This is a genomic window from Microscilla marina ATCC 23134, from assembly GCF_000169175.1.
In the GTDB taxonomy this organism is placed as follows: domain Bacteria; phylum Bacteroidota; class Bacteroidia; order Cytophagales; family Microscillaceae; genus Microscilla; species Microscilla marina.
The window spans coordinates 57,672-115,342 of record NZ_AAWS01000009.1 but is presented as its reverse complement, the minus strand read 5'-3'; the positions used below and the strand labels follow the sequence as shown (position 1 = coordinate 115,342).

Annotated in this window: 52 protein-coding genes and 1 pseudogene (2 of these 53 cut by a window edge); 36 read left to right on the top strand and 17 right to left on the bottom strand. The window is 36.5% G+C overall.

From position 1 onward, the window contains the following. The 3 genes from M23134_RS09920 to M23134_RS09910 all read left to right on the top strand — a co-directional run. A protein-coding gene (locus M23134_RS09920) for a hypothetical protein (protein WP_004155592.1) crosses the window boundary here: on the top strand, nt 1–552 show its 3' portion. 198 nt of this gene lie to the left of the window's left edge; 552 of the gene's 750 nt are visible here — the last part of the coding sequence; its start codon lies beyond the left edge, outside the window; the stop codon is at nt 550–552. 202 nt (nt 553–754) lie between these two features. Continuing rightward, complete coding sequence (locus M23134_RS09915; protein WP_004155589.1) at nt 755–1,495, top strand: hypothetical protein; 741 nt, start codon at nt 755–757, stop codon at nt 1,493–1,495. 336 nt (nt 1,496–1,831) lie between these two features. After that, nucleotides 1,832–2,062, top strand: a complete 231-nt coding sequence (locus M23134_RS09910; protein WP_004155584.1) for a hypothetical protein — start codon at nt 1,832–1,834, stop codon at nt 2,060–2,062. On the opposite strand, the gene M23134_RS09905 is transcribed toward M23134_RS09910, so the two are convergent. From M23134_RS09905 to M23134_RS09845, 13 genes are all read right to left on the bottom strand, one after another. Continuing rightward, nucleotides 2,048–2,536 (bottom strand): hypothetical protein, encoded by a 489-nt coding sequence (locus M23134_RS09905; protein ID WP_004155583.1) that lies wholly within the window; start codon nt 2,534–2,536, stop codon nt 2,048–2,050. The genes M23134_RS09910 and M23134_RS09905 overlap by 15 nt on opposite strands. Before the next feature lie 41 nt (nt 2,537–2,577). Continuing rightward, the gene (locus M23134_RS09900; RefSeq protein WP_004155582.1) at nt 2,578–3,426 is read right to left on the bottom strand and encodes an aminotransferase class IV; all 849 of its coding nucleotides are present in this window, start codon (nt 3,424–3,426) and stop codon (nt 2,578–2,580) included. A 38-nt stretch (nt 3,427–3,464) separates the two neighbouring features. Further along, on the bottom strand, nt 3,465–3,977 hold the full coding sequence (locus tag M23134_RS09895) for a hypothetical protein (RefSeq protein WP_004155581.1): 513 nt from the start codon (nt 3,975–3,977) through the stop codon (nt 3,465–3,467). 5 nt (nt 3,978–3,982) lie between these two features. Continuing rightward, nucleotides 3,983–4,798 (bottom strand): hypothetical protein, encoded by an 816-nt coding sequence (locus M23134_RS09890; protein WP_004155580.1) that lies wholly within the window; start codon nt 4,796–4,798, stop codon nt 3,983–3,985. 252 nt (nt 4,799–5,050) lie between these two features. Further along, on the bottom strand, nt 5,051–5,929 hold the full coding sequence (locus M23134_RS09885) for a M28 family peptidase (protein ID WP_004155579.1): 879 nt from the start codon (nt 5,927–5,929) through the stop codon (nt 5,051–5,053). Nucleotides 5,930–6,080: 151 nt separating this feature from the next. Beyond that, the gene (locus M23134_RS09880; RefSeq protein WP_004155578.1) at nt 6,081–6,866 is read right to left on the bottom strand and encodes an E3 ubiquitin ligase family protein; all 786 of its coding nucleotides are present in this window, start codon (nt 6,864–6,866) and stop codon (nt 6,081–6,083) included. Nucleotides 6,867–6,886: 20 nt separating this feature from the next. Further along, a complete protein-coding gene (locus M23134_RS09875) occupies nt 6,887–7,336 on the bottom strand; it encodes a T3SS (YopN, CesT) and YbjN peptide-binding chaperone 1 (protein ID WP_004155576.1) in 450 nt (149 codons plus the stop codon). 45 nt (nt 7,337–7,381) lie between these two features. Continuing rightward, nucleotides 7,382–8,056, bottom strand: a complete 675-nt coding sequence (locus M23134_RS09870; RefSeq protein ID WP_004155574.1) for a PspA/IM30 family protein — start codon at nt 8,054–8,056, stop codon at nt 7,382–7,384. Between the two features lie 491 nt (nt 8,057–8,547). Next, complete coding sequence (locus M23134_RS09865; RefSeq protein ID WP_004155572.1) at nt 8,548–8,826, bottom strand: RNA polymerase sigma factor; 279 nt, start codon at nt 8,824–8,826, stop codon at nt 8,548–8,550. 338 nt (nt 8,827–9,164) lie between these two features. Further along, a complete protein-coding gene (locus tag M23134_RS37815) occupies nt 9,165–10,769 on the bottom strand; it encodes a carboxylesterase family protein (RefSeq protein WP_004155568.1) in 1,605 nt (534 codons plus the stop codon). Between the two features lie 306 nt (nt 10,770–11,075). After that, nucleotides 11,076–12,665 (bottom strand): carboxylesterase family protein, encoded by a 1,590-nt coding sequence (locus M23134_RS37810; RefSeq protein ID WP_053337279.1) that lies wholly within the window; start codon nt 12,663–12,665, stop codon nt 11,076–11,078. Nucleotides 12,666–13,101: 436 nt separating this feature from the next. Further along, a complete protein-coding gene (locus tag M23134_RS09850; protein WP_045113317.1) occupies nt 13,102–14,673 on the bottom strand; it encodes a carboxylesterase family protein in 1,572 nt (523 codons plus the stop codon). Between the two features lie 173 nt (nt 14,674–14,846). Continuing rightward, on the bottom strand, nt 14,847–15,311 hold the full coding sequence (locus M23134_RS09845; protein WP_004155564.1) for a hypothetical protein: 465 nt from the start codon (nt 15,309–15,311) through the stop codon (nt 14,847–14,849). Between the two features lie 557 nt (nt 15,312–15,868). Here M23134_RS09845 and gmd point away from each other — a divergent pair. From gmd to M23134_RS09690, 33 genes and pseudogenes are all read left to right on the top strand, one after another. Then, entirely contained in the window at nt 15,869–16,984 is a 1,116-nt protein-coding gene (gene gmd / locus M23134_RS09840; protein WP_004155563.1) for a GDP-mannose 4,6-dehydratase, read from the top strand. Further along, nucleotides 16,977–17,900, top strand: a complete 924-nt coding sequence (fcl, locus tag M23134_RS09835) for a GDP-L-fucose synthase (RefSeq protein ID WP_004155562.1) — start codon at nt 16,977–16,979, stop codon at nt 17,898–17,900. The genes gmd and fcl overlap by 8 nt, the downstream gene beginning before the upstream one ends. Before the next feature lie 11 nt (nt 17,901–17,911). Next, the gene (gene rfbB / locus M23134_RS09830; protein WP_004155560.1) at nt 17,912–18,961 is read left to right on the top strand and encodes a dTDP-glucose 4,6-dehydratase; all 1,050 of its coding nucleotides are present in this window, start codon (nt 17,912–17,914) and stop codon (nt 18,959–18,961) included. Nucleotides 18,962–18,986: 25 nt separating this feature from the next. Next, nucleotides 18,987–19,856, top strand: coding sequence for a glucose-1-phosphate thymidylyltransferase RfbA (gene rfbA / locus M23134_RS09825; RefSeq protein WP_004155559.1), 870 nt, complete (start codon nt 18,987–18,989; stop codon nt 19,854–19,856). Between the two features lie 26 nt (nt 19,857–19,882). Then, complete coding sequence (gene rfbC / locus M23134_RS09820; protein ID WP_004155558.1) at nt 19,883–20,434, top strand: dTDP-4-dehydrorhamnose 3,5-epimerase; 552 nt, start codon at nt 19,883–19,885, stop codon at nt 20,432–20,434. Between the two features lie 93 nt (nt 20,435–20,527). Beyond that, nucleotides 20,528–21,523, top strand: coding sequence for an SDR family oxidoreductase (locus M23134_RS09815; protein WP_004155557.1), 996 nt, complete (start codon nt 20,528–20,530; stop codon nt 21,521–21,523). A 104-nt stretch (nt 21,524–21,627) separates the two neighbouring features. Beyond that, nucleotides 21,628–22,881 carry a nucleotide sugar dehydrogenase gene (locus tag M23134_RS09810; RefSeq protein WP_004155556.1) on the top strand — a complete coding sequence of 418 codons (1,254 nt, stop codon included), beginning with the start codon at nt 21,628–21,630 and terminating at the stop codon, nt 22,879–22,881. 20 nt (nt 22,882–22,901) lie between these two features. Then, the gene (locus M23134_RS09805) at nt 22,902–24,056 is read left to right on the top strand and encodes a DegT/DnrJ/EryC1/StrS family aminotransferase (protein WP_004155550.1); all 1,155 of its coding nucleotides are present in this window, start codon (nt 22,902–22,904) and stop codon (nt 24,054–24,056) included. Between the two features lie 4 nt (nt 24,057–24,060). Next, on the top strand, nt 24,061–24,639 hold the full coding sequence (locus M23134_RS09800; protein ID WP_004155548.1) for an acyltransferase: 579 nt from the start codon (nt 24,061–24,063) through the stop codon (nt 24,637–24,639). A 13-nt stretch (nt 24,640–24,652) separates the two neighbouring features. Next, a complete protein-coding gene (locus M23134_RS09795) occupies nt 24,653–25,624 on the top strand; it encodes a Gfo/Idh/MocA family protein (RefSeq protein ID WP_004155546.1) in 972 nt (323 codons plus the stop codon). A gap of 73 nt (nt 25,625–25,697) precedes the next feature. After that, the gene (locus M23134_RS09790; RefSeq protein WP_004155545.1) at nt 25,698–26,690 is read left to right on the top strand and encodes an NAD-dependent epimerase/dehydratase family protein; all 993 of its coding nucleotides are present in this window, start codon (nt 25,698–25,700) and stop codon (nt 26,688–26,690) included. Nucleotides 26,691–26,774: 84 nt separating this feature from the next. After that, the gene (locus tag M23134_RS09785; protein WP_004155544.1) at nt 26,775–27,920 is read left to right on the top strand and encodes a DegT/DnrJ/EryC1/StrS family aminotransferase; all 1,146 of its coding nucleotides are present in this window, start codon (nt 26,775–26,777) and stop codon (nt 27,918–27,920) included. 181 nt (nt 27,921–28,101) lie between these two features. Next, nucleotides 28,102–29,997: an asparagine synthase (glutamine-hydrolyzing) gene (gene asnB, locus M23134_RS09780; RefSeq protein WP_004155537.1), complete on the top strand. Its 1,896-nt coding sequence runs from the start codon at nt 28,102–28,104 to the stop codon at nt 29,995–29,997. Between the two features lie 54 nt (nt 29,998–30,051). Further along, a complete protein-coding gene (locus M23134_RS09775; protein ID WP_004155532.1) occupies nt 30,052–30,834 on the top strand; it encodes a methionyl-tRNA formyltransferase in 783 nt (260 codons plus the stop codon). An 11-nt stretch (nt 30,835–30,845) separates the two neighbouring features. Then, the gene (locus M23134_RS09770) at nt 30,846–32,030 is read left to right on the top strand and encodes an N-acetyl sugar amidotransferase (RefSeq protein ID WP_004155531.1); all 1,185 of its coding nucleotides are present in this window, start codon (nt 30,846–30,848) and stop codon (nt 32,028–32,030) included. Further along, on the top strand, nt 32,027–32,635 hold the full coding sequence (gene hisH, locus M23134_RS09765) for an imidazole glycerol phosphate synthase subunit HisH (RefSeq protein ID WP_004155530.1): 609 nt from the start codon (nt 32,027–32,029) through the stop codon (nt 32,633–32,635). The genes M23134_RS09770 and hisH overlap by 4 nt, the downstream gene beginning before the upstream one ends. Before the next feature lie 2 nt (nt 32,636–32,637). Continuing rightward, nucleotides 32,638–33,399: an AglZ/HisF2 family acetamidino modification protein gene (locus M23134_RS09760; RefSeq protein WP_004155529.1), complete on the top strand. Its 762-nt coding sequence runs from the start codon at nt 32,638–32,640 to the stop codon at nt 33,397–33,399. A gap of 27 nt (nt 33,400–33,426) precedes the next feature. After that, the gene (locus M23134_RS09755; RefSeq protein WP_004155527.1) at nt 33,427–34,650 is read left to right on the top strand and encodes a glycosyltransferase; all 1,224 of its coding nucleotides are present in this window, start codon (nt 33,427–33,429) and stop codon (nt 34,648–34,650) included. 99 nt (nt 34,651–34,749) lie between these two features. Further along, on the top strand, nt 34,750–35,982 hold the full coding sequence (locus M23134_RS09750) for a hypothetical protein (RefSeq protein WP_004155525.1): 1,233 nt from the start codon (nt 34,750–34,752) through the stop codon (nt 35,980–35,982). Next, complete coding sequence (locus tag M23134_RS37805) at nt 35,973–36,746, top strand: class I SAM-dependent methyltransferase (RefSeq protein ID WP_004155523.1); 774 nt, start codon at nt 35,973–35,975, stop codon at nt 36,744–36,746. Before M23134_RS09750 ends, M23134_RS37805 begins: the two co-directional genes overlap by 10 nt. A gap of 65 nt (nt 36,747–36,811) precedes the next feature. Continuing rightward, nucleotides 36,812–38,245, top strand: coding sequence for a lipopolysaccharide biosynthesis protein (locus M23134_RS09740; protein WP_004155522.1), 1,434 nt, complete (start codon nt 36,812–36,814; stop codon nt 38,243–38,245). Nucleotides 38,246–38,353: 108 nt separating this feature from the next. Beyond that, nucleotides 38,354–38,623: pseudogene (locus tag M23134_RS42695) on the top strand (hypothetical protein); the annotation flags it as partial. Next, nucleotides 38,551–38,757, top strand: a complete 207-nt coding sequence (locus M23134_RS42690) for an IS66 family transposase (RefSeq protein ID WP_394330658.1) — start codon at nt 38,551–38,553, stop codon at nt 38,755–38,757. The pseudogene M23134_RS42695 and the gene M23134_RS42690, both read left to right, overlap by 73 nt. A gap of 171 nt (nt 38,758–38,928) precedes the next feature. After that, on the top strand, nt 38,929–40,041 hold the full coding sequence (wecB, locus tag M23134_RS09735; protein ID WP_004155519.1) for a non-hydrolyzing UDP-N-acetylglucosamine 2-epimerase: 1,113 nt from the start codon (nt 38,929–38,931) through the stop codon (nt 40,039–40,041). A gap of 144 nt (nt 40,042–40,185) precedes the next feature. Then, nucleotides 40,186–41,757 (top strand): hypothetical protein, encoded by a 1,572-nt coding sequence (locus tag M23134_RS09730; RefSeq protein WP_004155516.1) that lies wholly within the window; start codon nt 40,186–40,188, stop codon nt 41,755–41,757. Nucleotides 41,758–41,988: 231 nt separating this feature from the next. Next, nucleotides 41,989–42,966 carry a glycosyltransferase family 4 protein gene (locus M23134_RS09725; protein ID WP_004155512.1) on the top strand — a complete coding sequence of 326 codons (978 nt, stop codon included), beginning with the start codon at nt 41,989–41,991 and terminating at the stop codon, nt 42,964–42,966. 36 nt (nt 42,967–43,002) lie between these two features. Next, the gene (locus M23134_RS09720) at nt 43,003–44,733 is read left to right on the top strand and encodes a carbamoyltransferase C-terminal domain-containing protein (protein ID WP_004155509.1); all 1,731 of its coding nucleotides are present in this window, start codon (nt 43,003–43,005) and stop codon (nt 44,731–44,733) included. 662 nt (nt 44,734–45,395) lie between these two features. Continuing rightward, nucleotides 45,396–46,661, top strand: coding sequence for an O-antigen ligase family protein (locus tag M23134_RS09715; protein WP_004155507.1), 1,266 nt, complete (start codon nt 45,396–45,398; stop codon nt 46,659–46,661). Nucleotides 46,662–46,737: 76 nt separating this feature from the next. Then, nucleotides 46,738–47,406: a methyltransferase domain-containing protein gene (locus tag M23134_RS09710; protein WP_004155505.1), complete on the top strand. Its 669-nt coding sequence runs from the start codon at nt 46,738–46,740 to the stop codon at nt 47,404–47,406. Between the two features lie 37 nt (nt 47,407–47,443). Next, nucleotides 47,444–48,214 (top strand): WecB/TagA/CpsF family glycosyltransferase, encoded by a 771-nt coding sequence (locus M23134_RS09705; RefSeq protein ID WP_004155504.1) that lies wholly within the window; start codon nt 47,444–47,446, stop codon nt 48,212–48,214. Nucleotides 48,215–48,365: 151 nt separating this feature from the next. Further along, the gene (locus M23134_RS09700) at nt 48,366–49,646 is read left to right on the top strand and encodes an O-antigen ligase family protein (protein ID WP_045113313.1); all 1,281 of its coding nucleotides are present in this window, start codon (nt 48,366–48,368) and stop codon (nt 49,644–49,646) included. 109 nt (nt 49,647–49,755) lie between these two features. Continuing rightward, nucleotides 49,756–51,135, top strand: coding sequence for an undecaprenyl-phosphate glucose phosphotransferase (locus tag M23134_RS09695; RefSeq protein ID WP_045113312.1), 1,380 nt, complete (start codon nt 49,756–49,758; stop codon nt 51,133–51,135). Between the two features lie 219 nt (nt 51,136–51,354). Further along, the gene (locus M23134_RS09690) at nt 51,355–52,425 is read left to right on the top strand and encodes an MraY family glycosyltransferase (protein ID WP_004155495.1); all 1,071 of its coding nucleotides are present in this window, start codon (nt 51,355–51,357) and stop codon (nt 52,423–52,425) included. Nucleotides 52,426–52,489: 64 nt separating this feature from the next. Here the strand turns inward: M23134_RS09690 and M23134_RS09685 are convergent, their stop codons facing one another. The 4 genes from M23134_RS09685 to M23134_RS09670 all read right to left on the bottom strand — a co-directional run. Continuing rightward, on the bottom strand, nt 52,490–53,455 hold the full coding sequence (locus tag M23134_RS09685) for an AAA family ATPase (protein ID WP_004155493.1): 966 nt from the start codon (nt 53,453–53,455) through the stop codon (nt 52,490–52,492). A gap of 268 nt (nt 53,456–53,723) precedes the next feature. Further along, on the bottom strand, nt 53,724–55,091 hold the full coding sequence (locus M23134_RS09680; RefSeq protein WP_198145003.1) for a peptidylprolyl isomerase: 1,368 nt from the start codon (nt 55,089–55,091) through the stop codon (nt 53,724–53,726). Nucleotides 55,092–55,106: 15 nt separating this feature from the next. Continuing rightward, nucleotides 55,107–56,039, bottom strand: a complete 933-nt coding sequence (locus M23134_RS09675) for a hypothetical protein (RefSeq protein WP_045113311.1) — start codon at nt 56,037–56,039, stop codon at nt 55,107–55,109. Between the two features lie 5 nt (nt 56,040–56,044). Next, a protein-coding gene (locus M23134_RS09670; protein ID WP_004155487.1) for a peptidylprolyl isomerase crosses the window boundary here: on the bottom strand, nt 56,045–57,671 show its 3' portion. 707 nt of this gene lie beyond the right edge of the window; only the last 1,627 of its 2,334 coding nucleotides appear in the window; the start codon falls outside the window, past its right edge; it ends in the stop codon at nt 56,045–56,047.

Sequence of the window (57,671 nt, the reverse complement as noted above, 5' to 3'; positions counted from 1 at the left end):
AGTTTATATGAATGGATTCAAGACTGGCTGGAGAATGGGCAGTCTCACCATCAAATCATTGAACAATTAAGAGCTAAAGGGGTTGAAAAAACTCAAGCAGAAGAAATTCTCCAACAAGCTATTTATTTTCAAGACTCTAAAAATGAACAAGTTAACAAGGTTAAAAATATTGCTGCACACTCCTCACAAATTCACCGACAAGTACAAATCTGGCGTAAGCAGTTGATGTCGCCCCATACCATCCAGCAAAAACTTCAAAAAAAATATAACCTAAATGCACAAGAAGCTCAAAGCATTTTCTTCAGTGCAGCTTTACACAACAAAGCACAACAACAAGTTGAAATTCAGGTTTCTGACCACTGTCCTCAAAATAATCAAACAAAGTGCTTGTTGATGCTTTCTTTCATTATATTGTGTGCCTTGGGTTGTCACTGGTTTTTAGAAGGGGTCACGGGTCAAGTGCTTACTACTGTTTTTAGCCTCGCGGTGGTGGCACTTATCACCTATCGTTTCACTCGCCGTCATTATCGGCAATCCAGTTACATTGAATGACTGACTACTTTTAACCCAACATGTCTGCGCTTAGTAAAACTACCAAACTTACCTAAGTGCAGCTAATCCAATGAACTTCGTCTCTGATTGTTGTATTTCTTCAGAAAACAGGTACCACCTTCTTTTAGGTTGCTTTATTTTTACTTAAGAGGCGCTCAATCTATATTGTGTACTTAACAAAAACTTATACAAGGTTATCAATATGACAAGTATAAACAGTATCATACACAGCCTGCTCATCGAGAGACAAGACACACAAACCATCATTGCCCACTTGGTAACTGAACATGGGTTGGAGAAAGATCAAGCTACTCAAGTAGTAATAAATACATTAGAAGAGATCGAAGAGGTGAGTAGCCACGCAAATATTCGCCCTATGCTTTATACCAGGATTCTGCAGGCAATGGAAGGCAAGCAAGACCACCAAGCACGGGTAAGGCATTTACTCAAAGAATACGGGAGTTTTGCCAATGACGACGATGATATAGAAAATACTCTATCAGCAATCATGGCAGGACGTAACCTACACAAAACAAAAAAAGAAGCCAAAGAAAAGCTGGCAAGTGTAGATGATGAAATCAAGGAGAAAGTGCTTTTCTGGCGAAATAATGCCTTCCCAAATAATGAAATTATTGAAAAGCTCATAAAAAAATACCAACTACCAGAGGATGAAGCCAAACACATTGTAAAAACCATTCACTTGTACAAAAGCAATGAAGTACGTACAGAAGTAAAAGAAATGGAGAAAGCCGTTGAGCACTCTAACAATAAATATATAGGGGCTATATTGATGGTGGTGGGTGTTCTTGTTACAATTTGCCTGTTTGTTTTTGATGAAGAAGGCGACTTTGAAGACTATATTATTTATGCCATTGGTTTGGCTATAAGTGGATTTATTCAAATGATGGCAGGGTGGAATAAGCGAGCATATCAAAACGATTAGATGCCTATAAATTTCATTTGTTTTGTCAACTTTCTCGTCACTCTTGCCGTTTATTCAAGCAAGAATAATTTATTGATCAAACACTACAAATATATGCAACCATACTCTCTTCCCTTTTTATCATCTCAATATTGCCTTACTAATATTTGAAATAAGAACTTTTATCAAACTTTATTTAATATAAGTACAAGGCAGAATTAAACATATCCTAATGAGTAAGTGTAACTACCTTATGATGAGTGAGTTATTTTTGCTTATAACACCGATATACATCGACATCTAAGGATTTATGGCTAATTACTCGCTGCTACTTACCTCACAAAACTTTATAAAAACATGGAAAAATTTCAGGAAATAAGTAACGACATCAGAAACAAGGTAATTGACTGGAAAAACAATGCTTTTTCACGTACCGAAATCATTGACAAACTAATGACTGTATACCAACTATCTGAGTCTAAGGCAACGCATATTGTCAATAATATATATACCATGCACGCCTTATTGGAAATGGCAACACACTCAGGGGGGCATGCTGCAAATGACGTCCGTTTAATGGGTACCTAGTTCTGCCACAATAATTAATGATACCCGGCTACGACTTACCCCTTCAAACTCAAAAGTTTGCAGGGGTATATTATATCCATACGTCAGGTGCACCACTCCAAACAGGTTAAACCCTACTTCAGGTATAACCCGCATATCTTGCTCAATCAAGTTGGTATAGTAAGCATAGCTCAAACGTGCAGTCAACGGCACCCCCCTTACCCAAGCTACTTCATAACCAAACTTTCCTCCAAGCACAAACTCTTTCCGAAAGTTAAACTCTGTGGTTAAAAAAGCACTACTTACTCTTTCTGGAAAATTGAGTGTAATAAAATCATGGGAAGGTTTTATTTTCTTGGTAATAAGGCTTACCCCTACCTCGGCAAAACTATTGTATTGATACGTATACCCTCCTCTGATTCCCCACTGTGCCTGGGTTTGCTGGATAGTACATATAAAAACTAAAGCTATGATGATGAGCCTGATAGATTTCATAGAAATTTTCTGGAACTTGATAACTAATGAATACAATTTGACTATATGGTTTGATGGGTAGTAGCGTGCAAGTATTCATCTAACATTTGTATAAGGGCTCTGGTGTTGTGCCCTACTTGCTTTTTATGAATCTTAAGTTCATCAATTTGTACTACTGGCATGATGCGTGTATTGGAGCCGGTTTTGAATGCTTCGGTGGCTTCTTTGAGTTCTTCAAGGTAAATGTCACGTTCTTCTACCTCAAATTTAGTTTTTGCTAATTCGATGATAATTTTACGAATGACTCCCCTTAATATATTGCTTTTGGGTGTAACCAAAGTATTGCCTTTAAATATAAAAAAGTTATTGCGGGTACACTCACTAATATTACCGTCCAGATGGTACAACGCGTCAGTGGCTTTTTGTATTTGCGCTGCTTTGGCTATTACCAAGGCACGCGAATAGTTGGTGGTTTTTATTTCTGGCAACTCACGTTGGTACTCGTGCGTAATGATTTTTACTCCCTCAGCATATCGCGCGAGTGGTATTGGGTGAAGGTCTTCTATTCTAATCAAAAAATTGGGCAATTCGGGTGCATAAAAACCGCTTTCAGAGTATCCACCTGTCATCAATAGCCTAATGCCTACATCCACAGTTTTATCAGCTCGCCAAAAAAGCAACTCTTCTACCTTTTCTTTGATGGTATCGCGGTCTGTCAGAAAATTAATGTCAAACGATTTTACAGAGTTTTCAAACCTTACCAAATAATCATCTAAGTGGACAGGAGTAGCATTGTAGGTACGCAAAAAATCAAACACACTATACCCCCGCAATATACCCAAATCGTTTGTTTTAAACCTTACTTTGTCTTCAGGGAGTATTTGCCCATTGAAATAACAATAATTGCTCATGATATTCTTTATTTGGTGATATAGCAGTTAGTGATTACCTACCAGAAAGCTCGCCACATTTTAGGAATAAAAACCCATTTATTATTTACATAAGTCAAACCATCGTAACGCATACCTGAGCTACTGCCTGGCCTTACATACCTAAAAGTATAAATGCGAATTCCTCTGGTAAACTTGTCTAAGATTTGAATGTATCCTCTGGCAAATCTATCTTTTTCGCTCTTTGACTCATTGCCTAGAATCAGTACACTGACCAATACATCAGTTTGCCCGTCTTTAGCCTTGATCATTTTCTCATTTGCATATTTTTTATGCAAGCTTTCGCTGTACTCATATAACTTTTGAGCATCTGCTTTGGTCTTCATGATTGCCTGGCAGTCTGCCAATGTAGCTTTTAGGCGGATCACAAGGGCGTTGTTCTTTGCCTTATTGATATCTTCGGCTATTTGCCCGACACCTGTTTTGGTATTGGCATAATTTAGCCCTTTTTGGGCACGGCAGGCGTTCAAACCAATGATTAAAACGATTAGAGATAAAGAGATTTTTTTCATTTTACCTAAGCGACTTGGGCCTCCTCTTTTTTTCGTCCTACTGCCTGAATTATCAACACTGCCAGTGCCCAAAACACATTGCCTCCTACCAACAAAACCAACAAATGTTTCCAGCTACTTTTTTGTTGCTCATAGGGCGACAGGGCTGGTTGTAACAATAAGTAGTTTTGAGGCTTTTTGATCGAGGGATTCAGGGTTTTCACTGCTCCGGCAAAAGTATAACTACTAGGATACTCTCGATAAAAAGTGGTTTTACGTTTGAGGCGTTTTTGAAAAATCTCTTTATAGTTAGGCTCAATCCCTACATAATGTTTGCCTACGAATACATTTGGCAAGGATTGAGATGTATTGGTTGCTACTAAAGGGGCTACATAATAATGAAAACTTCCTTTTTTAGGATCTGATTTGTCAACCAATGAATCTTTGACCAATTGATAACCAATTTTTTGAGCATCTATGGTATAGCCTTTAAAGCTGAAATAATCATATTTATTCTTTGCTTTCAGGGCGGCGTTTACGTCTAATGATTGGGCGATGCGGGCATTGGAAAGGGTGCTGTAGTCGTGGTAATAAAACCTAAACAATACCGCAAAAACGATAGACCAAAAAAAAGCAAAAACTCCTACCTGTGGTTTGAGCTTTACTTTGTAAGCTACATTGGCTATCAATGTGCCTACCCCTAGTGCCACTATCACAAACAACAGCCAAGACCAAATAAAAGAAACCTCTTGTGAGAATAACTCTATGAGGTATACTGTGCATAAAATAGCTACATTGAACACCAAGGTAGCTATCAAAAATCCTGTAAATTTCTTCTGCATAAGTTTATACCAAGATTTTAAGTAATAAAGAAGTGGTTTTATTCTATACATCAAAAGAGTAAATGGACTCTTTTGATAAGTATCAAGGCAGCATTAAACATACATAATAAGTAGTAACTACTTTATGATGAGCAAGTGGCTCTTACTTGTAGCTTATAGCTAATTACTTGCTGCTACTTACACTTGACAAAACCGCCCCAAAAGTAATACATTTCTCAGTATAATCTATTGTACAAGATAGATGTTTTGTATTTAGGCAAGGTTTACTACTGCTTGATACACCCCTCTGACTACCTCAGTCATTTTGTCAAAATCCAGGGTATCTATAGTGTCAGTGGTTTCGTGATAATGGGGATTGCGATAAAAGGAAGTGTTATTAATCATGACAGCAGGGTAGCCTTCGTTCCAGTAACTGGCGTGGTCTGAAAAAGTAATACCAATCATTTGCGGAGGAGCATTGATGGCTTGTACATCAATGTTTGCGACTTGTTTCATACTGGTTTTTACCTCTTGTACCAAAGTCTCTTCTCCGGTTTTGCCTACCACTACAATAAAGTTACCTACCGAAGGGTAAATAGCCGCCAGTTCTGGAATAGGAAACTGTTGTGAGTTGGGTTTATCGCTGTAGTAACCAATCATTTCGAGGCAAATCATGGCTTTGATGTCTACTTTATTTTGACTCATAGATCGGGCATGTACAGCGCTGCCCTGCAAAGGAGTTTGAAAAAACGGAGGTTCTTCTAAAGTATAGGCTACCAAATCTACCCGACAATTAAGAGAAGGCTGTAGTTGGTCAATCAACCGTCCTACTTCGAGCAACCCTGCCACTGCACTTGCATTATCATCGGCTCCTGGTTGATCGCCACATACATCGTAATGAGCACCCAGTACAATACGGGTACTATGCCCCACACCAAACGAAGCAATGAGGTTTTGATAGGTGTTTCCTTCTGCGTCGTAAGCTTGTACTTCTGTAGGGCAATCCCATTTCTTAAACTCTTCGTGGATATAATGAGCAATGGCATTCAATGACTCAAGGTTTTGGTAATTTCGTGGTGGATAGACCGCTGTTAGCTTTTGCACATCGGCATACAGCCGCTTTTTGCTTACCGGAATAGCATGCGTGCTCATAAGTAATGACAGGTTATAAAAATAAAGTAACCGATGTTACGAAGTTTGTATTTTGGGAATTGATGGCTTAGTAATACGTGGCTCAAAAGTAAGTGTAAGCCTGTTTGCTAACTTCTTGATAAGTGGTATAACCTAGAAAAAACAAATACGATCAGCCTCCTTTAGAGGTAAAACCCACCACCATTAGAATAAGCCCTAGTATGCCTAAACCAATGGCTCCATATAAAGACATTTTGGCGGAGTTTTCTGCTCCTTGCACAAGTTCTTCTTCAGATTTGGTAGACACAATAAACTCTTCGTCTTTTTTGGTAGGCTTTACTACAGCCAAATTTCCGTGGCTTTCGGCAGCCTGCCCCAAAACGTATAACTTATGATTGTTGGGAATGATTTCTTCTATGTATCGGTACCCAGTAGTGGTACCACGAATGCCGTAGGGGTCATAACCAGTAGGCGGTTCAGGTTGGTATTCGTCAAGCGAGGTAATGGTATGCCTTTGGGCTTTATCCATTTCAACCAAAATACGTCCACTGCCATCGTCTAAATAAAAAGGAGCAAACCGTTCATTGTCAGACACAGTTTCTTGATGATTGTGCACCACTTCGCGTTCATAGTAGTTTCCCTCATCGTCTTGTTGCCGGACTATTTCCAACGTTTCATACTCGTGGATTACTCTGGCGCGGTAATAAACTACCTCGGCGTTGGTATGCTCAGATTGAAGGGGACTATCAGAGCGTGACATCCCTGATAGTTCCACTATATTTCCTCTGTAACTACCGTCTAATCCATCGCCTAGCTGTTTGTAAATATCTACCACATCAGCCACCTTTGAAGTCTCATGGTATTTGATATTCAAAGCTTTACTCAATTGTCTTTTGCGGTTGAACCACAACGCTACTGCTATAGCGATCAGGACTACTCCAATAATTACTAAGGCCATAATCTTTGTGTTTTCTAAAATTAGTTGATGGTCAAAGATTTGTTCTCTTGAATCAAATCATCGTACTCATCTGCAGTTTTTGCAACCATTTGTACTGCTGCCTCAAACTCATTCAAGTCAAGGTTTTTACCAGCCAATGAATAGCTAAACGATACAGTTCCATCAAAAGCTAACCCAAATCCTCCGAAAGGAATGTTAGCATTTAAACGAAGTAACTCTTCGGTAAGCGAAGCATTGATTTCTATGTCTTCGGCAAGATAAGAGTATACTTTTACCAATACATCGTCGCTATGCCAGGGTAGCACCTGAATAGTAACAGTAACAGTACCGAAAGTAAAGGTGTAGAAATCATCAATTTGAACTATTTCATAGTCATGAAACAGCTTTTCCATGTATCCTTCTACTACTTCTTTGGTTTTGTTAATGAGCCCTTCATTAACGCCAGTTTTTAAAACAGTGAATTTTGGCATAGTTTATTTAAATTTAAATATTTGTTCTATGTAAATAATTAAGACTTAACCACCTTGATTTAGTTTAGCACGCAAACGAGCCAGGTCATCATCAACGGCCGAGTTTTGCTCAAGCATTTTGAAGTCATCATCTAGTGAGGCATTCTCACCTTCAGCCAGCTCGGTAAAAGCTTGGGCTTCTGCTTCTTGCTTAAGGATTTTTTCTTCAAACTTGTCAAACTTAGAAAAACTACTGCTAAAATCAAGGCTGCCTACCTCTTTAGCAATTTGCTTTTGAGCCTTGGCTGCCTCGCTTCTTGCCTGTAATGTAGACTCTTTCATCCTTGCTTCGCTTAGCTTAGATTTAAGCATATCTACCTGGCCTTTGAGCTTGCTGGTAGTAGAAGCCGCCTGATCGTACATGCCTTTGTATTGATTGGCTTGTCCTTCTGAGTCTGCTTTTTTAGCCAACGCCTTGCGGGCTAAGTCCTCATTGCCAGCGCTGAGCGCCTGCATTGCTTTTTGCTCCCATTGTTGCGCAGCCTTGGCGTGTTGTTTATAATCACGTTCCAGCTTTTTTTCCTGTGCCATTGCAGTGGCAAGACCAGATGTGGCTTTAGAAATAGATTCTTGCATTTCTACCACCATCAACTTGATCATCTTGGAAGGATCTTCAGCGTTGTCAAGTGCGTCGTTAATGTTTGCTTTAAAAATGTCAGAAATTCTACCAAAGATACCCATATATTGGTTTTTGATTTAAGGTGAATGGTAATAAATTAAAGTTGTTGTAATAATACAAAATATCTTGATGATTCTAAAAAATATAAAAAAATATTATGATTTTACATAAAACATTACATTCACTGTATTTTTCATACTCTAGAACACTGTTTTTGGGTAACTTGTATTTCACAGTATGAAAATATATTTTTTGTATTTGTATGGATAGTTTTCGTCTTACTATCAAAAAATAAAGATAAATAAACCAACATATATAGAGGCTATGCAAAAGCAATGTCTATAAGTTATGAGAAAAACCTCATAAAAGTACAAAGTACCTGATTTCAGTTTTTTTTGCACTTTATTACTTGAGGCAAATCACACGATTGCTTTTAAGCATAGAAAAACAAGGTTGAACCTGAAGGCTATATAACAAAAAAAACTCTTGCCCTATACAGCACAAGAGTAATAAGTATATAATTATTTGAAGAGTTTATACTAACAATAACACCTTAGGCGCGTTTCAGCTGGCGTTGTCTTTGATTTGCTTTGATTTGTTGGCTCAACGATTTCATTAAATATATTTTAACAGTCCCTTTTTTATCTAGTGCTTGGCGGTTTTTCCAAAGGTTAAGAAACACTTCAACGATACATTCATCAATGATGGTATCGTTGCTGGTAAACCTACAGCCGTATTTGACCAATAAGGGCACATTGAGTTGAAATATTTCTTTGACTGTATTTTTATCTCCTTCTATCAGTTTTTGCCAAAATAACTCATCATTTTTCATTTTCCTGGATATTTAAAAAAGGTTGTTTATTAATCAATAGGGTTCAGTTCTCTATAGTTTTTTAAAATACTTATTACATAATTCGTGAAAACAATGAGCAATGGCCAACATCAGGTGTTAGCATTTTGTTAGACTGGGCATAATCACCTTAAAAATGACCAGTTTTATGATAAAAAAAATCAATTGCCAAGTAATTAACTGACAATTGATTGGGTAGTTTATCTTCAAATAAATAGTACAACTTTATGTGGTCACTTTTCAACTTCTCTCAAATAAAACAATCACCAAACATTGTCTGGTGATTGATTACGCATAATATATTCGAGATTAAGTCATTTTTAGTACTTCAAAAAAGTTTTGTGCAACATTCGCTCTCCGTTTTGTATTTTTATATAGTATTTACCCAAAGGCAATTTCAATACGTTGAGGTTAAACTGGGTACCTTGTTTTTGCAAGCTCCCCTGATACACGGTTTGTCCTCTTTCATTGTATACTATGGCTTTCACTTCATTGATGTCTTCCTCGTTGAGCTTAATCTTAAGTACACGTGCACTAGGGTTAGGATACATCTGTAGGTCAGCCTTCAACTCCTGGAGGTTATCCATGACCAATACAGGTACTTTTACAGCATTGCCTTTGGCTCCATTTGTATTATAAGGCACCGCACTTAAGGTATGCTCACCGGGGGTGTTCCAACTTACAGTTACCTGGTTGCCAACTTGCTTTACTATTTTACCACCTTCTACCTGCCACTGAACTTGGGCATCTTTGGCTACATCGGCAGTATAGGTTTGGGTATTTGTAGCCGATAGGCGCACTACAGTAGCCCCCGACACACCAAAGCCGGCAGGGCGCAAACGCGTATCGTACAAGAATTGACTGATACGTGGCAAAACATCTGTATGTAGGTGCCCTAAGTTGAGTACACTGCCAAAAAAACTAGAGATATCTCCACCTTTTACATGCACAAAATGGCCACGTCTGTTATAAGAATAAAACTTACGAGGGGCTCCCCTGTCTCTTGCCCTACCATCCACCATACTGCCACCATAAGACACAGGCAAGTCAAACCCCAATACTAAGGGAGAAATAATTTTAAACGGTTGTTTTGCTCCATAAGAAACCGCAAGGTCGTTACTACTATGAAACATAAGGGTTGGTACGTCGGTACTACCTTCTATATGCTCCAGATAGCCCAACGCCCCTGCCAGCGATACCACTGCATTGGCTTTTCCATCTAAGTGTTTGTTGTCTCCTACACAATCAAGACACCCTTGGTCGGGCAAGTTGTACGATTTTGACCTAAACCAGCCTTTCCAACGGTACCGGGTGCTACGTGTAGCTGCTGGACGCTCTGCGTCACGATCTAAGTAAGCATTTTGTAAGGAAATGAACCCACCTGCGCTATGTCCTGCTAGAAATATTTGGTCAGGATCTATGCCCAACCTTTCGGCATTGGCGCGAAAATAACGCACCGCCGAGCGACCATCTTGTACGCCACGATAAACGGCTCTTAGTGCTGCCTCTTCATCAAATACATTCATTCCCAAACGGTAATCGATAGCGGCTGTTACATAGCCTCGCTTTGCCATGCTAATTGCCAGGTCTCTGATATCGCCATACTTGCGGTTGCCTATCACAAAGCCGCCACCAAAACACACAATAAATACAGGACGTTTCACCTTGGTATCGCCAAAGGGCTGAAAGATGTCCATGTACAAATTGCGGTTATAAGTGTCATGTTCTTTGACATTAATAGGCAAACCAGCCGAAATGGTGGCATACCAACCTCCGCCTTTTTTGGGTTGGGGCACTTGCGTGCTAAACCGTACATTTTGAGTTTCGCTTACATTGGCAAACACCTCATTGAGGTATCGTTGCTGCGACCATACTGTAGAGCTCAACAGCAATACAAGACTTAATAGTGTGGTTACTCTTTTCATTCCAAGTAATAAATTTGATGTTTAAAATTATAGTGGTTGTATATTAAAATACATTTAGCTGCACCATACAGCTAAACGCACGTCTTACCTTCTGGAGCAATCCACCCACAAGCATGGACTGGTGATGGACTGTTTATTTTCTTGAAAAAATCAGCGAATATTCATGGATAATACTGGTCAATTAATGACTATTAGTACTGTGTCAAGCAAAAAAAATCAGCTAAAATGTAACCAAGGCATTTACAACAATTTGTTGCAAATACCTTAGCTACTTAGTTCTAAACTATGATAGGCTTAAAGTAATCATTAGTATTTTAGAAAGGTTTTATGGAGCATTCTTTCGCCATTTTGTATTCTGATATAGTATTTACCCAAAGGCAATTTCAATACGTTGAGGTTAAACTGGGCACCTTGTTTTTGCAAGCTCCCATGATACACGGTTTGTCCTCTTTCGTTGTATACTATGGCTTTCACTTCGTTGATGTCTTCCTCGTTGAGCTTAATCTTAAGTACACGTGCACTAGGGTTAGGATACATCTGTAGGTCAGCCTTCAACTCCTGGAGATTATCCATGACCAATACAGGTACTTTTACCGCATTGCCTTTAGCTCCATTTGTATTATAAGGTACAGCACTTAAAGTATGCTCACCAGGGATGTTCCAACTTATAGTTACCTGGTTACCAGTTTGCTTTACTATTTTACCACCTTCTACCTGCCACTGAACTTGGGCATCTTTGGCTACATCGGCAGTATAGGTTTGGGTATTTGTAGCTGATAGGCGCACTACAGTAGCCCCTGACACACCAAAGCCAGCGGGACGCAAACGCGCATCATATAAATATTGAGCAATGCGTGGCACTATGTCGCTGTGCAATTTTTTGCGACCAAGCGCACTGTTAAGGAGCCCGTCTACATGCAAATCGTGTCCACGTTTATCATAAGAGTAAAACTTGTTGGGAGCATTTACACTATTGGCGCGGTTTTGCACGAGATTGGATCCAAATGCTTCTGGCAGGTCAAACCCGGCAATAAGAAAAGAGAAGTTTTGAAAAGGTTGCCCTTTATCATAATTGACTATAATGTCGTTCTTGCTATGAAACATAATGCTTGGCACATCATTTTCGCCTTCGACATGCTCTAAAAAGCCCAGTCCACCCGCCAAAGATACTACTGCATTGGCTTTTCCGTTGACGTGTTTGTTGTCTCCTGCACAATCAAGGCACCCTTGATCAGGAAGGTTGTAGGTTCTTTCTACCAACCAGGCTCCCCAGCGATAACTTGACTTACGGGTAGACGCCGGACGTTCCACGTCACGATCTAAGTAGGCGTTTTGCAAGGAAATAAAAGCACCTGCGCTATGCCCTCCTATAAATATTTGATTAGGATCTACTCCCAACCTTTCGGCATTGGCGCGGAAGTAGCGTACTGCCGAACGCCCATCTTGTATAGCACGATACACACCTCGTAATGAAGCTCCCTCATCAAACATATTAACTCCCAAACGGTAATCAATGGCTGCTGTTACATAGCCTCGTTTTGCCATACGAATTGCCAGCTCTCTGATGTCTCCAAATTTGCGATTGCCTATTACAAAGCCACCACCAAAACACACAATAAACACTGGACGTTTCACATTATTATCGCCAAAAGGCTGAAAGATATCCATATGTAAATCACGATTAGAAGTCTCATGCTCTTTGGCATTGATGGGCACACCAGCTGCTATTGACTCATACCAACCACCACCTCTTTTGGGTTGGGGCACTTGCGTACTAAAGCGCACATTTTGGGTTTCGCTTATGTTGTCAAATACTTCATCGATGTATCTCTGCTGTGACCATACAGTTGAAGTAAACAACAGCACTAAGCTTAATAGTGTGGTTAACTTTTTCATTTTGTGTAAATAATTTAAATGTAAAATTACATTGGTTGTATAATAAATTGTAATTCGCTGTACAGTACAGCTAAGCATAGAGATTGTTCTATATAGATATTTTCATTGGTATACAATTCTTACAATAGTCCACATTGTTCAGGCGATAGTCAATGGCTATTACTTGAACATAAACACCTAGCATCATACTGAAAATCAATAGGTTGTTCATTTTCCTCTACATCTGTTGATTTTTTACATTGTTTGCTACAGGGTGCCAAAAAAATGCTTTGGTTTGGCAAAGAAGCTATCACTATGTTGAGCCATACCAAACTAAAAATTGTGGGAAAGTTTTTGGTAAAAAATCAACTATCAGGCAACACCTGACAGTTGATTGCACAATTCATTTTGCTTGAAAATTAGAATATTAAAAATATGAGAGTCGATTCACTGTTTGTTAGTATTTCAAAAACGTTTTATGCACTACTCGCTCACCGTCTTGAATCTTGATATAGTATTTACCCAGTGGCAAATTCAACACGTTTATATTAAACTGTGCTCCTTGTTTATTTACACCGTTCTGATATACTACTTGTCCCCTTTCGTTATACACCGCTATTTTTACCTGGTGAATACCTTCCTCGTTGAGCTTAATTTTCAGTGTATGGGCACTTGGGTTGGGAAACATTTGCAAGTCAGCCTGTAAGCTGCCACTTTCACCCATTACCAATACTGGCACGCTTACCATGCTACCTTTTGCGTCGTTAGCAGCATAAGGTATTGCGCTCAAACGGTGTTCACCGGGGGTGTTCCAACGTATGGTCACTTGGTTTCCTTTTTGTCCGATAATTTTACCACCTGTCATTTGCCATTTCACCTTAGCAAGGTGTTCAGCATCAATGGTGTAGGTTTGAGTATTGTTTTGCTGCATATTTACAACTGAGGCTCCTGCTATGCTCAATCCAGCAGGGCTTAGGCGGGTGTCGTATAAATATTGGCTCATACGAGGCAAAATATCGCTATGTAGATTTGAGCGGTTGTTACCATTGACGTGCACGTCGTGTCCTCTGCTGTCATAAGAATAAAAAGCACGGGGGGCATTTACTTGGTTTGCTCTGGAGTCAATACGGCTACTACCATAGGCTATAGGTAGGTCAAAACCAGCCACTAACCACGAAATACTACTAAATGGTTGTCCAGAATCATAGGGCACAGTATTGTCATTTTTACTGTGAAACATTACATTAGGAATATCACTGCTGCCTTCTATGTGCTCTAAAAAACCAACTGCGCCAGCTAAAGACACAATGGCATTGGCCGCACCACTCACTTGTTTGTTATCTCCTGCACAGTCAAGGCACCCCTGATCAACTAAATTATATGTTCTTGAGCCAATCCAGGAACCCCAACGATAGCTTGAATTGCGGGTATCGGCAGGTCTTTCGTTGTCTTTGTCTAAATAAGCAGTTTGTACGGCAATGAATGCTCCTGCACTATGCCCAGCAATAAAAACCTGGTTTGGGTCTACGCCCAAAGAGGCTGCATTGGCTCTGAAATAACGAATGGCGGAGCGTCCATCTTGAACTCCACGATAAACCGCTCTAAGGGCAGCTCCCTCATCAAAAACATTCATCCCAAGACGGTAATCAATAGCCGCTGTAACATAGCCTCGTTTTGCCATACGAATTGCCATCGTTCTAATGTCACCCAAGTTGCGATCTCCTGCTACAAAACCACCACCAAAGCATACAATTAATACTGGGCGGTTTGTATTATTATCGCCAGCAGGTTTGAATATATCCATGAATAAATCTCGCTTGCGGGTATCGTGCTCCTTGGCATTGATAGGCAACCCTGTAACCGATTCATACCATCCTCCACCGGGCTTAGACTCAGGTACTTGCGTACTAAAACGCACCCCTTTTGTTTCGTTTACATTTGTGAAAATTTCGTCGATATAACGCTGTTGTGCCCACGCTCCGGCAACCGCCAATAGCATGAGGCTTAATAGTGTAGTTAAACGTTTCATTTGTGTAATAAAATTGAAGTACTTATAAATTGTAAATTAATCTGATATGTAAAATTCTTGTTCGTATTGAATGTCTTCTCTTCTTTCTGTACTATTTTATTCTCAGTCTGTATTGTGTATAATTTATTTCTTTATTGGCAGATCACCCCTTGATAATGTTCTATGTATTCTTGTTACTTTTTTTGCGAATTTATAAGGTCATATACCCTATTTTGGAGAAAAGTACTTTGCTTGTACCTTTTCATAATGGCGTAATATCGTTCGAGCATCATCCCTCGCTCTACTATGATCTTGTCGTCTTCTACTTTCTGCTTAAGCTGTGTTTGCTTCACCGTATTGCGTATGCTGTTCAATGCTGTTTGCTCTGTTGCAGAGATTTCGATTTGTTGCTGAGTAAACTTGGCACGCATAATCTCGCCAAACCTCTTTTCACTTAATGAGCTTTTGAGCACTGCATCACGTACCGCCATTTCGGGGTTACCACGTGGACGTAACCTTAAATAGTTATAAATGGAGGCAAACTTTCTCAATTCTTTGTCCGAAAACTCCTGCTTGGAAGCCTGCTGTTTGGAAGGCACCTTTGTACAAGAAAACAAGCATAAAATGCTCAGTAAAAAAACTATGTATTGTTTTGACATGGGTTAAAAGCTTAAAAGTTGTATAATACAACTATATGATTACTATCGTAGGTACAAAAACAATTTTAACAGTATAGTTTATTGTACCATGTGGGTTTCCCCTTTTCTTATAATAAAATACCTTTAATTAAACCTTCGCTAATTTAGAAGTGCCTGAATAAGTAAGAAAACATTACAATGTAACTTACTACTCAAAGAAGTTTTGCCTGGTGTGTAAAGTATAAAAATAGTATGAACGCATACTATAATATTATGAATGCATACTATTATTTACTGCGAATGTACAATAGCGTTTTTAATTACGCAAACAAAAACCCTAAAAAGTCATATTTCAAGGAATAATATTACATAAAGTAATGAATGACCAATGGTTAGTGCCCTAAAACAGTCAAAAAACAGAATATCACTATGCCTCAAAATATTAACTTTTGAAATACTTTGTATTCTTAGTAGCTTTGCCCTCGTATTATCAATATATTCTACCTTTCTTACTGATCTATTACATAGCTTAACAACCTATCAACTTTTCAGTATGCGAAACATTTGAACGTAAGTATATGGCAAAAGTCGCATTAATTACAGGTATCACTGGGCAAGACGGTGCTTATTTGACAGAGTTTCTCTTGAATAAAGGATATGAAGTTCATGGCATCAAGCGTCGCACCTCTCTTATCAATACAGATAGAATAGACCACCTGTACCAAGACCCACACGAAAGTGAAATTAAGCTTACGCTACACTATGGAGACTTGACAGACTCTACAAATATTATAAGAATTATTCAAGAAGTTCAACCTGACGAAATTTACAATTTGGGCGCAATGTCTCATGTAAAGGTAAGTTTTGACTCCCCTGAATATACTGCCAATGTAGACGGAATAGGAACACTTCGTATTTTAGAAGCTGTACGATTACTCGGGCTTACCCAAAAAACAAAAGTGTATCAGGCGTCTACTTCTGAGTTGTACGGGTTGGTGCAAGAAGTACCTCAGAGCGAAAAAACACCATTTTACCCCCGCTCGCCTTATGCAGTAGCCAAGCTATATGGCTACTGGATTACAGTAAACTATCGTGAGGCTTATCAAATGTATGCAGTCAACGGGATTTTGTTCAATCACGAATCGCCGTTAAGAGGAGAAACTTTTGTCACCCGAAAAATTACCCGTGCTGTGGCACGCATTGCTTTGGGGCTACAAGAGAAAGTTTATTTGGGTAATTTGGACGCCAAACGTGACTGGGGGCACGCTAAAGACTATGTAAAAGCGATGTGGCTGATGCTGCAGCAAGACACACCAGAAGATTATGTAATTGCTACTGGTATTACTACCCCAGTACGTGATTTTGTAAGGATGGCCTTTATGGAATTGGGTATAGAAGTAGATTTTGAGGGGAAAGGTATCAATGAAACGGCTGTGGTAACCCATTGCACAAATACTGATTATCAGATAAAAAAAGGCACTCAAGTTGTAGCGGTCGATCCTCGCTATTTTAGACCTACAGAAGTAGATTTACTCATAGGAAACCCCGAAAAAGCTCAAAAGCAGTTAGGCTGGACTCCTGAACATGACTTGCCTGCCTTGGTAAGCGATATGGTAAAATCAGATATTGAATTGTTTAAACGTGACCAATACCTAAAAAAAGGTGGACATAATATAATGAACTATCATGAATAAAAACAGTAAAGTATATATTGCTGGACATAGAGGAATGGTGGGTTCTGCTATTCTGCGACGCCTACAAAAAGAAGGTTTTGATAATTTTGTGTATAGTAGTTCTAAAGATACTGATTTACGAAATCAAACAGCAGTAGCTGATTTTTTTGCAAGAGAAAAACCTGAATATGTGTTTTTGGCGGCAGCCAAAGTAGGGGGCATAGTTGCCAATAATACCTACCGGGCAGAGTTTTTATATGATAACTTGATGATCCAGTCTAATGTGATTCACCAAGCTTATGTACATCAAGTAAAAAAACTATTGTTTTTAGGATCATCTTGTATATACCCTAAACTTGCCCCTCAACCTCTCAAAGAGGATTACTTGCTTACAGGAAGCCTAGAGCCCACCAATGAACCTTATGCCATAGCCAAAATAGCAGGGGTTAAAATGTGTGAAGAATACCGCTTTCAGTACAAATGCGATTTTATCTCAGTCATGCCCACCAACCTATACGGCACTAATGATAACTACGACCTGAAAACATCGCACGTATTGCCTGCTTTATTGCGTAAGTTTCACGAAGCCAAACAAAACAACGAGCCCTCGGTAGAAATATGGGGGACTGGTTCTCCTTTGCGTGAGTTTTTGCATGTAGACGACTTGGCTGATGCTTGCTATTTTTTGATGAAAAACTACAGCGAAAAAAGCTTGATCAATATAGGTACAGGTACAGATATTAGCATTAAAGATTTGGCACTTCTGATCAAAGAAGTTACTGGCTATAATGGTGAGTTATGTTTTGACACCTCCAAACCAGATGGTACTCCCAGAAAATTAATGGATGTAACCAAGTTACACCAACTAGGATGGCAACATCGAATAAAACTAAAAGATGGCATCACATCTACTTACAAAGAGAAGTTTTTGATTTAACCTAATTATACATGAAAATCTTAATCACTGGCGGAGCAGGCTTCATAGGCTCTCATGTAGTACGGTTGTTTGTAAACAAATACCCTGACTACCAAATATTTAACCTAGACAAGCTTACCTATGCAGGCAACTTAGACAACCTCAAAGATATTGAGCAAAAGTCTAACTATCACTTTATAAAAGGGGATATTGTAGACCAAGATTTTGTACAGGAGTTGTACCACAAACATAAGTTCGATGGCACCATTCACTTAGCTGCCGAGTCGCATGTAGACCGTTCTATTCTCAATCCTCTGGAGTTTGTTCAAACCAATGTGATAGGTACAGTCAATTTGCTAAATGCAGCACGCGATATCTGGAAAGAAAATTATACAAATAAGCTTTTTTACCATGTATCAACCGACGAAGTATATGGCTCTTTGGGTAATGAAGGACTTTTTACCGAAAGTACCGCTTATGACCCTCACTCGCCCTATTCGGCATCCAAGGCCAGTTCAGACCACTTCGTAAGAGCTTACCATGACACTTATGGCTTGCCAATTGTCATCTCTAATTGTTCTAACAATTATGGTGCTTACCAATTTCCTGAAAAACTTATTCCTTTATTTATTCATAACATTAAGAATAGTAAGCCTCTGCCAGTCTATGGCAAGGGAGAAAACGTACGAGACTGGCTATATGTAGTAGACCACGCCAGGGCTATTGATTTGGTTTACCACCAGGGCAAACAAGGCGCTACTTATAACATTGGGGGGTTCAATGAGTGGAAAAATATTGATTTGATTCGCTTGATGTGTCAAGTGATGGACAAAAAGTTAAATCAGACCGAGGGCACTGCCGAAAAACTCATTGAATTTGTGAAAGATCGTGCAGGACATGATTTACGCTACGCCATTGATGCTTCTAAAATTAACCAAGAACTAGGCTGGAGTCCTTCTGTTACTTTTGAACAAGGCATAGAACTAACTATTGACTGGTACTTGGAGAATACTCAATGGCTAGACAATGTGACAAGTGGTAACTATCAAACCTACTATGAAACTCAATATGTTAAACGATAACCTACAACTATAACAGCGAACTACAATGAAAGGAATTATTCTAGCGGGGGGCTCAGGAACTCGTTTACACCCTTTGACCTTATCGGTAAGTAAACAATTGCTCCCGGTATATGACAAACCCATGATTTATTATCCGCTTTCTACCCTTATGAGTGCGGGTATTCAAGAAATTCTTATTATTACTACTCCACAAGATAATCAATTATTTAGAACTTTGCTGGGAGACGGTAAACGCCTGGGTTGCTCTTTTTCTTATGCCATCCAAGAAAATCCTGAGGGGTTGGCACAAGCTTTTATTATAGGCGAAGAATTTATTGGAAGTGACAGCGTAGCGCTTATTTTGGGTGATAATATTTTTTATGGTACAGGGCTGGAAAAGATACTACAGGAACAAAACAATCCAAAAGGAGGAGTAGTGTTTGCCTACCACGTATCTGACCCTGAACGCTATGGTGTGGTAGACTTTGATGCCAACAATAAAGCCATTTCTATTGAAGAAAAGCCAAAAAAACCAAAGTCTAATTTTGCCGTACCTGGTTTGTACTTTTATGACAATCAAGTAGTAGCAATGGCCAAAAACCTTGAGCCTTCTGCCAGGGGTGAACTTGAGATTACAGACATTAATCGTATTTATCTGGAAAAAGAACAACTTTCGGTAGGTATTTTAGATCGTGGAACTGCTTGGTTAGATACAGGTACATTTACCTCGCTTATGCAAGCAGGTCAATTTGTACAGGTCATAGAAGAAAGGCAGGGACTGAAAGTAGGTTCTATTGAAGAAACAGCCTATACAATGGGCTATATCAACGAAGAAGAACTTATGACAATAGCTCAACCCTTGGTAAAAAGTGGCTATGGCAACTACTTGATTAATTTAGTAAAACAAGAATTTTAAGCAAAACAATATAAAACGCGTATACAATGCCTTTTACAGAAACTCCTCTCAAGGACCTTTGGTTGTTTGAACCCAGAATTTTTGAAGACGACCGTGGTTATTTCTACGAAAGTTTTAACCAAAATGAATTTACCAAAGCCACTGGTATCACTTCACCTTTTATCCAAGACAATCACTCCTTCTCAAAAAAAGGAGTGTTACGCGGATTACATTTCCAAAAGCCACCCCATGCACAGGCAAAGCTGATCAAAGTGATTCAGGGAACCATTTGGGACGTAGTGGTAGACTTAAGAAAAGACTCACCCACATTTAGTCAACATCTAGGATTTGAGCTTTCGGCAGGAAACAAAAAACAGCTATACGTACCTCAGGGGTTTGCCCATGGTTTTATTGTATTGAGTGATTCTGCCGAAGTCTTATACAAGTGTGACAATTTTTATGCTCCACAGGCAGAATCAGGGATTATTTACAATGATTCTGACCTTGCAATTGATTGGAAAATAGATAGTAGTAATATAATTATTTCAGAAAAAGATGCAGTTTTAGCAACTTTTCAACCATCTAATATACCATTCTAAGCTCTTTTAACATTATCTCCTTGTTTTAGGTAATAAAATACCCTTAACTTTGCTTACTTAACACCTGTCTCATGTTTTAATTATAAACTGAAAATGTATAATCACCCCTTTCATAAAAATGATTTAAGCCAATGTGTTTTCTTAATTACAGGAGGAGCTGGCTTTATCGGTTCTAATCTTATTGAATACTTACTAAAATACAATGCAAAAGAAGTAAGAGTACTGGACAACCTATCAACTGGTAATTACGACAATATCCAACCATTTGAAAAACATCAACAGTTCAAGTTTATAGAAGGTGATATACGAGATATAGAGACTTGTCAAAAAGCTTGCAAGGGAGTCGATTACATTTCTCATCAAGCAGCCTTAGGGTCTGTACCCAGAAGTATAAACGACCCTGCCACTACCAATGCAGTAAACATCAGCGGCTTTCTAAATATGATGATTGCAGCAAAAGATAATCACATAAAAGGTATGGTGTACGCATCATCTTCTTCGGTATATGGAGACAGTAAATTATTGCCTAAGCAAGAGGATAAAATTGGACACCCTTTGTCGCCCTATGCAGTCACCAAACTTGTCAATGAACAATATGCACGTGTGTTTGGTCAGGTGTATGGTTTGAAGCTCATAGGGCTTAGATATTTCAATGTATTTGGTCCTCGCCAAAGTCCAAAAGGTGCCTATGCTGCAGTTATCCCCTTATTCATTCAAGCTCTCATGGACAACCAACCTCCCACTATTTTTGGAGATGGGGAACAAACCAGAGATTTCACCTTTATTGAAAATGTGGTTCAAGCCAATATAAAAGCTATGTTTGCAACCAAAGAAGCTGCTTGGGGTGAAGCATATAATATTGGCGTAGGCGGACGAACATCACTCAATGAGTTGTTTAATATTTTAAAAGAAAAATCTGGAAAACACTTTAGTCCTGCATATAGCAAACCCAGAGTTGGTGACGTGAGAGATAGCTTGGCTGATATTAGTAAAAGCAACAATTTATTGGGCTATGCTCCTCAAATAACCATTCAAGAGGGTTTGCAACTTACACTTGATTGGTTTAAACAAAATACAAGTAAAGTTTAAGGTAAAACTTAGACAATTGGTGTAATGTGTATTAATCTAACATTTTCTTCATAATATTGTACCTTGAATAAGTCTTAATATTTGATATTAACAATATAGGATTGATGGATAAAAAACTGGCAATTATAGGGTTAGGCTATGTTGGCTTACCACTTGCTGTGGCGTTTGGTAATAAATATTCAGTTATAGGATTTGATATAAACACCACAAGGATCAACGAGCTCAAAAATGGTATTGATAAGACTCTTGAGGTGAGTACAGAAAAGTTGAAAGCTACTCAACAGCTTGCGTTTAGTGATGATGTAGAAGCCATTCGTGGTGCTGATATATATATAATCACCGTGCCCACACCTATAGACCACTCCAAACAGCCTGACCTAACACCGCTCAGGAAGTCATCTGAAAGCATCGGTAAAGTACTCAAGAAAGGAGACATTGTAGTGTATGAGTCTACTGTGTTTCCGGGATGTACAGAAGAAATTTGTGTACCCATACTAGAAGCTCAAAGCGGGCTAAAGTATAATGAAGATTTTTACTGTGGTTATTCTCCTGAAAGAATCAACCCAGGTGATAAGGTACATACTGTAACTAAGATCAAAAAGGTAGTCAGTGGTAGTACCCCAGAAGTAGGGCAAGAACTCAATGACCTATATGCATCTATTATCACTGCTGGCACTTACTTGGCTTCCTCTATCAAGGTAGCAGAAGCTGCCAAAGTCATAGAAAACTCACAAAGAGATTTAAATATTGCTTTTGTAAACGAGTTGGCACTCATATTTGACAAGCTAGATATAGATACCCATGATGTTCTAGAGGCTGCTGGGACAAAATGGAACTTTTTACCGTTTAGACCAGGATTAGTGGGTGGACATTGTATTGGGGTTGATCCTTATTACCTCACTCATAAAGCAGAAAGCATTGGCTATAACCCACAAGTAATTTTATCAGGAAGAAGGATTAATGATAATATGGGACAATATGTAGCCAATAAAATCATCAAATTATTGATTCAGGGTAACTTTACCATTCGCGAGTCACGTGTGTTAATTTTAGGCTTCACTTTCAAGGAAAACTGTCCTGATACCCGCAATACAAGGGTAATTGACGTTGTGAAAGAATTAAAAGAGTTTGGAGTAAACGTAGAAGTACATGACCCTCACGCAGATAAACATGAAGTAATGGAAGAGTATGGGTTAGACCTCATTGACCAACCTGATGGGCAATATGAGGGGATTATGTTGGCAGTTTCTCATACTGAGTTTGAGAACTTCCCTTTGAGTACTTATAAAAAAGAAAACGCCATTGTATATGATGTAAAAGCATTTTTTAATAAGGAACAAGTGGATGCCAGATTATAAATATCCTAGTATATGTTGGTATGGAAAAAATAACTAGTCAAAATATTCAAATGGTTGACCTGAATGGTCAATACAAAAAAATAGAGGTAGAAGTAAACGAGGCTATTCAAGAGGTTATCAACTCTTCTCACTTTATCAACGGTCCTCAGGTAAAAGCTTTTGCTCAGGATTTAGCGCATTATTTACAGGTAAAACAGGTCATTCCCTGTGCCAATGGTACTGATGCCTTACAAATTGCCTTGATGGCATTTGACCTTAAACCTGGTGATGAAGTCATTGTTCCTGCATTTACCTATATAGCTTCAGTAGAAGTAATTGCTTTGCTAGGGCTTATACCAATACTGGTAGACGTAGACCCCAATACATTTAATGTGTCTGTTGATGCTATCCGTCAAGCAATTACTCCACGAACCAAGGTTATTTTGCCTGTGCATTTATTTGGGCAATGTGCCAACATGGAAGCTATTATGAGTATAGCTAAAGAGCATAAACTCTGGGTGTTAGAAGACAACGCTCAGGCAATAGGCGCACAATATACTTTTTCTGATGGAAGTACTCAATCGGCAGGTACTATTGGGGATATTGGAACAACCTCGTTTTTTCCCTCTAAAAACCTGGGGTGTTTTGGCGATGGTGGTGCTATGACAACCAACAACGAAGAATTGGCTCAAAACACACGTATAGTAGCCAGCCATGGGCAGACCAAAAAATATATTCATGATGTTATAGGGGTCAACTCTCGTTTAGATACTATCCAAGCGGCTTTACTACAAGTAAAACTCCAGCACTTAGACTCATACATTGAAGCTCGCCAAAAAGCAGCCACTTATTATGATCAAGCATTCGCAGAATTTGAACACCTGAAAACTCCTGTACGCTCTAATACGTCTACGCACGTGTTTCATCAGTATACCCTTCAAATGGATGATCCCAGTAAAAGGGATCAATTGAAGGAATATTTGCAAAAAATAGGTATACCATCTATGATTTACTACCCACTACCTATCCACTTTCAAAAAGCTTTTAAGCATTTTGAAAATATTGAGTACAAAAAAGGAGATTTTCCAGTCGCTGAAAAGTTATGTGAATCAGTCATATCATTACCTATTCATACCGAACTTAACGAAAGCACTCAAGACTATATCATAGAACACGTTAAACGTTTTTTCAATTAAAACTATGAGTGATTTCTTTGCACACGAAACTGCTATAATAGATGAAGGTTGCTCTATTGGTAAAGACTCCAAAATATGGCACTTTTCGCATATTATGCCCAACTGCACCATCGGGGAAAAATGTAATATTGGACAAAATGTAGTTGTTTCACCAGAAGTAGTTTTAGGGAAAAATGTCAAAGTTCAAAACAACGTTTCTATCTATACAGGTGTTACCTGTGAAGATGATGTATTTTTAGGTCCTTCTATGGTTTTTACCAATGTAACCAACCCACGTAGTGCTATCAACCGAAGGGGGCAGTATAGTAAAACTAACGTAGGCAAAGGAGCTTCTATTGGAGCCAATGCTACCATTGTATGTGGTCACGATATTGGTAAGTTTGCTTTTATAGGTGCAGGTGCGGTAGTCACTAAAAATGTACCTGCTTACGCATTGGTAGTTGGTAACCCTGCCAAACAAACGGGTTGGATGAGCGAATATGGTCATCGTTTGGAGTTTGACCAAAATGGTTTTGCTATATGCCTTGAAAGCCAGGAAAAATATCAACTCTTAGATGGTATTGTCAAAAAAATGAAGCCTTAAAAATATTATTACAATGAAAAACTTTGCCCTTATAGGAGCTGCTGGATATATTGCTGTAAGACATATGAAAGCTATCAAAGAAACTAACAATCATTTGGTAGCAGCATTGGATCCTAATGACAGTGTTGGAATTATTGACAGTTACTTTCCAAATGCGGACTTTTTTGTTGAATTTGAACGATTTGACCGTCATATAAACAAAATTCATAAAACTAACCAAAAAGTAGATTATGTAAGCATTTGCAGTCCTAACTATTTGCACGACTCTCATATCCGATTTGCACTTAAAAATGGTGCAGATGCTATTTGTGAAAAACCTTTGGTACTTAATCCTTGGAATATTGATGCATTGCAGGAGGTAGAACAGGAAACAGGCAATAAGTTACACACTATTTTACAATTACGACACCATCCTTCTATTATAGCACTCAAAGAGAAGATAGACAATGCTTCTGAAGATAAAATCTATGATATTGATTTAACCTATATTACTTCTCGTGGAAACTGGTATTTTACCAGTTGGAAGGCCAATCACGAAAAATCGGGAGGCATTGCTACCAACATAGGTATTCACTTCTTTGACATGCTTACGTTGATTTTTGGGGAAGTACAAGAGAATGTAGTACACGTATCAGAACCAAAAAGAGCTTCTGGTTTTTTACAACTTGAAAAAGCACGAGTTCGTTGGTACCTGAGTGTAGATTATAATGCGTTACCCGAAGATGTGAAAGTCAAAGGTCAAAGAACGTTTCGTTCCATTACTGTGGAAGGAGAAGAAATAGAGTTTAGCCAAGGGTTTACAGATTTGCACACTATAAGTTATCAAGAAATACTTAAAGGCAACGGGTTTGGATTGGAAGATGCCCGTGCTAGTATTGATATTGTTCATAAAATCAGAAACGCCCGCCCTCTTGGACTTAATGGGGATTATCACCCTTTTGCAAAAAAAGAAATAGACTATCACCCTTTTTACAAAGATCGATAGCACGTATTTATTCTAACACTTAATAAGCCTTGACCTATTTTTTATAGGAAGGCATAAAAACTTAATATTTGACATGGATTTAAAAGGCAAAAAAGTTTTAGTTATTGGAGGAGCTGGCTTCATTGGAAGTTTTGTGGTTGCTGAGTTATTAAAAGAACAGGTTGATCAGGTGGTTGTTTATGACAACTTTGCTCGCGGTAAAAAAAGTTACCTTACAGAACAGCTCGAAGATTCAAGATGTAGTATTTACCCTAACGGGGGCGATATACGTGAGATAGACATTTTGAATGATGCTATGAAAGGGATGGACTTTGTGGTTTGTCTAGCAGCTATGTGGTTGTTACACTGCAAAGACTTTCCAAGAACAGCTTTTGACGTAAACATTGCAGGAACTTTCAATGTACTTGAAGCTTGCGTTAACAACAATATCAAAAAACTGGTTTGGTCATCATCAGCCTCTGTATATGGCGATGCTGTAGAGTTGCCCATGACAGAGGCTCATCCGTTCAACAACAAGAACTTTTATGGTGCATCTAAGATTGCAGGAGAAGCTATGGCTACTGCTTTTAACGATCGCTATGGGTTGAATGTCATTGGACTTAGATACATGAATGTATATGGACCCCACCAAGATCAAACAGCTGCTTATACTGGTGTAGTACCTATTATGCTTAATAAAATTGAAGCAAACGAAGCCCCGAGTATTAATGGTGATGGAAGCCAAGCTTATGACTTTATCTATGTAGAAGATGTGGCACACTGTAATGTACAAGCCCTAAAAAGCAATGTAGAGTTTGGTATGTACAATGTAGGAACCGAAGTACAAACAAGTATTAATGAGCTTTGTGAGTTGATCTTAGAATTAAAAGAATCTTCATTAAAAGTAAAGTATAACCCTTACTCAGAAGATGACGCCAGAGCACTTGTAAAAAATAGAATTGGCTCACGGGAAAAAGCAGAAAAAGAATTAAATTTTAAATATAGATACGACTTAAGGGAAGGGTTGCAAAAACTGATTGAGTGGCGTATTGCTACAGGGGTAGATAAAAACAAAGTTAACGCTTAATACTAAACCAAGGTTGGTCATCAAAAATTTAGTCACAAAGCAATCACTAATGCATAACTATATATCATAATGAGATCAGATACATTGAAAAAAAGAAATATATATATATCTCAGCCCTCAATGGGGCAAGAAGAATGGGAAGCATTAAAAGAACCTATTTTTAGTGGATGGGTTACCCAAGGTCCTAAAGTAAAAGAGTTTGAACAACTGTTTGCAGAAAGACACAAAGTAAAATATGCCTTTGCCGTAACAAGCTGCACCACTGGACTTCACCTTGCCCTAGCAGCTTTAGATATTCAAGCAGGTGACGAAGTTATTATACCTGCATTTACTTGGGTAGCCACTGCTAATGTGGTTCTTTACTGTGGAGCCACCCCTGTGTTTGTAGACATTGACCCTAAAACGTTCAACATAGACCCAGCAAAAGTAAAAGAAAAGGTTTCAGAAAAAACCAAAGCCATTATTCCTGTACACCTTTTTGGGCTTTGCGCCGATATTGATGCTATTAAAGAAGCTGCACCAGGAATTGCCATTGTAGAAGATGCTGCCTGTGCAGCAGGTGCTGGTTACAAAGGTAAACCTGCAGGAAGTTTAGGAGATATGGCAAGTTTCTCATTTCACCCAAGAAAATCTATTACTACTGGCGAAGGAGGAATGGTTACTACCAATGATGATGCTCTAGCTGAAAAACTCAACATGTTACGTAATCATGGTGCTTCTATTTCAGAGGAACAACGCCATCATGGTCCCAAGCCATACATATTACCTGCATTTGAGGTAATGGGTTATAATTACCGTATGACTGACTTACAAGGAGCTCTAGGAGTCGTTCAGTTTGGTAAATTAGATCAATTCATTGAAGAACGTGATAAATGGGCTGCTTTCTACAAAAAAGAACTTGCCGACCTTGAATGGCTTCAAGTACCTGAATTTTCTGTTGATTATTCACATGGTTGGCAGTCATTTGCTTGTTTAATTCATGAAGACAAAGCTCCACATAGCCGTAATAAAATCATGGAATTATTACAGGAAAGAGGCATCAGTACCCGCCCTGGAACCCATGCAGTACATATGCTTGATTATTATGCCAATAACTTTGGTTTTAAACCAGAAGATTTCCCTGGTGCACAAATAGCCAATGACTGCTCTATTGCCATTCCTTTACATAATAAAATGAGCGAAGAAGACTATAAATATGTGGTTGACGTTCTAAAAAATGAAATAAAATAAGGTACCGAGGTGTGTGAGTTTTAGCACACCTTTATTACATATAATAGCAAAAAATTATAACTTTTCTCATTAAAAGAATTTCGCCTCTAAGAGTAAAAGCTAATTTAATTCTATTGTAAGCTAAAAATATCTAGCTTTGAAGTTAAACTAATCTACTCATCACTTAATCTACAGCAAAATTATGTGTGGTATTGCTGGCATTTTTAATCTCAACAGGGAGCCTATCTCTTTACAACTTATCAAAAAAGTTACTCGTGAGTTAAATCATCGAGGCCCAGATGGAGAAGGTTTTTTTGTAGAGAATAATATCGCGTTAGGACATAAACGTTTAGCAATTTTAGATGTTTCTTCTCGTGGTGCCCAACCCATGACTTCTAAAAACGATGAATGGGTAGTGTCTTTTAATGGTTGTATTTACAATTTTTTAGAACTTAAGCAAGAACTAAAATCTAAAGGGCATGAATTTATTTCGTCTTCTGATACTGAAGTATTAGTTGAGGGTTTGGCAGCGTATGGCAGTGACTTTTTTAAACGACTTGATGGCATGTTTGCTGTAGCTGCTTGGAATAAAAAAACCAAAAGTCTCGTATTAAGCAGAGACCGTTTTGGTGTGAAGCCATTATATTATTGGTTCAATGGCAAAACATTGGTATTTGCCTCTGAAATAAAGTCTATCATTCAACATCCAAACTATAACATAGACGTCAACCTATCTGCTTTAAACGAATACTTTACTTTCCAGAATTTGTTTAGGTATCACACAATGTTTAAGGATGTATATATGTTGCCTCCTGCTAACACAGTGACAATTGATGCCCACTCCACTTTTGTACAACACATGTCTTGGTGGGATTATAATTTTAATACTCCTGATGAAAGTATGACTTTCATGGATGCTAAAGAAGAGACTAAACGCTTAATGGAGAATGCAGTTGCTCGTCAAATGATTGCTGATGTATCAGTCGGGTCTTATCTTTCTGGAGGAATGGATTCAGGTTCAATGACTGCCCTTGCATCTCGCCATGTAAACCGCTTAACCACTTTTACAGGGGGGTTTGATATGTCTGAAGTCTCAGGGGTAGAAGCCAATTATGATGAACGACGTGATGCTGAACTAATGGCAAATTACTTCAAGACAGAACACTATGAGCAGGTCATCAACGCTGGTGACTTGAAGTGGTCGCTTCCAAGGGTTGTTTGGCATTTAGAAGATTTAAAAGTAGGGATGAGTTACCCTAACTATTATATAAGTCGATTAGCTTCAAAGTTTGTGAAAGTTTGTTTACAAGGCACTGGAGGAGATGAGTTATTTGGAGGGTATCCTTGGCGATACTATCGTGTGTTCCAAAGCCTTAATCAAAAAGAGTTTTTTGATAATTATTATGGTTTTTGGCAAAGATTGGTTCCTGACAAAGACAAGACAAGCTTATTTCAACCTTCTATTGTTCAACAAATGAACCTTACAGAGGTACGAGGTGTATTTGAGAGAGTATTTACGTTTAATAATCGTCTGAAATATAATACAGCAGAAGAACACATTCAAAATAGTTTGTACTTCGAGATTAAAACTTTTTTACCTGGATTATTACTCGTGGGCGATAAACTCTCTATGGCCAACGGTTTAGAAGAGCGCTTTCCTTTTTTGGATAATGCCTTGGTAGATTTTGCCCAAAAAATACCAGTAAAACATAAGTTAGGTAATCTCGAAAGCTTCAAAAAATTAGACGAAAATCTATTTAGTGACAAGAGAAAAGTATACCGTGAATTTAATGACGGGAAAAATGTGCTTAGAAAAGCTATGTATGATTTTTTGCCCGACAAGATAATCAATCGAAAAAAACAAGGGTTTTCAGCTCCTGATGAATCTTGGTATCGGGGTGAAAACGCTCAATATATCAAAGAACTTCTTTTAAATAAAAAAACACTTTCTTCTGAGTTTATTAACCCTGACTACACAAAAAAAATTATTGATGAACATATCAATCAAAAGGTAAACCATCGTTTGTTAATATGGTCATTGATGAATTTTGAGTGGTGGTGTAAAATATTTCTCAATAATGAAAAGATTCCTGTTTAAACAGGCAGGCGTTTCTTCATCTACTACATTTTGTAGAAACTAAAAACAATTGGAATGAAAATTATTTTTTTAGGTGCTACCCAGTTCAGTCAAGAAATTTTTCTTCACTTGCTGGAAAACAACATTAAAATACATACTGTTTTTACTATTCCACAAGAGTTTAAAATATCTTATAGCAGCTCCAAAGTAAAGAACTACAACTACGCTAACTTGCAGGAAATAGCTCAGGAACACAATGTAAACACCATAGAAATAGAATCAACTAAGGACAACCGTATCAGTGACCATTACGACTATATAAAAGAAATGGAACCAGACCTTATTCTTGTAATGGGATGGTATTATATGGTACCTGAAAAAATCAGAAATCTGGCAAAATACGGTACTTGGGGTATTCATGCTTCTATGCTTCCTGATTATGCTGGTGGAGCTCCTTTAGTTTGGGCAATTATCAACGGCGAAGAAGAAACTGGAGTGTCATTGTTTAAGTTAGACAATGGAGTAGATGATGGTGACCTTATCAGGCAAAAGTCTTTTATCATTACTTTTGAGGATACTATCAAGGAAGTATATGCTAAAGCTACAATAGCATCTAAAGAAATTTTGCTTGATGCTCTGCAGAATATCCAAGACATTCAATTTATTCCTCAGGATAAATCTAAAATACAAGTTTTCCCTCAACGTTCTCCCAAGGATGGCGAAATTGATTTTCAAAAGCCTGCTTATGAAATTTACAATTTCATAAGAGCACAATCATCACCTTATCCAGGTGCATTTTTTAAAACTATAGACGGGAAAAAAATTATTATTGAATCGGCTCGTATCGAGGAACTTTAACTCAAATAATTATGGACACAAAATCTTTCTCATTACAAAATGAACAAAAAACTGAAACCTATCAAGTTTGTTCACGATGCATTTATGATTCACGTACTCCTAAAATAGAGTTTGATGAGCAAGGAGTGTGTAACTATTGTAAAATGGTTGACGACCTTAAAGAACAGTACAAAACGGGTACACCAGAGGGAGAAGCAGCCTTAATGAAAATCATTGAGGATATAAAAACAGCTGGTAAAGGTAAGAAGTATGACTGTGTAATAGGTGTAAGTGGGGGAACCGACTCATCATTTATGGTATCTAAGGCACTGGAGTGGGGCTTAAGACCTTTGGCAGTGCACTATGATAATACTTGGAATACAGCTATTGCCACTGAAAATATTCGCAAGGTTTTAGGAAAACTCAATGTTGACTTATACACACATGTAGTAGACAATAAGGAGTCTGATGATATTTTCAATTCCTTTTTTAAGGCAGGGGTTCCTGAAATAGATGGCCCTACTGATATAGCTCTAGCTGAGGTACTTTACAGAGCAGCCAGCAAATACAAAATCAAATATATTTTAGAAGGACACTCATACATTACTGAAGGGATTTCACCACTAGGCTCTTTTTATGCCGATGGTAAGTATATAAAATCAGTGCACAAGAAGTTTGGGAAAATTAAAATGAAAACGTTCCCTAATATGGACTTCAAATCTTTTATGAAGTGGATTTTGGTAAAACGAATCAAAAAAATTCGCCCGTTTTGGTATATTCAATACTCTAAAGAGGATGCCCGTGCTTTTTTAGAAAAAGAGTTTGACTGGCAATATTATGGAGGGCACCACTTGGAAAACCGAATGACTGCTTTTATGCATAGTTATTATCTGCCCACTAAGTTTAATAACGACCAACGTAACAATAGTTTGTCTGCTTCAGTAAGGGCAGGATTAAAAACACAGGAAGATGCTCTCAAAGAGTATGCACAACCTCCTTATATTGAGGCTGAGTTGATTGATTACTTCAAGAAGCGTTTGGGGTATTCTGATGAAGAATTTGAAGCCGTAATAAATGGTCCGAAAAAAAGTTTTAAAGACTATAAAACCTACAAAAGAAGGTTCGAGAAGCTTCGCCCGATGTTTTACATCCTAGCCAAGATGAGTCTTGTGCCTATGAGTTTTTACATCAAATATACTTCTAAAAACGAATTATGATAACAATCATAGATTATGGCATAGGTAACCTTGGTTCGGTATTCAATATGTTTAAAAAAATTGGAGCTAAAGCAAAGGTTACTTCTAATCTTTCAGAAATAGAGCAGGCAGAAAAGCTCTTACTACCAGGGGTAGGAGCTTTTGATAAAGCCATGACTAAAATTAATGAAGGGAGGTTAAGAGAAGTACTGGATTATAAAGCCTTAGAACAAAAAGTACCTCTCTTAGGCATTTGTCTGGGCATGCAGTTATTAACAGAAAGCAGTGAAGAAGGTAAAATACCCGGCTTAGGTTGGATTCCTGCCAAAACGATTGCGTTCAAAAAAGAAAACAATCTAAAGGTGCCTCATATGGGGTGGAATGAAGTAAAAGTAGCTCAAGAATGCCCCTTAGTAAAAGATTTGCCAGAAGAACCTCGCTTTTATTTTGTCCATTCTTATTATGTGCAATGTGACCACAACGAAAATGTACTGCTAAAAACTCACTATGCCCATAACTTTGATTCTGCCATTTGGAAAGATAATATCTATGGGGCACAGTTTCACCCGGAAAAAAGCCATAAATTTGGCATGAAACTTTTTGACAACTTCGACAAATTGATCTAAAGATGCTCAAAACCCGAGTAATTCCGTGTTTGCTATTAAGAGGTGAAAGCCTTATAAAAACCATAAAGTTTGACAAATATGGGTACATAGGTGACCCTATCAACACAGTCCGTATTTTTAATGAACTGGAGGTAGACGAACTGGTTTTTTTAGACATTACAGCCACTAGAGAGAATCGTCCTCCTAATTTAGATATTTTGCGGGAAATCGCAGATGAATGTTTCATGCCTTTGGCATATGGAGGGGGAGTAAAAAGTGTGGAGGATGTAAGAAACATTCTTAGTATTGGGCTAGAAAAGGTAGTGATTAATAGTCACGCAATTACCAACCCAAACTTTATTACAGAAATTGCCGATACTTTTGGTAGTCAAAGTATTATAGCCTCAATTGATATCAAAAAAAACTTCTGGGGAAAATATGAAGTTTTGGGAGTTTCAGGTACAAAAAAAACCAAACTCAATTATGTAGAATGGGCTCAGGAACTGGAAAGACTGGGTGCAGGCGAGCTACTCATCACTTCCATGGATAGAGAAGGCACATGGAAAGGGTACGATGTTGACTTGGTACGAAAAATAACTGACAGTGTTAGTCTACCTGTGATAGCCAACGGTGGAGCAGGTAATTTACAACATATAGAAGAAGTAGTAAAGCAGGGGAATGCCTCCGCTGTAGCTTTGGGGAGTATGGTCGTGTACCAAGGGCAGGATTTAGGAGTTTTGGTTAATTTTCCTGATCGCCAAAAATTGAGTAATATATTCGGTTAAATTTTAAGGTAAATTACTTTTAGTATTATGAAAATTGCTTTTCTGGGTAATGTAGCCAACAACTTTTATGTTATTGTAAAAGCCCTTCGCCAACATTCTGATATAGATGCTCATCTCTATTTAGGGAAAACCGTAGATTATCAAGAACGCCCTGAAAACGAAGACCCTGAACTCAAGAACAACTATCCAACATGGATTCATAGTTATGAGAATTGGGACGCCAAAAACTTACTAAAATTTTGGGATAAAAAATTACCCAAAGAATTATCTACTTATGATGCTGTAGTTTTATCAAGCGTTTATGTTGGTTTAGCTCCATCTATTAAAACCCAAACGATCTTCTTTGTTACAGGAGGAGATTTAACTGTAACTCCCTTTCCTTATCAGTTTTCTTTTTTATATAAGTCAATCCCTAAAAAACTAAAAGCAGTTTTTCTGGGGCAATTTCAAAAAAGAGGCATCAAAAAAGTCAATAATATTTGGACCCAACCTTTTTTCCCTTTTAAAAACGCTTTACAGAAATTATCTGTCCAAGAAGAACAGGTAAAACATATATATTTCCCCCTAATTATTGATACTGATGTTTTCAAAGAAGATAAGACAGCCCATAGTTTGCCTGATCATAACATCAAAAAAATTGCTGATCACTTCAATTTTGTTCTTTTCCATCCATCAAGATTAATGATAAACCCTAATCCTAACCTCAAAGAAACAGGGCAATGGAAGCAAAATGACTTGTTACTGAAAGCGTTTGCTCATTTTATAAAGAAAAATAACATCAAAGATGCAAGCATAGCCATGCCTGATCGTACAGCCTCTCCTGATGTTGATACAGCTAAACAATTAATTCAAGATTTAGGAATTGAACAGAATGTAGTATGGCTCAAGGCAAACAACCCAGAAGGATTTACCCGTAACGAATTAATCAAATTTTATTCTATCGCTGATGTAGTATCCGATGATTTTGGTATCGGATGGTTTGGTTCGATTGTTTTGGAAGCATTTGCCATTGGTAAACCTGTAGTTTCTTATGTAGATGAACAAGTAATGAAGGAATTGTATGACTGGCATCCCATCCTTTCATCCAATACAGTTGAAGGTGTGAGTAATTATTTAGAAAAATTATACTTTGACAAGGAATATGCTCATAAGCAAGGCCTTAAGGGTAAAGAATGGATTAACGCTTTTCACTCTAAAAAAAGTGCTACTCATATCTATGTAAATCAATTTGTAAAGATGTTTTCACAATAGTACCTTTGTATACTATACTGTTTTCAATAAACTTCTAAAACATATAGCCTCTATTTAATAAATTATCCCTTGACACCTTGTATTATATTTAAACAAATAATGTTTCAAACTATAAACCCTAAAGACTCTAAGCTAAGAAAACTCCCTTATCCATACAATGGAGCCTTATCTATATCAAGCGATATAGAGTTTTTTTCCTTTGTTTTTTTTGAAGAGTTTATGAAGTTTGTAAATACTGACAAACAAACAAAACTTGGAACAGGCTTAAACCTGGAAATAACTTCAAGCCTGTTCTTTTTTTCAGCCTATGATTACACCTTCTCTTATTTTAAAGGAGCAGATGTAAATGCTCCTTTAAGCAGAGAGGCCAACAGAATTGAAGATTACCTGAAAAGTGGCTGGATAGACACCAACCACTCCTATGGGGATTTTTTTCAATCTGATGAATTTACCCGTGCACACGCTAACCGATATTATGAAGCTTTGGAAAAACTAAATGTTACTCTGGAAGTATTTACAAATCACGGTGGTAACAACGGTAATTTGGGAAATCATGTAGATATGTATCAGGGCGATAACCCTGATAGTGGTGTTTATCACGCCGATCTATTACAACCAAATGGAGTTAGATATATCTGGCTGGATTCTGGTCATTATAATATAGAATTATTGGACAAACTTAGACCAATCAAAAACCAGGTTTTAAAACTCTTGGGTAAAAACAGTGGCTTTTTAATGAAGAAAAAACAATTATTTATTCCTGAAAAGTTAAGGGATAATAATGCTTTCAAAGGATTTATAAGATTCAGATCTACTGGAAAGCATGGTCCTGACTTTTCGACATTGGATTCTCAATTAAAACAAATCAACTGGAATAAACTTTACAAGCAAAAAGGGATTAGCATCATTTATCAACATTTGGGCGTTATTTCTACCAGCCCTGAAGGAGTATGTACACCTGCTACTGTGGATGGCATCAAAAATAAAGAAAATACCTTACTTGCCCCTTTCTACTTTTTGGCGGAAGAATCTCAAAAAAAGAATTTGTGGGTATGCGGTACCGCTCGCTTGCTGAGGTATGTTGATATGATTGAATCAACTGAGGTAATTTATATTCCCAACAAAAACAGGCATGAACTGATTTGCAGTGAAAAAGTTGACCTTGCCCCCAATGCATTTTTTCAGGGGCTTACTTTTTATACTAAAACAAACCACCCTGTACAGTTATACTATAAAAACACACAACTTAAGGTTATAAAAAACGGAACTGATGAAACAGGTAAGCATTCTATAACGGTTCCTATTCAAAAACTAGAGAATATATGGAAGTAAAAGAAGATATCTTGACAAACATTGCAGAGGGAGGTTGGATATTCCCTCAAGAAACATGGGATAATCTTTCAGGTTATGAAAAATCGTTTATAAATAATGAATTTACAGGAATAAGAACCCTGGAAAATTACAAAAAACGATTGGAGTTTCATGGATTTACCAATATGGACCGGGTATTGGATGCTGGGTGTGGTTATGGACAGTGGGCTCATGCTATGGCAGCGTTTAATCAACATATAGATGGAGTAGATATAGACAATGGGCGTTTAAAAGGCGCTCAGGAAATTGCAAAAGCAATGAATATTAATAACGTACAATTTCAGAATTCACCTTTAGAAACTCTTCCTTTTCCTGATAATTATTTTGATGGTATCTTTTGCTACAGTGTTTTCATGTTTACTGACATGCCAAAAGCTTTGCAACAATTTAATCGGGTATTAAAGCCTTCAGGAAAGTTATATATCAACACTGACACTATTGGCTGGTATTTTCATCTTTTTTTAGATGTTCCCCGAGATCGCCTAAATGCACTACGTATGTTGGCAAGAACCCTGTTAGGCTACAAAAAGAACATAATTGTCAGAGAAAAGTGGCTTAAAAAACAACTAAAGAATGCAGGTTTTGAGATTATAAGTTTAGGAGTAGAAGGCGAAACATCTATCAACAGTCAAACAAACAAAAATGATGCTCTCCCTTTTTACCCTCAAAGGTATTATAACCGAAAAAGTATTTTGGAAGTTATTGCCAAAAAAACAACAAGATAAGTATAAGCAAAACTAAATGAAATTCATATCATTTAGCTTATATACAAGATTAACATATCTATACATTGAAATTTTTAAAAAACTTTGCCACTTACTCTCTGGCTGATATATTAAGTAAGAGCATATTATTAGTAGTATCTCCTATTCTTACACGTTTACTTACACCTCATCAATATGGTACTATACCATTATTTATTGCCTTATGGGGAGTAATATCTGTCTTACAATACTGTGAAATGGGTACCACTTATACAATGTTTATTGCCCAAACAGATAATAAGAAGGAGAGAACACAAATTAGAATTACAGGTACTTATATAGCCATCACAACATTTTTTATTATCTGGATCCTGTTTTTTATTGTCTCAATGAGCACCAATTATGTTACAGAATATGTTCAGGCAAGCAAAACTGAACTTATGTTTTTTCTTTTGGGTCTCATCCCTTCTTCTATTGCCTATTGGGCAACGTTTATCCTTCGTTACATGCATCAGGCACTTCCGTTTGTCCGGATTACTATGATTAATAAGGTTTTTAGTATTGCTATTGCCTTACCTTGTATTTATTTGGTACCTTTAAAACAACGACTGACTCTGTTTCTTATAGTCGTTTTTGTTATTCAAATGCTTTCGTTGTTGTGGGTCTACATGGAATTTAAAAAGCTTAACATTACTTTTCTTAAAAAAGCTTTTTTTATAAAACCTCTGGCAAAAAAAATGGCCTCATACGGTGTTCGTTTTTTACCGTCATCTATCCTCTTTGCAAGCACAGTATTTGTAGACAGATTATTGGTAGGTTACTTTGCAGACAATGCTGATGTGGGTGTTTTAGGGCTTGCCCTACAGCTATCTGCGGGAATTTTAATGGTAAAGTCTTGGTTTTCTTTGGTATGGGATCCACACTTGATAGAATGGATTGCCACGAAACAGTCTCACCTCTACCTACCTAAATTGAAGAAAGCTATTATTTTAGTTTCTATTATATTTTTTAGTATTACTCTTATAGCAAAGATATGGGGACAAAGTGTTATTGGTTTAATTTATCCTGAAAGTTTTAAACAAGTAGGAGAGTTATTGCCTATTATTGTACTTGCAGGTACTACATCTGTATTTTCACTAATTGCAATTGCTACTGTTACAATTGCTAATACACCACGATTTCGAGTACGCCTCAATACAATTGCATTGATAGTAAACATTACTACAGGTATTCTACTTATTCCAGTAATTGGTATTAAAGGAGCCGTTTATGGGACATTACTATCTGAAATATCCATATTTTTATCTTGGATTATTATAGGAAAATACATTTTAAAAAACCTGCCTTTACCTTGGGTTTTGCCACTTCTTTTAATTCCAATAACCTTCTTATTTATATATTTTTACACTCCAGGCAGTTTACTTAATGTTGCTCTAGAGCAAATAATTCTTACAATTATTATTGGAACAATAAGTTTAAGCATAATTTACAAAACCAAATACTATCTTATATTTAAGTAAAAGCATGTTTCAAATGTATCCCCTCACTGAATGGGATATATGAAAAAGTAGTCAAAAAACCTGACATCACTCAGGTGGACAGACTATTGAGCACAAGCGCGTCGCAAGTTTATCAAAGCAGAAAACAATGACAAGGTAAGGACTAAAAAAGTGCTTATTTACATCAAACAACTTTACGACATCGAGCGGAAAGCACGGGAAGAAAAAATGACGCTCAAACAACGTAAGCTATTCCGACTGGAAAAAGTGCTCCCAAACCTGTTATTTGGAAGACGTTTGCCTATTGTATCAACTGATGGGCTACCTTGTCCAACTACCTCCTTGATGGAATGCTCAAGATCGACAATCACCTCACCAAAAATGCCATTAGACATGTAGCAATTGGAAGAAAAAACTACCTATTTGCTGGTCCCCAAGATTCTACCTGGAAATCAACAGTTATCTATACTTTTTTGCCCATTTTTAGACACATAGTATCCCCTCGAAATATTATTAAATACTTCCACTCATGAAATTCAATAGCTTCACCCCAAGAATTTTAAAACTCGGTAAATAATCTAAGTATAATACTGGCATCAAGCGTAATATATACTTGCTTGAGTAGATACAAATTTTTGAATGTATTTTATTGGTTAATTTGAAAGTTAGCCTTTACTTTGTACATCAATTAAGCATAATAACTAATGAAATGTCTTTTCATATTTGGAACACGCCCTGAAGCCATCAAAATGGCTCCACTTGTCAAACAATTTCAAAAAAACGCATATTTTGATACAAAAGTATGTGTAACAGCCCAACACCGTGAGATGTTGGATCAGGTGTTAGATTTTTTTGACATCAACCCTGATTATGATCTTAACCTGATGCAGCCTAACCAAACCTTGTTTGATATTACTGCTAAAGGATTAAAAGCATTAGAAGCAGTGTTGGATGATTGCCTACCTGAAATAGTGTTTGTTCAAGGAGATACAACTACTTGCTTTATTGGTGGTTTAGCTGCTTTTTACAAAAAAATTAAAGTAGCACATATTGAAGCAGGTTTGAGAAGTAATAATAGATACTCACCGTTTCCAGAAGAAATTAATCGTGAATTAACTTCAAAAGTAGCTGACTTTCATTTTGCCCCTACTGTTAAGGCTGTTCAACATTTAGCCCTGGAAGGCATATCATCTAACGTACACCTAGTAGGCAATACAGTAATTGATGCATTACTACTAGGTTTAGATATTCTTAAACAAGATAATGAGATTGAAAACACGTTTACTAACATTGATTTTAGCAAACGTATCATTCTGGTTACAGGTCACCGTCGTGAAAGCTTTGGTAAACCTTTTGAAAATATTGCCAGTGCCATTAAAACTATAGCAGAATCTTACGATGATGTAGAGATTGTATATCCTGTGCATTTAAACCCTAATGTGCGTCAAGTAGTGAATCAGGTATTGGGCAATGTTCCAAACATTAAATTGATAGAGCCTCTACCCTACCCTAAACTGATATGGCTGATGAATCAATCTTATCTAGTATTAACAGATTCAGGGGGTATTCAAGAAGAAGCTCCTGCTTTGGGTAAACCTGTGCTTGTAATGCGAGAAGTAACTGAACGCACAGAGGGTATTGATGCTGGTACAGCAAAACTTGTAGGTACTTCAAAAGAAAAAATTGTTAAAGAAGCTTGTAAGCTTTTAGATGAGGCAGAGACATACAATCTTATGTCTAATGCAGTTAACCCCTATGGAGATGGCACCACCAGTCAAAAAATATCAGACATACTTAGTAATCTTATAAAGCACTAGTAAGATAACATATATAGTCATCGCCAACCATAACTTGGTTAAACAATTATACATTAGCTAGAAGCAGGCCATGCCTACAATTAAAAGTAGCTTTTAGATACACTTTGTAATAAACTAAGTTGAACCTCATCAAATAGCAGATTCATGTCTTCATATTCATTATCCAAACCTTTGTCAGTTCCTCGCAATTTTGATAGTTTGATTTTCTTCATGTTATTTTGCTATAGTGTTAATGCGGCTTTAAGTGATGCTTTTGGCTTTCCTAATATATTAAAACTTCCTTTTTTACTATGTAGTATTGTAGTATTTATTTGGTCATTTTACTCAAAACAATCTCCCATATATCAACTAAAAGTGATCATTGGTTTTTGTTTTCTAGGTATAGAACAAGCATTATTTATATTACCATTTATTATTTTGCCACAAATCATTAGCTCTACCAAAAAATTGAGTTTTCAGATTCCTCAACTTACCCTTTTACTTTATCTTATATACTGCCTTGCATTAATCTTTGTATATACAATTATTGATGTCTCATTTTTCACACCTATACTATGGTATTTGATTATAGGTGGACAATTGATTTTATTTCTTCATTATTATCGTTACCAATATGATACTCAAGATATTATTAAAACCTTGTCGTTTTTTAAGAAACTTATCTTGTTTCAACTATTTTGTTTAGCAACCCAGTCAGTATTACATCTTTCTTTTTATCCTGGAGATTTATGGTCGGGCAGCTTTCACGATGCCAATAAAGCTGGCTTTTTTCTATCATTATTACTTTTATACTACCTTGTCCCCCCTTTTTTATTAAAAACCCAATCGCTATTCAAGCGCAAGTCTTATAAAAGTCTCACTGTATTTGCAATAGCTTTAGCTGTAATACTTTGTGATGCTAAAATTTTGACCGCCATCACACTTATGTCTAGTATACTATACATTATTTTGTCAGTATTCAGTCAATTATTTAATAGACGTAGCCAAACTTCTACTAACAAAACTATTTTAACCGTCTTTTTAATATCATTGTCTTCACTCTTTGTCCTATCGCTACTTAACCTATACCTCAACCGTATATCAAAAGGACAAATAAACAATATTTTTGAAATTTCCTCTGCATATACAGGTTCAACGCTTAATGAAACAAGTGCAGAGATGGTAATAGGAACAAATACCAAAGCGGTGTTGTACCACCGAGTATATAGTCAATGGGCTAACGATAGTCAATTAACTTGGTTTTTTGGTGCTGGTCCTGGAAGGTTTGATAGTCGTACATCTAATATTTTAGCCTATGATATTCTATACAAAGATGAAGGGCAATTTCGTTTACCTTCTATCATCCCACCTTATTCATCTTACTGGGTAAAAAAATATATGAGTGATGTATGGACTAAGGAAATATCGGAAGCTTCTCGCTGGAGATCTGCCAACTTATCCTTTCCTTTTGCTGGGCTAATTGCTATCAAAGCTGAAACAGGGTTGATAGGCTTAGTTTTATTTCATCTATTTATTTTCTCTTGTATCTACTCTCTTAAAAAGAAACTAGACACCTTTGATATACCAACAATCCAAAACTGGATAATTGTTATCAGTATATTTTGGCTATCTTTGCCGTTTCAAATGTTGATAGATAATATCCAAGAAAAACCACAAATCATGTTGCCAATGTTATTATTAACTACAATTCTTCTAAAGACAAAGATGTCAGTTTAACAAAAATAGGTTAGCTATAAGACTAAAATGAGTATATGATACCCGAAAAAGTAAAGAAATGATATTAAATTCAAATCATGCACACCCTTCTTTTATTAACATCCAACCAGGTACAAGGCATAATAACCGCATTTATAAAAATAATAAAATACAGTCTCTAGAAATTATACGTACTATGCAAGTAGTAAATGTTTTTATTATAAACATCCCCTCATATCTAAGTTTCTAAAAATGAAAGTTTTGCACATTACCAATGCTTATCCAACAGATGATCATCCAGGGTTTGGCATATTTATAAAAGAACAAATACACTCTCTTGATAAGAAGCTTTCAAAGAATGATGTAGTTGTAATCGACGCAAGAAATAAGGGTAAAACGGCGTACTTCAAGGCTTTTCTAAAGTTAAGAAAACTTGTCAAAGATTATGATATATTACATTGCCATCATGCCTTTGTTGCTTTTGTTATACTTATGATCAAGCCTCAACAAAAAATTGTAGTATCATTTTTGAGTAATGGGACTCCTGACTCCTTAAACTTACCTAAAAAAATAAGTGCTCGTTTAACAAAATATATTACTTCAAAATCTGATGCAATTATTTTTAAGTGTGATATACCTCCACAATACCAACACCATCCAAGTGTCCACTATTTACCCAATGGTGTAAACACTGTTTTTTTTACTCCAATCGATAAAAATATAGCCAAGGAAAAACTTGGTCTAAATAAAAACAAAACATACATTTTATTTGTCAGTGCAGGTAATCTACACCGTGTAGAGAAAAGGTATGATATATATAAGCAAGTAATTGCTTTATTAAAAAGTAAATACCACCTAACTGATATTGAAGAATTACACCTTGTAAACTCTTCAAGGTCACTAGTCCCACATTATTATGGAGCTTCTAGCGCTCATATTCTTACCTCTGACTTTGAAGGTTCACCAAACTCTGTAAAAGAAAGCATTAGTTGTAATATACCTATAGTATCTACAGATGTTGGCAATGTAGCCTCAATGCTAAAAAACGTATCTAATTGTTATGTTTCAAATAATTCCACACCCGAAGAGTTAGCCTACTTGGTACACAAATGTTTAGAAAAACAAGCAACAAATGATTTTGATTTAAGGCAAGTTTTATTTGAACAAAAGTTGGACATGGAGTCAACAGCCCAAAAGCTTTTCAACATATATAATAACCTATTGTCTTAAAATAATCTAATAATTAATAAAATAGTCATAAAAGATATGAAAATATTAGGAGTACATGACGGTCACAATGCGTCTGTTTGCTTAACAATAGATGGTAAAATTGAATATCTAATCCAGGAAGAACGAATAACAAGAGAAAAAAACATGGCAGGGTTTCCTGAGCACTCTCTCAAACTAGTACTTGAAAAAAGTGGCTTAACCCCTAGTGATATTGATATTGTGGGGCTTAATGGTGATTATATGCCTAAACCTACCAATCGTCAAGGTACTTTAGATTACTATAAGAGCCTTATAGGTAAAGGAAAAGGCCTTAACATTAGTAAAGTTAAAAATAAGCTTAAATCTGTCAAAGCAATTGCTGCTCCCTATGAAGAACTTAACAAAAGTCAACGTATAAAAAAACTTGTAGATTTTGGTTTTACTCAGGACAAAATTGAATTTGTAAACCATCACCTAACTCATGCAGCAAGTGCATACTTTGGTAACTCTAACCTTAATGATAAAGTTTTGGTGCTAACCAATGATGGAGCTGGTGATAGAGTATGTGCCACAGTAAATATTGGTGAAAAAGGAGAAATTACTAAACTTTCTGACGTTCATGAAAACCACTCTATTGGGCTAATGTATGCCATTTTCACTTTCTTAAATGGAATGGTTCCACTTGAACATGAATATAAACTTATGGGAATGGCTCCTTATGCTGATAAGAAAGGAACAAGAAAGGTTGCCGACCAATTATGGGAAATGTTTGAACTATCAGAAGATGGTACAAGTTGGGAGTTTACCAAAGGGTATTCAATGTATGGGGCATTAGACTTTTTCCACGAGTTCATGTTTCTAAAAAGATTTGATCACCTAATGGGGGGATTACAGCTTTTTATTGAAGAGTTTTTAGTAAAGTGGGTAACTGCTTGCATAAAAAAAACTGGTATTAAGAAAGTTGCCTTAGCTGGTGGTACTTTCATGAATGTAAAGGCTAATAAACTACTAATGGAAATACCCGGATTAGAGAAAATATTTGTCACCCCATCTGCTGGTGATGAATCTAACCCTATCGGTATTTGTTATTATCTCTCAACAAAACATCAAGGTATTCATACTATAAAACCTTTTGACAGTGTTTATTTTGGCATTTCCTTTAGCAATGGTGAAATCCAACAAGCTTTTGACAACTATAGTTTTAAGCATCAATACAACATATCTAAGGAAGAGAATATAGAGAAAAAAGCCGCGGAAATATTAGCAGAAGGAGCTGTGATAGCAAGATTTAAGGGACGTGAAGAGTTTGGTGCCAGAAGTCTTGGCAATCGAGCAATCATCGCGAACCCTAATGTACCAGATGTTGTCAAAGAAATTAATTCAATGATTAAGAACCGTGATTTCTGGATGCCATTCGCTAGTTCTATCATAGATGATGACATGGACAAATACCTCGCTTGGGACAAAGATAAAGATAAAAATGACCCTTATTACATGATCATGACATATGATACCAACCCTATTGCCTATACAGAATTGGCAGGAGGTATACACCCTTATGATAAAACAGTAAGACCCCAAATGGTTACTAAAGAACATAACCAAGATTATTGGAATCTAATCAATGAGTTCAAAAAAATCACTAATATTGGGGGAGTACTCAACACCTCGCTTAATTTACATGGATTACCATTAGTTCATGCTCCAGAAGATGCATTTCATGTAATGGAAAATTCCAGCTTAAAATACTTGGCTATTGGAGATTTTTTAATCACTAAACAATCGTAAATACAACAAATACTTAATGTATCAATTAGTACTCAGTCACAGCTTCTATGAGCGGTAAATTATGAATGAATGGCACAAAATCACTGTACATACAATAAGTATATTGTGTGAGTTTTGACGCAGGTTACTGTGTTAGACAACAAAAAGTGACCATATAATTTGGAACAAGGGTTCACAAATACAGGCTTGACTAAGTACTAATACCTTAAGAGTAAATATAATATTGAGGTTATTTTGTCTTTGTAAAACTTTAAAAACCAGACATAGTCATATTTTTCAGGTGCAGCTCAGGGATAAAATAATCAAGTAAAAATTCAGAACCAAAAACAACTATAGTCTACTTTCTTAGAGTTTCACCACCTGTCACCCAGTTGCAGGATAACATAATAATTATAATGAAGGCTCTCATACACTGAAGATTAAATAAATTAGAAGTATTTTATTTATGAATGAATGCCTGAACTTGAAAAATTGATTAGAGTTCGCTTTTTGAACTCCAATATCTGTAGGAACCTTAGCTACGTGATACTTTTTGAGTAAAGTTAAAGGGTGAAAGAATTTGAAGGTACGAGAAGGAATTTAATACCCAATACTAAATTAGAAAAGAAACTCTATAACCTCAAGACATAGGCTAAAAATCACCAACAAAGCTATTTGACAAAATGAGCATACTAAAACAAGATAACCTTTTATTTATAACTATCCTACTAGTAACTGTTACCTTACCTATTTCTATGCTTGCTAATAACATTAGTATTGTATTAATGCTGCTTGTTTGGATAATGGAAGGAAAATGGAGAGCCAAACTTCAAAATCTAAAATCCAATAACCTTTCTTGGATTTTCATCGGCTTTTATATCTTACATTTGATAGGTATGTTATATACCAATAATACATCAGAAGGAGCCATTGAACTCGAAAAAAGACTTAGTCTACTTATATTTCCCTTGGTGTTGGGTTCTACTACAAAACAATTTACAAAAACCCAATTCCATTTAATTTTAAAAACATTTGTGTTTAGCTGTACTTTAGCATCTAGCACAATGCTATTATACGCTATATATCAAGTTACTGGGCAAAATCAAGGTGTCAAGGTGTTATTTTACGACCTTTTATCCATGTCGTCTGTTATAAAAATGCACCCCATCTACATTGCCATGTACATGGGTTTTTGCTTATTTATCATCCTTTATTTGTTACAAAAATTTTGGCACTCTACCTCTGCTCTTGCTAAAATTGGTAGCATAGTTTTATTTATCTATACTCTAGCATTCATATTTCTCACGGGTGCGCGTATGCCTATCATCAGCATAGTATTAATTATTATAACACAATTTATCGCTGGTTATCAAAAGCAAATACTAACTACCAATATTGCTTTGGCTAGCTTATTCATTGGAATTGTTGTTATTGTTATTATGAAATTTGACATTCTACAGCATCGTTTTAAAATCATCTATGAAACCAATATTTCACAAATTTTCGCCAAAGACTACCAGTATTACAATAGCAATCAAAATGCTTTTTCTATGAGGCTTGTAAAGTGGCGTTGTAGTGTTGAAGTTATTTATGAAAATTTTTTGTTTGGTGTTGGTACTGGCGACACAGAAGACCAACTTGTGATTTGTTATGACCAAAAAAAATTCTGGGGAAGATTAGCAGGTTATCGTTTTAATTCTCACAACATTTACCTCCAAGACTGGCTTCGTCTTGGCTTGATTGGATTCACTCTACTAATGCTCAGTTTTATACTCCCTATTATCAAAGCTGTTAAACAAAAAAAAGCACTATACCTTACATTTATAACACTCTTTATGCTTTGTGGCATCACCGAGTCACTAATGAATGCAAACAAAGGAATTGTCTTTTTTGCTTTTTTTAGTTGTATATTTGCCTTCAAATCAGATATTCAAGGTTCATCTACCTAATTTTTCAATCACAAATAATCATTATATCAAAGTTTGTCTTTCAAAAAGTATACTTAGAGTAAATATAAGACTACAAATGCAAAAAATAGATAAATTAGCAAATTACGCAAACCCTAAATCACTAGGCAATAAGTTTAGAGAAAAACGATTTAACTTCTTTAAAAGTAAAATCAAAAATTTACCAAAACCTATGAAAATTCTTGACGTAGGTGGTACACAACTCTTTTGGGTAAATCGTGGATTTCATAACAACCCAAATTACCATATTACTTTGTTAAATCTTCATAAAGAGCCAAGCGACTACTCTAACATACAAAGTACTATAGGTGATGCTACTAATCTCTCAAATTACCAAAATAATCACTTTGACTTAGTGTTCTCTAACTCTGTAATAGAACATTTATTCACGTACCAAAATCAAGAAAAAATGGCATCAGAAGTTCGGAGAATAGGGCGTTACCATTATATTCAAACCCCTAATTACTACTTTTTTATTGAGCCACATTACTTATTACCCTTCTTTCAATTTTTACCGAGAAGCCTACAACTATTTATTCTTACTAAGACTCGCCTTAGTCGAGGTATAAAGTACACCAAAGAAGCTGCTAATGCATACCTTGACGAAATCCAACTTTTATCAAAAAAACAATACAAACAACTTTTTCCTGAAAGTGTATTCTATAAAGAAAAGTTTTTGGGAATGACTAAATCAATTACCGCTCATAACATTGTAAATAAAGGGTAAATACCAAACTTTGAACACTCAAAATTAATAAAAAAAAATGCAAGCTCGTACAACCAATAACACCCAAAGGGTTCATCTTCTTTCTACTCCAATTGACTGTTTAACCTTGCAAGAGACAGTAGCCAAAATAGAACACGCTATTGATAACCACCAACAAATACATAGAACAGATGTAAATGCCGGTAAGATAGTAATGATGCATGAAGATAAGGAGCTACACAATAGTGTTATAAATGCTGATATTATCAATGCTGACGGGCAATCAGTAGTTTGGGCATCTAAAATTTTAAGAAAGCCTGTCCCCGAACGTGTCACAGGAATTGACTTGATGGAGGAGTTGATGGTTACAGCCAATGAAAAAAAATACTCTGTATTTTTCTTTGGTGCTACTGAAGAGATCGTAAACAAAGTGGTTCAGATTTATACCCAAAAATATGGTGAAAAAATTTCGGCTGGATATAGAAATGGATATTTTTCAAAAAATGAGGAGGAAAGCATTGCTCAACAAATTGCTCAAAGTAATGCTGATATATTGTTTGTAGGTATGGGGTCTCCTCAAAAAGAAAACTTTCTTTATCAATATCGTAAGACTTTCTCTAACGTAAGTTTTGTAATGGGTGTAGGTGGTAGTTTTGACGTAATAGCAGGCAAGGTTAAGCGTGCACCAAAGTGGATGCAAAAAGGAGGCTTAGAATGGCTTTATAGACTTATCCAGGAACCTAGGCGTTTATGGAAACGATATGCTGTTGGTAACTATAAATTCATCAAGCTTGTGCTTACAGAAAAATTTTCAAGAAAAAATAATTAATATTCAAGGTTGCACAAAATAATCTTAGAACAGCTTAGTTTTTCATTTACCTAACTACAAGTACAGGTGTTGTAATCATTTTTGTATTCAACCTATCAATTCGTTCTAATACAGCATTTTATTAAAAATGTAAGTCGTGTCATATACCAAAATGAATATAAAAATCACTTCAAATACACTCACTAAAGTTAAATTAGCGTTTTTTTTCAAAAACAACTTGCAATCTAACATATCATACTTTTTTTTGATATGCATTGCTTTTACTCTTCCTTTGCACACACAACTCAATAGCATTTTAATTATCAGTTTTTGTCTAAGTCTCTTTTTTCAAAAAAAACTCAAGAAAAGGTTTACTAATCTGTTAGACAATCAGTTTTTCTATCTATTCATTAGCCTCTATCTCATTCAACTAATTGGTTTAGTTTATACCACCAACTTTCATGATGCTTTATATAAATTAGAAACCAAACTATCTCTTTTGATACTTCCTATTGCGTTGGGTGTTTTACCCAAACTTAATAATAAACAAATCCATATTATTGTCGCCAGCTTTGCCTTATCTTGCCTTCTTACTACCCTTTACTATTTTATTATTACTACCCAAACTTTTTGGCTAGGCCAAGCTCCCTCTTTTCCAGAATCATCAGCTTTCTTAAAAAGCATTTCCCCTATAGGTACCGTGTATGTAGGCATGTATAATATATTTGCCATATTTTCTATTCTATATATTCTACTCAAGGACTGGAAACACATACCCGTATTTATAAAACTATTATCAATCACAGGCATACTAACCCTTTACGCTTTTGTTATTCTGATTGGAGCCCGTACAGCATTATATATATCATTTTTATTTGTTGTAATTTACCTTGCTTATAACTTCTATCTAAGTAAAAATTATGACCTCACCACCGTTTTATTAGCGTTAGTATCATTAACCCTAACAGGATACTTTGCCTACAAAAACGACATTAATAATAAGGTTACCTCTGTATTTGATGCAAAACCTGAGTATAATACGCTTGATCTTAGAATGGTTCAATGGGGGTGTGCCGCCAAAATACTCTTGGAAAGTAACCACTCTTTGTTTTTTGGTGTGGGTACTGGCGATGTTCAAAAACACATTGGTGATTGTTATGTAAATCAAAATTATGGCAGCTTAAAAGACTCTTTTAATGCCCACAATGAGTATATAGAAGAAGCTTTGCGACATGGGCTGATAGGTCTTTTTGTTTTTTTATCAGCATTACTCATTCCTTTTTACCTCAGTATTTACGAAAGACGTAGCTATTTATACTTCTTATTTTTACTAATTTTCATTATTTGGAGCTTTACAGAATCTACGCTTAGCACTCAAAAAGGCACTGTATTTTATGCTTTTTTTAATTCTTTATTATTTTTTCATTTTGTTAATAAGCATAAGACAAAATAATATTCCATACCACAATATTCTCTTAGAAAAATGCAACCTTAGGAAATTTAGGATTATTGAGCCCTTTAGTTCTAAATTTGCGTATACAGAATAAAAATGAGTGAAAACCATGACACACCAATACTCTAAGTTTCTCCACCCATTATATCTAATTGGAGACTTACTCTTATTAAATTTATCTTTTATAGGGGCTTTTGCATATCAATTTGCAAACCTAAAACTAACTCAAACACCTTATTTTTTCCTGATGATATTCTTCAATATCATCTGGATTTTTGTATCAGTATTATTAGACAACCATGAAAAAAACCGCATGGCTACTGATGCTGCTATTGTCAAAAAAATAGCCAAAGGTTTAGGGTTACATATAGCCACAATAGCTACTATTTTACTGTTTCTCAAAGCAGTATATTTTTCTCGCTTACACCTTGTATATACCTATGCCCTGTTTGGCGCACTAATCATTGCCTGGAGAATATCTTTTATCTACTTTCTGCGAAGTTATCGCACTAAAGGGTACAACTTTAGGTCTTATGTCATTGCAGGCATTAGTTCCTCAGGACAATCATTGCTTCAGCTATATAACAAACACCCAGAGTTTGGTTATCGTTTTATGGGGTACTTTGACAATAAAGTAGCAAGGGATGGGGTAGTAGGCAAAATCTGTGATATTAAAAATTATGTCAAAGAAAACAATATAGATGAAATTTACTGTTCTGTATCAGATATAGATAAAAGCTATGTCAAGGATTTGGTAAAATTTGGTGATCAAAATATGGTCAGAGTAAAACTACTATCATCATCACAAGACAGTACAACTGCGCAAAAACTATTTGCGGTACAATATGGAAGTTTAAATGTGTTTTCATTTAGACATGAACCTTTAAACGATTCTTTTAGCAAGGTCTCGAAACGAATTTTTGACATTGTATTTTCATCACTTGTCATGATTTGTATACACTCTTGGCTAATACCCATTATAGCTATATTAATAAAAATGGATTCAAAGGGACCTGTATTTTTTAAGCAAAAAAGAACAGGACGTGATGGTAAAGAATTCTGGTGTTTGAAATTCCGCACCATGAAGGTAAATAACGACTCAGACTCTAAACAAGCCACTAAAAACGATAGTAGAATTACACCACTTGGAGCATTTCTTCGCAAATCGAGCATAGATGAATTACCTCAATTTATCAATACCTTTCTCGGAGATATGTCTGTAGTTGGTCCGAGGCCTCATATGCTCAAACACACAGAATATTATTCTCAGGAAGTAGACAAGTTTATGGTACGTCATTTGGTAAAACCTGGCATTACAGGCTTGGCACAAACCAAAGGTTTCAGAGGAGAAACAAAAGAAGTGTCTGCAATGAAAAATCGAGTAAGAATGGATGTTTTTTATGTTGAGAACTGGTCATTATTCTTAGATATTAAAATCATATTTATGACTGTATTTAATATGGTTCGTGGAGAAAAAAATGCTTACTAAGCGATTGAAAAAAAGCTCATTAAAAGTATTGATTACTTTTAGCCAATCATCATATAATATCGTATCATTACAATGGTAACTACCTTATAATGATGCGATTTTTTTTTATACCATCACTAAAAATTTAATTATATATAAAGTATATTACTTCACAATCCAATATAGATGCCTTACCTTCAAGTAATTGGTTTCATTCATTTATAAATTTTCACTTTATTAATGACTCTTTTTTTAACGTTTGTTACCTCTCTAATTATTACTTACCTAAGCATTCCATCTATCATAAAAGTGGCAGATGAAAAGCACCTTTATGACCTTCCAAGCGAAATCAAAACTTCACATAGCACAGGTATTCCAACACTAGGTGGCATTGCTATTTTTGGTGGAACCCTCATTACCAGCACCTTTTTCATAGATTTTGATACCATTCCTCGCTTCAACTATATATTATGCGCTATGACCTTACTGTTTTTTACAGGAGTCAAAGACGATGTTATCCCCTTAACCCCCAGTAAAAAGTTTATCGCTCAAGTTATTTCAGCAGGCATACTTGTATTTAAGGCTAACATACGCCTTACAAGTTTGTATGGATTATTTGGTATACAAGCCTTGCCTTATTGGATAAGTATTAGCATTTCATTATTTACTATTATTGTAATAATTAATGCTTTTAACCTAATTGATGGAATTAATGGGCTTACTGGTGGAGTAGGCATTATTGTAGGCCTTACCTTTGCTTTCTTTTTTTATCAAATACAAGAAACAGGTTGGGTTGTGTTTATATTGGCATTGTGTGGTAGCTTAATGGCATTTTTAAAATTTAACTTTGCCAATAAGATTTTTATGGGCGATACAGGCTCACTATTGGTAGGTTGTATATCAGTAGTGCTATGTATCAGTTTCATAGAACACCCCGAAGTACAAAAAAAATACTCTAACTCTTTCACCCCTGTTTTTGCTTTTTGTATCCTTATAATTCCTTTATTTGATACTCTCAGGGTTTTCACCATTAGAATATTTAATAAGAAGTCACCTTTTCAGGGAGACAGAAAACACTTACACCATATATTGGTAGATGGAGGGCTCACCCACTGGCAAGCCTCCTTTATTATGTATCTTGCCAACCTCAGTATTATTCTATTGGCATACTCTCTCAAACATATCAGTGCTTTGTTCTTACTCTTTGGTGTATTGGCATTATGTACAGTTTTAAGCTTTTTGTTGGTATCTTTTCATAAGCCTAAATCTAAATCCAGTAATATAAATAAGCCACAAGCCATTGAACACTAATCCTCCACCCTCTAAGTGAATGCACTATTATTTCGAAATATTTAGGGTCTGGAGTACTAATTTGCTATAGCATATTCTCAATAATGTTATCTATTGTTACTCCCTCAGCTTCAGCTTTAAAATTACGCACAATTCTATGACGCAAAATGGGATAAGCTACTGCCTTGATATCTTCTATATCTGGTGAATACTTGCCTGATAGTAAAGCGTTACATTTAGCACCTAAGATCAGGTTTTGCGAAGCACGAGGTCCAGCTCCCCATTCAAGGTATTCGTTGGCTTCTTTAGCTGCCCTTTCTGTTCCTGGGCGAGTTTTGTGCACCAAACTTACAGCATATTCTACTACATTATCAGGTACAGGTACTTTTCTTACTAACTCTTGAAATGCTACAATTTCTTCACCTGATAAAACTTTATTTACGACTGGTTTTTCTTTTACTGTGGTTCGTTTTACAATATCTACTTCTGCCTGATAATCAGGATAATCAAGAAATATATTGAACATAAAGCGGTCTAGTTGCGCTTCTGGCAACGGGTAAGTTCCTTCTTGTTCGATGGGGTTTTGGGTAGCCAACACAAAAAACGGACGATCAAGTTGATAGCGTTTACCAGCAATGGTTACCGAGTACTCTTGCATAGACTCTAGCAAAGCTGCTTGAGTTTTGGGAGGGGTACGGTTGATCTCATCAGCCAAAATAATATTTGAAAATATTGGTCCTTGTACAAACTGAAAATTACGCTGTTGATCAAGGGTTTCTGAACCTAAAATATCTGAAGGCATTAAATCGGGCGTAAACTGAATACGATTGAAGTTAAGCTCAAGACTTGATGCAATTGTTTGAATCAATAGTGTCTTTGCTAAGCCTGGTACTCCTACCAACAAACAGTGTCCCTGACAAAAAATAGCAGTTAATAACAGGTGTACTACCTCTTCTTGCCCTACGATTACTTTTGAGATTTCTTTACGAATATCTTGGTAAGCAGTGTGTAATGCTTTGGCAGCATCTACCTCAGATGCGAATTTTTCCATGTAGTTTTAGGTTCATGTCTTGCCCCTTTTGGACAAAGTTGGTTTAACAATAGTTTATATGTACTAACTCTAAAAATAATCATAGAATCTTAATAAATGCTAATTATTTTCAGCTTTATTTTAAAGTTTATCAATTATTTAACACCCATACAAACAACTATTTTGTGTACTTATCAACGTGCCATTCTATAAAAACAGACAATGCCCATAATCAGAAACAACTCTGACTATAGGCATTGTATTAAACAAGGTCTCTAGCAAGACAGGATCAATTACTACTCAGCACTTTACAGTCTTTGTAAGCTTTATCAATTTTGATAAACATTTCACCTTTTACCTTATTAAACCATTTATTAATTGCCCGTGCTTTTTTATCATTAAGCGCAGCATTATAAATTTTTTGGTAATCTTTAGAAAGGGCAGCCATATGCCCAGATATTTTTTTCTTGAAATAAATTATTCTGACGGCCGTTTTTCCGTCATCAGTACGATAAGACTGAGGAGGAGTAACCGTACCTACCTTCATTGTATCTAAGGTCAAAAACAAGTACGAATCCAAATCATTGGTAGCAATCATACTGGCTCCGGTAGCCTGACTAGTCAACATGCCTCCGTTCCCAGCGGTTATTTTATCATCCGAAAAATTTTTAGCTGCTACTTCAAACTTCAAACTATCTTTTAAAATACGGGTACGAACACTATCTAAAAAATGGCTGGCTTCTCCTACATCTACCAACGAGTAGTCTGGTTTTAAGAAAATATGACGGGTATTGAACTCATTTCCTCGGCGCTCCAGCAGCTGTATCACATGAAAACCTAGCTGAGTTTCTATCACCTTTGAAATTTCATTCTTTTTCAAGCGAAACACTGCAGCCTCAAATTTTGGGACAAAAACCCCTCTGGTTTGCCATCCTAGGTTCCCCCCTTGCTTGGCACTTACATAATCTTGAGAAAATTCTTGCGCAAGTTGAGCAAAATCTTCGCCCTTCATTAGACGTCCTCTGATTTTTTCGAGTTTTTGTCTGATTTTCTGTTTTTGCTCTTTGGTAGGCTCCGGTATTTTCACAATATGCCCTACCTCTACTTCGTCCGAAAAGTAAGGTAGACTATCTTTAGGAATTGAATCAAAATATTGCCTTACCTCCTTTGGGGTAATTTTCACGGTAGAGGTAATCTCTCCATTCATCTTTGATACCGTCATTTGTTCTTTCAAAATATCACGGATATCTTCTTTAATTTGATCCATTGTTTTACCATAGAGTTTTTCCAACTGTTGCTTTTCTCCCCCTACACTCTTCAGCATATAATCAATTCTTCTATCAAGCTGCAAGTTTACCTCTATGTCACTTACAATGACTGAATCAATCTCAGCCTTGGCTACCAGAAGCTTTTGAATGATCATTTCTTCCAAAATTTTACACTTCAAGTCTTTTTCAGGGGCTGTTGTCTGACTTTGGGAAATGATCTCAAGATACCTTTGCTGTAAATCTGACTCTAGTATAATGTTATTATTTACTTTCGCTATAATTTTATCGACAAGCTGTCCACCACCCTGTGCCATACTCATAGAAGAGAAACCTATGGCAAGGCATAGTAACAAGACTTTTATGTACGATTTAAAAATCAACTTTTGCATGATATTTTGCTGCATTTAATAAATTTTAATTTTTTTAGACTTTCGTGCCTTTTTAAGGATGTCTTCTTCCATTTTTTGAATCAACTCAACCTTTCTTTTCTGCAAAATTAATTCAACAATGTGTGGTTTGGCAAACTCATAAGGAGTCTCTTGATTGACTAATTTAAAATCACGCACTTTAAGATAATACACATACTTTTTATCTTGTTTGCGTGAATACTGAAACTTACTTTGCTTTAGTAAGGCGGCTTTATCATTTACTCCATTAAATGGTGTATTATTGATAAGGTCATCAAACCCTACCCAAGTACTATCTTCTATATGATAAAACTCAGCTGATTTTACACAAAAATCTCTAAGAGTTTTTTTTCGATTGGCATTTGTACTCATTAGTAGTTTACCTACTTTTAAACTTGACGAAGAATCCCTGCCAGTGCTCGCCAAAGGAATTTTAATTAGTATACCTTTGATAATATGCTGTTTGAGTACAAAGTTCCCTTTATTGGCTTCATAATAAGCCTTCACCTCACTATCTTTCACTAAAGTATCAAGGTTATTATTTACATGTCGCTCTTCAAGCACATACCTCAACAAGTTATCTTTAAATTTTTTTACCTTTTGTTTTATTTCGTCTTTGTCTATTTTTTTCTGATTACGGGCTTCCTCTAACACTACTTCACGTTTAACCCAAGCATCAATATATTCTCTCGCTAGCCTGGCGCTGTCCTTAGCAAGCATTCCAGGGTGTATCACCCCCTGAAGGTCGTCAGCATATAGTATAGAGGCCCCCACTTGAGCAATTTTTTTTGACTTCCCAGTTTTCCCACTTCCAGCACCACTATCGCCCTGCCAAAGGCTACATGCAGATAAGCAAACCGAGGTCAACAAGAAAAGGAATACGCTCCTACTATTGACACTACAAACCAAGTCCCAAAATATTGTTTTCATTCCTCTTATTTTTTACTTACCAATTGATCTATCACTTCTTGATTTACCTGCACTGGGTATTCTTTCTTGAGACTCTCCAGCCATTCTTTTTCAAGGTAAGTTTGATAATTAGCAATAACCTTTCCGCGAGTTTCTTTATAAGTTTTCAAACGAGGTTGTAACACATCCTCAATGACTACTAGTACCAAGCGATCTTTATCTTGTAACTCTGTTTTCCCTTTCTCCCAGGCAATTTTATCTACAAAATCGTTTTCGCCTTTTTCGTATACCCCTTGGTTAACTTTTACATTTAACGGGTTGGTAAGATTTAATTCATTGACTAAATCTTTCTTTTGAGATGAATAAAAAGCAAATTCAATTCTTCGGTTTCGTCGTCGGTCTTTGATAGACACCGGCTTCGAGTTTTTATAATCTTTAGTAGTAATACGGTCAACACCGATTCGCTGTCTCAGTAAAAAGTCCAAAGTATTTTGCAAACGTTGAGATGATAAACCAACCGGTTCAGCTGGGTCAATATGACCCGAAAGTTCCAGCTTATAATGACGGTTTTTCTTCAGGAGATTTGCCACTGACAACAAGGTACGCTGAGCATTTTGATCTAACACTTTTTGCTCTTTGTCAAAATATACATTATTTACTTTTACTTTACTCACAAGATAACTGGGTTGAACCAAACGCGTTTTTAATTGAGTCATTATCTGAGCATTGGCTACGCTGTATATGGTAGCATTAGCTCGCTTACCCCAACGATATTTTTCACGATTTGCTTCAAAAAACTTTCTTGCCCCAGCAGTATCCATAATAGCCTTGTTCCACACTTTGTCGTTCATCATCTGAAACAACATCATTCCCTCTTTATACTCTTTTACTAACATTCGGTAATCCTTGTATTTTGCATTCAAGTTATTACGCTCAAAATCCAGTGCACTATAATCTACATAGTTGTCCAGTAACAAACGCATATAATGTGTAGGGGTCGCAATATTACTTTTAGGAACCTGTTTTAACACTACATAGTCAAAAAAATCTTTGACAGTATAGGTTTTCTTAATTTTCAATACTTTATCTTCAAACGATATAAGCCCTTCTTTCAAACCATTGTGGGTAGGACTATACTTCCAAACACCCTTGAGTAATGTAGTACCAGCCTTAGCTATAGCCTTGTTAGCGACTTTAGGGTTCAACCTAAAGTTGTTGATTTTTTTTAGTTTGGCGATAAATGACCGATGAGTTACCTTAAGGCGAGAGTCTTTGGCAACTTTTTGCCTGATAAATGGCTCCACTTCGGTAAATGTATCCAAGGTCCGCTTTTTCATCAATTTGATGATATGCCAACCACTGTATGGAGTATACACAGGCTTTGAAAAATCGCCTACTTCCTTTAATTGAAAAGAAGCTTGCTCAAACTCAGGAATTGCCTCACCCACCCCAAACTCTGGCAGCACACCTCCTTTGTTCTTAGAAGGTTGATCTTCAGAAAATTGACGACACAATTTGTCCCAGTCTTCTCCGGCTTTGAGTCTTTCATAAATTTTATCAATTTTACGCTTGGCCTCAATAGAGTCTTTAGCATTGGCTTTGGCAGGTTGCATAATCATAATATGGGCAGTTTGGATCTTGCCACTGGCTTTA

Coding starts and splice junctions, on each gene's coding strand:
- M23134_RS09915 (WP_004155589.1), top strand. CDS start 755: ATGACAAGTATAAACAGTATCATACACAGCCTGCTCATCGAGAGACAA.
- M23134_RS09910 (WP_004155584.1), top strand. CDS start 1,832: ATGGAAAAATTTCAGGAAATAAGTAACGACATCAGAAACAAGGTAATT.
- M23134_RS09905 (WP_004155583.1), bottom strand. CDS start 2,536: ATGAAATCTATCAGGCTCATCATCATAGCTTTAGTTTTTATATGTACT.
- M23134_RS09900 (WP_004155582.1), bottom strand. CDS start 3,426: ATGAGCAATTATTGTTATTTCAATGGGCAAATACTCCCTGAAGACAAA.
- M23134_RS09895 (WP_004155581.1), bottom strand. CDS start 3,977: ATGAAAAAAATCTCTTTATCTCTAATCGTTTTAATCATTGGTTTGAAC.
- M23134_RS09890 (WP_004155580.1), bottom strand. CDS start 4,798: ATGCAGAAGAAATTTACAGGATTTTTGATAGCTACCTTGGTGTTCAAT.
- M23134_RS09885 (WP_004155579.1), bottom strand. CDS start 5,929: ATGAGCACGCATGCTATTCCGGTAAGCAAAAAGCGGCTGTATGCCGAT.
- M23134_RS09880 (WP_004155578.1), bottom strand. CDS start 6,866: ATGGCCTTAGTAATTATTGGAGTAGTCCTGATCGCTATAGCAGTAGCG.
- M23134_RS09875 (WP_004155576.1), bottom strand. CDS start 7,336: ATGCCAAAATTCACTGTTTTAAAAACTGGCGTTAATGAAGGGCTCATT.
- M23134_RS09870 (WP_004155574.1), bottom strand. CDS start 8,056: ATGGGTATCTTTGGTAGAATTTCTGACATTTTTAAAGCAAACATTAAC.
- M23134_RS09865 (WP_004155572.1), bottom strand. CDS start 8,826: ATGAAAAATGATGAGTTATTTTGGCAAAAACTGATAGAAGGAGATAAA.
- M23134_RS37815 (WP_004155568.1), bottom strand. CDS start 10,769: ATGAAAAGAGTAACCACACTATTAAGTCTTGTATTGCTGTTGAGCTCT.
- M23134_RS37810 (WP_053337279.1), bottom strand. CDS start 12,665: ATGAAAAAGTTAACCACACTATTAAGCTTAGTGCTGTTGTTTACTTCA.
- M23134_RS09850 (WP_045113317.1), bottom strand. CDS start 14,673: ATGAAACGTTTAACTACACTATTAAGCCTCATGCTATTGGCGGTTGCC.
- M23134_RS09845 (WP_004155564.1), bottom strand. CDS start 15,311: ATGTCAAAACAATACATAGTTTTTTTACTGAGCATTTTATGCTTGTTT.
- gmd (WP_004155563.1), top strand. CDS start 15,869: ATGGCAAAAGTCGCATTAATTACAGGTATCACTGGGCAAGACGGTGCT.
- fcl (WP_004155562.1), top strand. CDS start 16,977: ATGAATAAAAACAGTAAAGTATATATTGCTGGACATAGAGGAATGGTG.
- rfbB (WP_004155560.1), top strand. CDS start 17,912: ATGAAAATCTTAATCACTGGCGGAGCAGGCTTCATAGGCTCTCATGTA.
- rfbA (WP_004155559.1), top strand. CDS start 18,987: ATGAAAGGAATTATTCTAGCGGGGGGCTCAGGAACTCGTTTACACCCT.
- rfbC (WP_004155558.1), top strand. CDS start 19,883: ATGCCTTTTACAGAAACTCCTCTCAAGGACCTTTGGTTGTTTGAACCC.
- M23134_RS09815 (WP_004155557.1), top strand. CDS start 20,528: ATGTATAATCACCCCTTTCATAAAAATGATTTAAGCCAATGTGTTTTC.
- M23134_RS09810 (WP_004155556.1), top strand. CDS start 21,628: ATGGATAAAAAACTGGCAATTATAGGGTTAGGCTATGTTGGCTTACCA.
- M23134_RS09805 (WP_004155550.1), top strand. CDS start 22,902: ATGGAAAAAATAACTAGTCAAAATATTCAAATGGTTGACCTGAATGGT.
- M23134_RS09800 (WP_004155548.1), top strand. CDS start 24,061: ATGAGTGATTTCTTTGCACACGAAACTGCTATAATAGATGAAGGTTGC.
- M23134_RS09795 (WP_004155546.1), top strand. CDS start 24,653: ATGAAAAACTTTGCCCTTATAGGAGCTGCTGGATATATTGCTGTAAGA.
- M23134_RS09790 (WP_004155545.1), top strand. CDS start 25,698: ATGGATTTAAAAGGCAAAAAAGTTTTAGTTATTGGAGGAGCTGGCTTC.
- asnB (WP_004155537.1), top strand. CDS start 28,102: ATGTGTGGTATTGCTGGCATTTTTAATCTCAACAGGGAGCCTATCTCT.
- M23134_RS09775 (WP_004155532.1), top strand. CDS start 30,052: ATGAAAATTATTTTTTTAGGTGCTACCCAGTTCAGTCAAGAAATTTTT.
- M23134_RS09770 (WP_004155531.1), top strand. CDS start 30,846: ATGGACACAAAATCTTTCTCATTACAAAATGAACAAAAAACTGAAACC.
- hisH (WP_004155530.1), top strand. CDS start 32,027: ATGATAACAATCATAGATTATGGCATAGGTAACCTTGGTTCGGTATTC.
- M23134_RS09760 (WP_004155529.1), top strand. CDS start 32,638: ATGCTCAAAACCCGAGTAATTCCGTGTTTGCTATTAAGAGGTGAAAGC.
- M23134_RS09755 (WP_004155527.1), top strand. CDS start 33,427: ATGAAAATTGCTTTTCTGGGTAATGTAGCCAACAACTTTTATGTTATT.
- M23134_RS09750 (WP_004155525.1), top strand. CDS start 34,750: ATGTTTCAAACTATAAACCCTAAAGACTCTAAGCTAAGAAAACTCCCT.
- M23134_RS37805 (WP_004155523.1), top strand. CDS start 35,973: ATGGAAGTAAAAGAAGATATCTTGACAAACATTGCAGAGGGAGGTTGG.
- wecB (WP_004155519.1), top strand. CDS start 38,929: ATGAAATGTCTTTTCATATTTGGAACACGCCCTGAAGCCATCAAAATG.
- M23134_RS09730 (WP_004155516.1), top strand. CDS start 40,186: ATGTCTTCATATTCATTATCCAAACCTTTGTCAGTTCCTCGCAATTTT.
- M23134_RS09725 (WP_004155512.1), top strand. CDS start 41,989: ATGAAAGTTTTGCACATTACCAATGCTTATCCAACAGATGATCATCCA.
- M23134_RS09720 (WP_004155509.1), top strand. CDS start 43,003: ATGAAAATATTAGGAGTACATGACGGTCACAATGCGTCTGTTTGCTTA.
- M23134_RS09715 (WP_004155507.1), top strand. CDS start 45,396: ATGAGCATACTAAAACAAGATAACCTTTTATTTATAACTATCCTACTA.
- M23134_RS09710 (WP_004155505.1), top strand. CDS start 46,738: ATGCAAAAAATAGATAAATTAGCAAATTACGCAAACCCTAAATCACTA.
- M23134_RS09705 (WP_004155504.1), top strand. CDS start 47,444: ATGCAAGCTCGTACAACCAATAACACCCAAAGGGTTCATCTTCTTTCT.
- M23134_RS09700 (WP_045113313.1), top strand. CDS start 48,366: ATGAATATAAAAATCACTTCAAATACACTCACTAAAGTTAAATTAGCG.
- M23134_RS09695 (WP_045113312.1), top strand. CDS start 49,756: ATGACACACCAATACTCTAAGTTTCTCCACCCATTATATCTAATTGGA.
- M23134_RS09690 (WP_004155495.1), top strand. CDS start 51,355: ATGACTCTTTTTTTAACGTTTGTTACCTCTCTAATTATTACTTACCTA.
- M23134_RS09685 (WP_004155493.1), bottom strand. CDS start 53,455: ATGGAAAAATTCGCATCTGAGGTAGATGCTGCCAAAGCATTACACACT.
- M23134_RS09680 (WP_198145003.1), bottom strand. CDS start 55,091: ATGCAAAAGTTGATTTTTAAATCGTACATAAAAGTCTTGTTACTATGC.
- M23134_RS09675 (WP_045113311.1), bottom strand. CDS start 56,039: ATGAAAACAATATTTTGGGACTTGGTTTGTAGTGTCAATAGTAGGAGC.